This is a genomic window from Streptococcus sp. oral taxon 431 (assembly GCF_001553685.1).
Classification (GTDB): domain Bacteria; phylum Bacillota; class Bacilli; order Lactobacillales; family Streptococcaceae; genus Streptococcus.
This window is the reverse complement of the sequence record NZ_CP014264.1, coordinates 2,005,001-2,062,671: the sequence shown is the minus strand read 5'-3', so window position 1 is coordinate 2,062,671 and position 57,671 is coordinate 2,005,001. Positions and strand designations below refer to the sequence as shown.

The following is a 57,671-nucleotide window of genomic DNA, read 5'->3' as shown; positions in this document are numbered from 1 at the left end:
ACATTCGAATAGGACGGATTGAATTCTCAAACCACCATGAAATGCTCCGCGATTTACTGTATTCGGTGGGCGAAGAAGTCAGCCTAGTTATCTTTGAAGATGTTTTAAGACTCTTGTTTGAACAGGATTTAGTGACTCGTCAGGAGATGAATCTATTACTAGCAATGGCGACAGACCGAGTTCTAGGTGAGGATGCCAATCTTATCCGTGCCAATATGCTCCGACAGTTATTACAAGAGGTAGATAGAAAAGGAAAATAGAACTAAATGAAATATTCAAAAGCATTGACAGAATGTATAGACAGTGCCTTTCTGGTCGCAAGTCATTTTGGAGCAGAATACCTAGAGTCTTGGCACCTATTGATTGCTATGGCCAATCATAGTTACAGTGTAGCTGGGGCAACTTTAAACGAATTTCCATATGAGATTGATCGTCTGGAGGAAGTTGCTGTAGAGCTGACTGAAACAAAGTATAGCGATAAGGAAAATTATCAGGAGTTGCCTTTTTCACACCGTTTGAAGGTATTGTTGTTGGAAGCAGAGCACGTTGCTTCTGTCGTTCATGCCAAGGTTTTAGGAACAGAGCACGTGCTTTATGCTATCTTACATGATGGCAATGCCTTAGCTACTCGCATTCTAGAAAAAGCGGGATTTTCTTACGAAGATCAGAAGGATCAGGTCAAGATTGCTGGACTTCGTCGTAGTCTTGAAGCGCGTGCTGGTTGGACTAGAGATGATTTGAAGGCCCTTCGTCAACGCCATCGTACGGTAGCGGACAAGCAAAATTCTATGGCTAATATGATGGGCATGCCACAGACCCCAAGTGGAGGTTTGGAAGATTATACGCATGACCTTACGGAGCAAGCTCGCTCAGGTAAATTGGAACCAGTCATCGGGCGTGACCAAGAAATCTCTCGTATGATTCAAATTCTGAGTCGTAAGACCAAAAATAATCCGGTCCTAGTTGGAGATGCGGGTGTGGGTAAAACAGCTTTGGCACTTGGTCTTGCACAACGTATTGCCAATGGAGATGTGCCAAATGAAATGGCAAAGATGCGAGTTCTAGAGCTTGATTTGATGAATGTGGTTGCGGGAACTCGTTTCCGTGGTGATTTTGAAGAACGTATGAACAATATCATCAAAGATATTGAGGAAGATGGAAAGGTCATCCTCTTTATCGATGAGCTGCATACCATTATGGGTTCAGGAAGTGGGATTGATTCGACCTTGGATGCGGCCAATATCCTAAAACCTGCCTTGGCACGTGGAACTCTGAGAACTGTCGGTGCGACCACTCAGGAAGAGTATCAAAAGCACATCGAAAAAGACGCAGCCCTTTCTCGTCGTTTTGCTAAAGTGATGATTGAGGAGCCAAGTTTAGCAGATAGTATGGCTATTTTGCAGGGCTTGAAAGCAACTTATGAGAAGCACCACCATGTCCAAATTACAGACGATGCAGTCGAAACAGCTGTCAAAATGGCACATCGTTATTTGACGAGTCGTCATTTGCCAGACTCAGCAATCGATCTTTTGGATGAAACGGCAGCAACAGTGCAAAATAAATCGAAACACGCTAAACAAGATGAGTCAGGTTTAACACCAGCTGATAAGGCCTTGATGGATGGTAAATGGAAGCAAGCTGCTCAACTCATTGCAAAAGAACAGGAAGTACCTGTTTATAAAGATTTGGTGACAGAATCAGATATTTTGACCACCTTGAGTCGCTTGTCAGGTATTCCAGTTCAAAAATTGACCCAAACAGATGCCAAGAAGTATCTCAATCTTGAAGCTGAACTGCATAAACGTGTTATCGGACAGGAACAAGCTGTATCTAGTATCAGTCGTGCCATTCGCCGAAATCAATCGGGTATTCGCAATAACAAACGTCCAATTGGCTCCTTTATGTTCCTAGGATCAACAGGTGTTGGTAAGACAGAATTGGCCAAGGCCTTGGCGGAAGTTCTCTTTGATGATGAGTCTGCTCTTATCCGCTTTGACATGAGTGAATATATGGAGAAATTTGCAGCCAGTCGTCTCAATGGAGCTCCTCCAGGTTATGTAGGTTATGAAGAAGGCGGGGAGTTGACTGAGAAGGTTCGCAACAAACCATACTCAGTCTTGCTCTTTGACGAGGTAGAAAAGGCTCACCCAGACATCTTTAACGTGCTCTTGCAAGTCTTGGATGATGGTGTCTTGACAGATAGTAAAGGTCGTAAGGTTGACTTCTCCAATACCATTATCATCATGACTTCAAACCTTGGTGCGACAGCGCTTCGTGATGACAAGACAGTTGGTTTTGGAGCTAAGGACATTCGCTTTGACCAAGAAAATATGGAAAAACGTATGTTTGAGGAGTTGAAAAAGGCTTATCGTCCAGAGTTTATCAATCGTATTGATGAGAAGGTAGTCTTCCATAGCTTGTCAAGTCAAGATATGCAAGAAGTAGTTAAGATTATGGTCAAACCATTGATTGCTAGTCTTGCAGAAAAAGGAATTGACTTGAAACTCCAAGCATCTGCCCTTAAACTTCTAGCTCAGCAAGGCTATGATCCAGAGATGGGGGCTCGTCCACTTCGTAGAACCCTACAAACGGAAGTGGAAGACAAACTTGCAGAGCTTCTCCTTAAAGGTGAATTGGAAGCTGGCAAGACTCTGAAGATTGGTGTCAAAGCTGGTCAATTAAAATTTGAGATTGTTTAAAAATGTGAGGTTGGAACAGATTGTTTCAGCCTCTTTTTTTGGAAAGTTGTTACTCAAATAAGCATTTGAATTGTACATTTAGTTTAAGGAGTTCAAAAACGAATTTCTACTGATCAAGTTTTGTATATCAAGAAAAAATCTTATAATTAAGAAATGTTTTTATAAAAAATAATAAAAAAGTCTTGACAAACAGAACAAGATAGAGTATGATATAAAATATAAAAAGTTATAAAAAGGTTAAAAAGACATGAAAAAACAGATAGCAGTGGTTTTTGGAACCTTTGCTCCCTTGCATCAGGGACATATTGATTTAATCCAAAGAGCAAAACGTCAATGTGATGCTGTATGGGTGGTAGTTTCAGGTTATAAGGGAGATCGTGGTGAACAGGTTGGACTTGCACTACAAAAGAGGTTTCGCTATATTCGTGAAGCATTTCGAGATGATGAGTTGACCTCTGTTTGTAAACTTGACGAAACTAATATCCCTCGCTATCCAATGGGCTGGCAGGAGTGGTTGGATCAGATGTTGCAGGCCATTTCCTATGACCAGACTGGTCAGGAGCTCATCTTTTTTGTAGGAGAGTCCGAATACCAACAAGAATTGTCGGAACGTGGTTTCGAGACTGTTCTACAAGAAAGAAAATTTGGAATTTCGGCTACCATGATTCGAGAAAATCCAAGCAAATATTGGAAATATATCGCTCAACCTTTCCGCCGTCAGTTTACGAAAAAAGTGTTGATTATGGGAAGTGCGAGTAATGGGAAAACAACTCTAGCCAAGGATTTAGCTCGCTTTTATGATGCGCCAGTCAGTCTGGAGTATGCTCGTGAGTATCAGATAAAAAATAATGTCCGAGATGATGAGCTTACCCCAAAAGATTATTATTACCTTCTTTTGGGCCAATATGACCAAACTTCCAAGTTAATCGATAGCAATGCCAATCGAGGCCTAGTCATTGCAGATACAAACTCTTTGGTAACCAAGGGCTACTACGATTACTACATGGAAAGCGAAGAGCAGGAGGACTTGTCCGGAGAGACCTTTGACAATCTCTTTGTTTCCATCTTAGCCAAGGAAAAGTGGGATTTAATCCTCTTTGTGCAACCTATTGGCTCTTATGTCAATGATGGTTTTCGCGACATGACCATGGCAGAAGACCATATCCGTCACAGTTTTTCTCAGCATTTGGATATGATGAGGGAGCAATATCTAGCCAATATCCCTCATGTTTATCTAGCTGATGACTATCTAGGAAATTATGAAGCAGCAAAAGTAGCTATTGATGCCATTTACCAAGCAGATTAGGAGAAGAAAATGAAAAAAATAACTGAAAAAATCACACGATTTATTGAAAACTTTAAAAATGTTCACGCAGAAGCTCGTAAAATTGGTTTTGCAGGAGTTATGCGTTTGCTTTGGAAAGACCTCTTTGTGGGCCGTAGTCTTTTCCAGTGGCTCTATTTGATTGCTTTATCAAGTGTTCCTCTTATTCTGGAGTTTACACAAAACACAGAAAGTCATGACTGGATTGGTCTCTTGGCTTCTTGGACAGGGATTGTCTGCGTTATCTTGGTTGCTGAAGGTCGAGCTAGTAACTACCTTTTTGGTGCTATTAACTCTGCAATCTATTTGGTCCTAGCTATGAATGCTACTTTCTACGGTGAAGTTTTGACAACAGTTTATTTCTTTGTCATGCAGCCTATTGGTCTCTATACTTGGTTGTCTAATCGGATCAATGAGCAAGGAAAACCAGAGGAGTCTCACTTTGAAGCTAAGAAACTCGGTCTGATTGATTGGCTCAAGTACTTGGCCTTGACTGCGATCATCTGGATTGGCATGGGATTAGCCTACCAAAGTATCAGCAGTGCTCGTCCTTTCCGTGACAGTGTTACCGATGCGACCAATGGTGTTGGTCAGCTCTTGATGACACGTCTTTACCGTGAGCAATGGATTTTCTGGATTGCAACCAATCTCTTTAGTATCTACCTCTGGTGGGGTGAAAACATCCATATCCAAGGGATGTACTGGGTCTACACCATCAATAGTCTAGTCGGTTGGTACCAATGGACTAAGTCTGTCAAGGAGGGATAAGATGACTGAAACGATAATCCCGGCTGGAATGACAGAGAGAGAATATTTTGAGATTCATGCGACTGAGAAGGAATTTTTAGACTGGTACTGCAAACAGGATCTTCCTCAGTATGAAAAACCGAGCGTGACGGTGGATATGGTAGCTTATTGCTTTGTGGAAGGAAAAATCAAACTCTTGCTAATTCGTCGCAAGGCCCATCCTTATCAAAACTGTTTGGCTTTGGTCGGTGGTTTTATGGATAAGAGCGAAGATGCAAGGCATGCTTGTCAGCGTGAAGTGAGAGAGGAGGTCAATCTTGACCTTCCTTTGGAAAAAATCGAACAGTTGATGACAGTGTCTACCCCAGGTCGTGATCCGCGGGGCTGGACGGTTACTATCGCCCACTTGGTGTATCTACCTAGCCGTGCACTTGATCTCGTTCAAGCAGGAGACGATGCCAAGGATGTGGTTTTTGTTGATGTTGATTTTCAGACGGGCAAGTGCTTCTTAGAGGGGCTAGAGCTGGGGGAGCAAGCCTTCGCCTTTGACCATTATGCCATTATCCAAGAGTCTATTAAACGAATCCAAGGGCGTCTTGACTGGAATCCGACCTTTCTCTATCTGCTAGAGGAGGAATTCACTGTCTATGAAGGAACCGAATTGGTCAATCTTATCAACCCCGGTCGTCCAATCGTCAGCAATAACTTTCTTGTAAAATACGGTGAGTATGTAGAAGAAGTTGGACTCAAACGAGTTCCTAAAAAGAAACCCAGAAAAACCTATCGATTGAAATAAAAGGCTTGGGGACAGAAATCGATAGATCAAGTCTCGGTTTCCTAGTCTCAGATTTGAGAGGTTTCAACAAATCCGATGGCTGGTTGAAGCTTGAGAATAGGGAAAATAAAGTTTGTCTTAAAAGTCAGTTCAACTATCGTGTCAAAGGTTTATTATTCATAAAAAATCGAGGTCGGGATTTTTCCCGACCTCTTTTTTGATGCTATCTGACTGCTAAGGATGTTTATCTTTATTAGAATTGCTCATGATTCGAATGAATAAATCTTTGTATTTATATTTTAAATAATGTTCGTGTAAGTACATTAGAGACACATAAACAATCATGAAAATAGTGGTTAAGTAGAACAAATCAAATGTTGTTTGAGCGTAATGAGTAGCAACCCCATAAGAAGAGAAAGCACCAATAATCAACCAAGGAAGATATTTGTAATATTTCTTTGACATAAACCTACACCTCCAATATCCTATCTCATTTTTATTATAGCCCTTCAAGAAAAAAATGCAAGCGATTACACTTATAAAATATAGTATTCTCATAGGAAAAATTTCCCTGTTTTTTAAATTCTTTACGAATAAAAGATATAGGAGGGATAAGGAAATAAATGTACTAAAAAATAATTCTAAAAAATTTTAGATAAATAGTTGACAGATTCAAAAACAAACATTACAATAATGTTACAAAAATATTTCTTAACATTTCAAAAATGTTACAAAAGGAGCATAAAATGAAAAATAAAACTTCTATCAAATTAATGGCTGCAACTGTACTCGCTTCAACATTACTATTGGGGGCTTGTGGCAATAAGAAAGAGAATACTGCAAGTGATAGTTCTAGCAAGACAACACAAGCATCTTCTAGTTCTAAGGCAAGTTCTTCAAGTAAAGAGAACAAGACTCAGAAGTCCTCAAGTTCAGCTTCAACAGAAAAAGCTAAATCATCATCTTCTGATCAGTCAACGACTACTGCTAATCAATCGCAATCAACACCAGCACCAGAAACAAAACAAAACCAAGAACCTTCTGCTAAGCAACCCCCTTCTCAAGCCCCATCTAATCAACAAGGAACACAAGCGAACCCGAATCAGTCAGCCTATGATCCAGCAACTGATCGCAAACTCCAAGACAAGCAAGCAGAGCACAATAAACGTTATAAAGGTGTCTTGACTATGGTAGACAAAGATTTTTCGGCTGCGGCTGGAAATTGGAAGGGTGCGAATGGTGAAACGATCACTGTTTCATCAGCTGGTCAATTTACAGTAGAATTTGCTGATGGTAAGAAAGAAAACTACTCTATCCAAAGTTATTCTTATACCCTTGATGATGGGAAATACAATGCTGAAGTAGGTGGTGGAAAAGTCATCCAAATTACAACAGGTGCAGATGGTACTGTTTCAAGTGTTACTTTGATTAAGCCATAGGCTTCAGTACAGAAATAATTTGTTTAAAAATAGTTCAGTTGATGAGTACCTACAGCATTTGAAGTTGATAAGACGTCATAAATGAACTCCAGAGATGAGACTAACTTAGGAGTATATGTAATCATGTCTACCTGAACTGACCGTTTTTCACTTAGTTTCTCCGAGAGAAGTGGTATAATGAAAAAATCAAAGGGAAACGAGTGATGAATCAATGACGGATAAATTAATTTTACCTCAAAACACACGGCTCATGGGAGTGTTTCTTGGCTTTATCGGTGGTTCTTTGGATGTATTCTGTCACATCCAGTACCATAGTTTGGTGGCGACACAGACAGGAAACATTCTCCTACTGGTATCAGATTGGCACGATTCACATGTCGTCAATACCATGTTGCGATTCTGCTCGATTATATTCTTTTCCCTAGGATTTCTTTTTGCCTTACACATGAAAGAATATCGCAAAACAGCCTATTGGCGGGTTAAGATGCTGTTTCCCTTATTTATCGGGACCCTTGTTCTGCCCTTCTTTTCCCGCTTTCCACTATTAGAAGTTCCTTTTATTGCTTTTGGAACTGGAATGATGCTGCTAACATTTACGGGTAGTTTGATTGAAGATCATCCCTATGTCATTTTTATGACGTCTGGAAATTACCGAAAAATGTTGACTGCTTTGTATCACATCGTTAGAGGAGAAGGAGATATTCAAGAATATCGTCGTCAAGCCTTGAACTATGGTATTGTTGTAGGTAGTTTCGTAGTGGGGGCCATTAGCTTGGCTGTATCTATGCATTTTTTCCATGAATGGTCTATTTGGATTGTCAGCTTTAATTTGTTGTTGATTATGGCATACTATATTGCTAGAGTGAAGCAGCTAGATTTGCAAGATGAAAATATATAAAAAACGGCAGATCTCAATTTGAGATTTGCCAATTTTTATACGCTTATGCTTTTTCTAACTGTAAGAGAGCTTCAATTTCTGCAAGTGTGCTTGCTTGTGAGATAGCTCCACGGAGTTTGGCTGCACCTGATGTTCCACGGAGGTAGTGAGGGGCGAGGCCACGGAATTCACGGACCGCAACCTTTTCTCCCTTGAGATCAATCAAGCGTTTTAAGTGTTCATAGGCAATTTTCATCTTGTCTTCAAAGGTTAAATCAGGTAGGATTTCTCCTGTTTCAAAGTAGTGATTGATTTGATTAAAGAGGTAGGGATTTCCCATAGCTGCGCGTCCAATCATAACGGCGTCAGCACCGACTTCTTCGATACGCTGTTTAGCTTCTTGGACAGTGCGGATGTCACCGTTAGCGATGAATGGAATCTTTGTCAGAGCTTGTGCAACCTTATGAAGAGTCTCAAGGTCAGCGTGACCTGTGTACATTTGCTCACGTGTACGGCCGTGCATGGCAAGGGCAGAAACACCAGCAGCCTCAGCAGCTAGAGCATTCTCAACTGCCAGGGATGGGTCAGACCAGCCTGTACGCATTTTGACAGTAAGGGGGATATCAAGGACAGATTGGACCTTGTTGATGATAGAGTAAATCTTATCTGGGTCCTTGAGCCACATAGCCCCAGCTTCGTTTTTTACGATTTTATTAACTGGGCAACCCATGTTGATATCAACGATATCGGTCTTGGTGTTTTCTTGGATGAATTCTGCTGCGCGTGCTAGGCTGTCTTCATCGCTACCAAAAAGTTGGATAGAGACTGGGTTTTCGCCTTCATCGATATGAAGCATGTGAAGGGTTTTTTCGTTGTTGTATTGGATTCCCTTGTCAGAGACCATTTCCATGACAACGAGTCCAGCTCCAAGCTCTTTTGCAATGGTACGGAAGGCAGAGTTGGTTACTCCCGCCATGGGTGCTAAAACGGTACGATTGGGAATCTCAACATTGCCAATCATAAAAGGTGTATTAAGATTTGTCACGAATGAGTTCCTCCAGGTCGTTTTCATCAAAGTTGTAAGTAGTTTGGCAGAATTGACAAGTGATTTCTGCCCCGTGGTCTTCGTCCTTCATTTCCTGCAAGTCTGAGCTTGGAAGACTAGAAAGAGCCTTCATGAAACGTTCTTTGCTACAATCACATTGGAAACGAATTTCTTCTTCAGACAGACGTTTGTATGGTTCGTCTCCGTAGATAGCCTTGAGAAGGGCTTCGATATGGTCGTCGCTTTCGAGAAGAGTCGAAATAGCTGGCATCTCTTGGATACGTTTTTCAAAGCGAGCAATCTCTTCTTCCTTGGCTCCTGGCAAGACTTGAACGAGGAAACCACCTGCAACTTTGACCTTGTCGTCTTCATCTAAAAGGACATTGAGACCAACTGCTGACGGCGTTTGTTGGCTTTCAGTTAGGTAGAAAGCTAAATCTTCACCGATTTCTCCCGAGATGAGGGGAGTCATAGAGTTGTAAGGATTTCCAGTACCGTAGTCTGTGATAACGAGAAATTGACCATTTCCGACAAAAGGCCCGACTAGGACTTCACCGGTTGCAGTTTTTTTGATATCAACGCCAGGATTTTGAACGTAGCCTTTGACATTCCCCTTGGTATCAGCGACGGTGATAATGGCCCCTAGAGAGCTAGTTCCCAGCACCTTAACTGTTAGTTTGGTATTTCCTTTTTCATTGGCTGCGAGAATCTGGCTAGCAATGAGGGTACGGCCGAGTGCCACAGTTGAGCTAGCTTGGGTTTGATGTTTTTCTTGAGCAGTGCGGACGGTTTCAGTGCTGTCTAGAACAAAAGCACGAAAAGATCCACTTTCTGATATTGTTTTTATAATTTTATCCATAGCTACTATTTTAGCATAAAAATGCCCAAAGGGGGAGTGGGGTGCCTACTATCGTTTTAAAGTGATTTATTTATATCAGTAAAATTATGAAGAAGAAACTAAAATAGGCTAAAATGTACTCTTTAAGAATGGTAAACAGTTGAAAATAAAGAGACTAACGTGGTAAAATGGGAACAAGAAAAAATAGTAAATGTATATTTGCATAAAATTATTGAAAATTTACAAAAAGAAGTTAATTATGGATAAAAAGAAACCAATCTATGTTTTTTTAGGACAAACTGTCCTGTATTTTATTGTTCTACTTGGTTTACTTTACTTTTTTAGTTACCTAGGACAAAGTCAGGGAAGCTTTATTTACAATGAATTTTAGTTTAAAGGAGAAGAATCATCGTGTCTAATAAGCCGATAAAAGATATGATTGAAGCGATTGAATATTTCGCCCAAACTCAACCTACCTTTCCGGTATACAATGTCTTAGGGCAAGAGTACACTTATGGTGATTTGAAGGCTGATTCGGATAGTTTGGCTGCAACCATTGATCTGCTAGGCTTACCTGAAAAATCTCCTGTGGTGGTTTTTGGTGGTCAGGAGTATGAAATGTTGGCTACCTTTGTAGCTCTGACTAAGTCAGGTCATGCCTATATTCCAATTGACAGTCATTCTGCCTTGGAGCGCGTGTCTGCGATTGTTGAAGTAGCAGAGCCAAGCTTGATCATTGCTATTTCAGAGTTTCCAATCGAAACCCCAGCTGTTCCAACCATGTCCTTGGAGCAGGTGCATGAAGCCTATGCAGCTCAAAAAGCTTATGATTTGCAGCATCCGGTCAAGGGGGATGATAACTACTACATCATCTTTACATCAGGGACAACTGGAAAACCAAAAGGGGTGCAAATTTCGCATGCTAATTTGCTCAGCTTTACCAACTGGATGATTACGGACAAGGAATTTGCGACGCCAGAGCGTCCACAAATGTTGGCGCAACCACCGTATTCCTTTGACTTGTCTGTCATGTATTGGGCACCGACCTTGGCTCTTGGAGGAACGCTTTTTGCCCTCCCATCAGTCCTTACTCAAGACTTTAAGCAACTCTTTGCGACCATCTTTTCACTTCCGATTGCTATCTGGACTTCAACGCCATCTTTTGCAGATATGGCCATGCTTTCTGAAGATTTCAATGCTGAAAAGATGCCAGGGATTACCCATTTCTACTTTGATGGAGAAGAGTTGACAGTTAAAACTGCTCAAAAATTGCGCGAGCGTTTTCCAAATGCGCGTATCATCAATGCTTACGGTCCAACGGAAGCGACGGTGGCTTTGTCAGCAGTTGCTGTTACAGATGAGATGTTGGCAACCTTGAAACGTTTGCCGATTGGTTACACCAAACCTGATTCACCAACCTTTATCGTTGATGAAGAAGGCAATAAATTACCAAATGGGGAACAAGGGGAAATCATCGTATCTGGACCTGCTGTTTCAAAAGGCTATATGAATAATCCTGAAAAAACAGCTGAAGCTTTCTTCGAATTTGAAGGTTTGCCAGCCTACCACACTGGAGATGTTGGAACTATGACAGATGAAGGTCTTCTTCTTTACGGTGGACGGATGGACTTCCAAATCAAGTTTAATGGCTATCGTATTGAACTAGAGGATGTCTCTCAAAACTTGAACAAATCCAAGTACGTTGAATCTGCTGTTGCAGTTCCACGTTACAACAAGGATCACAAGGTCCAAAATCTCTTAGCCTATGTTATCTTAAAAGATGGCATCAAAGAACAATTTGAGCGCGAAATTGATATCACGAAGGCTATCAAGGAAGACTTGGAAGATATTATGATGTCTTACATGATGCCATCTAAGTTTCTTTACAGAGAGGAATTGCCACTGACTCCAAATGGCAAGATTGACATCAAAGGATTGATTAACGAGGTGAATAATAGATGATGGATTTCCTGAAACAGCTGCCTCATATTGAGCCGTATGGGAATCCGCAGTACTTTTTGTACGTGATTACTGCTACCTTGCCAATCTTTATCGGTCTTTTTTTCAAAAAACGCTTTGCTTGGTATGAAATACTGGTTAGTCTGTTCTTTATCGTTACCATGTTGACGGGTGGCAAGACCAATCAATTGGCTGCCTTAGGGATATATCTAATCTGGCAAATCTTGTTGGTTCTTTTTTACAAGCAGTATCGAAAAATTCGAGATGGCAAATGGATTTTCTATCTCGTTAGTCTGTTATCTTTACTTCCAATTATATTTGTAAAGGCGCAAACAGCCATTAACGGAACACAATCCTTGCTGGGTTTTATCGGAATTTCTTATTTGACATTTCGTTCGGTGGGAATCATCATCGAACTTAGAGATGGAGTCATTAAGGATTTGAAGATGTGGGAGTATTTGCGTTTTCTTCTCTTTATGCCAACATTTTCAAGTGGTCCTATTGATCGTTTCAAACGTTTTAATGAAAATTATCAGACGATACCAGAGCGTGATGAGTTGATGGATATGCTAGCTGAATCCGTTCGGTATATCATGTGGGGATTTTTGTATAAATTTATCCTAGCTCATATTTTAGGCGAGATTTTATTACCACCGCTAAAGAATTTAGCTTTACAAACAGGTGGCGTCTTTAACTATTATGTAGTAGCCATCATGTACACATTTGGTTTGGAGCTCTTCTTTGACTTTGCAGGTTACTCTATGTTTGCTATAGCTATTTCAAATCTGATGGGGATTCGTAGTCCGATCAACTTCAACAAACCTTTCTTGTCAAGAGATTTGAAAGAGTTTTGGAATCGCTGGCACATGAGTTTATCCTTCTGGTTTCGTGACTTTGTCTTTATGCGCATGGTCATGGTAATGACGAGAAAGAAGCTTTTTAAGAATCGAAATGTGACTTCAAGTGTCGCCTATATCCTGAACATGCTCCTTATGGGGTTCTGGCATGGGATAACTTGGTTTTACATTGTCTATGGACTCTTTCATGGGTTAGGTTTAGTGATTAATGATGCTTGGGTTCGAAAGAAAAAAACGCTCAATAAAGAACGTAAGAAAGCAGGGCAGGCTCCCTTGCCTGAAAATCGCTGGGTTCAGTTGCTTGGCATGGTTATAACCTTCCATGTCGTGATGATTTCATTCTTAATCTTCTCTGGATTTTTGAATGATTTATGGTTTAAAAAATAAAAGGAGTTAAAAAATGGATATCAAATCAGAAGTTATTGAAATTATTGATGAATTGTTTATGGAAGATGTTTCTGACATGATGGATGAGGATCTTTTTGATTCAGGTGTCTTGGATAGTATGGGAACAGTTGAATTAATCGTGGAAATCGAAAATCGCTTTGACATTCGTGTCCCAGTTACAGAATTTGGTCGTGATGACTGGAATACAGCTAATAAAATCGTAGCAGGGATCACGGAGTTAAAGAATGCTTAAACGCCTGTGGTTAATCTTCGGGCCTATCTTTGTAGCGGGATTATTGGTTTTTCTTCTTATCTGTTTCTATCCAAGTAGCCCAAGTCATAATCTCATGGAGGAAAAATACTCTGCGGCTTCTGTTAGTACAGAGAGCTTTAAGGAGAGAAGCCAAAAAGTGAGAGCTCTAACAGACCCTAATATGCGTTTTGTCCCTTTCTTTGGGTCGAGTGAATGGATTCGTTTTGATAGTATGCATCCGGCAGTACTAGCTGAAAAATATGACCGTTCTTATCGACCTTACTTTATGGGACAGGCAGGAGCAGCCACCCTCAGCCAGTATTTTGGGATACAACAAATCACATCTGAACTTGAAAAAAAGCAAGCGGTATTTGTAGTCTCTCCACAGTGGTTTACAAAGGAAGATCAAGATCCGGTTACTTTTCAAACCTATTTTAACAATGATCAGTTGACCGCCTTTTTAGAGAATCAATCTGGGGATGCAGCCTCTCAATATGCGGCCAATAGACTCTTAAAGCAAAATCCAAGAGTTCCGATGAAGGGGATTGTTGAGAAGTTAGCAAAGAACGAACAATTGTCAGATTTTGATCAAACGGTGGTTAATCTCTCTGCCGAGTTCAATGAAAGACAAGCTGCCCTTTTTGGTCAATTCTCGATTCGAGGTCGATTAAAGTACAAAGATCATGTTGAGAAATACTTGAGCAGTCTCCCAGAACAATTTTCTTATGAAGAATTGGAAAATATTGCACGTAAAGATGCAGAAGAAAATACGACCAATAATGATTTGGGAATGGAGAACCACTTTTATAATACTCAACTAAAGAAGGATTTGAAAAAATGGGAAGGGTATCAAAAAAATTACAACTTTCTCAAGTCTTCTGAGTACAATGATTTGCAGTTAGTGCTCGATCAATTTGCCAAATCTAAGGTTAATGTGCTCTTTGTCTTTCAACCTGTCAATAAAAAATGGATGGATTATACAGGCTTGAGTGAGGAAATGTATCAACACTCTGTCGAAAAAATTCGTTACCAGTTGGAAAGCCAAGGTTTTACCAATATTGCTGACTTTTCAAAAAACGGAGGAGATCCCTACTTTGTTAAGGACACGATTCATATCGGTTGGTTAGGCTGGTTAGCATTTGATAAGGTTGTAAATCCTTTTTTGAGCAATCCAACAACAGCGCCTGATTACCAAATGAATGACCGTTTCTTTAGTCAAGATTGGGCAACCTATGATGGGAATATCCAAGATTTTCAATAATATAGAAAAGGAGTTTGAACTTTTTGTTCAGACTTTTTATGAAATGTCGGATAGGTTACCTTCAAAAAGGTTAAAAGTTTAAAAATGATGCTAAATAGCGTATAATGGTAAAAGAAAGAAGAGAAAGGGATTTCAATATGAATAAACGTTTTTTGTTGCCTGTGCTATCGACAGCCCTATTAGCTCCAGCTTTTTTAGCTGGACAAGTCTATGCTGAAGAAAATACTAGTTCTTCAGAAGCTACAGAAGTTGTGAGCACTACAGAAGCACCAGTAGTGACAGCGACTCCTGAGGTTGTTACAAGTCCGGCAACGCCAGTTGAAGAGGCTGCACCTCAAAAAGAAGAAGCAGATACTGTTATCTTGCATACCAATGACGTGCATGGTCGTATCGTAGAAGAAAAAGGAGTAATCGGAGATGCCAAACTCGCAACGGTTATTGAGAAGGAGCGAGAAAAGAGCGATCAAACGACTCTAGTAGTAGATGCAGGCGATGCCTTCCAAGGTCTGCCAATTTCAAACTCTACAAAGGGTGAAGCACGTGCCAAAATCCTAAACGAGATGGGTTACGATGCTATGGCTGTAGGAAATCATGAGTTCGACTTTGGACTTGATGAAGTTAAAAAATACAAAGAAATTTTGAACTTCCCATTGCTCAGCTCAAACACTTATGTGAATGGGGCTCGTTTATTTGAAGCAGCAACAATTGTTGATAAGAACAAGGATGTTGAAGGTGATGAATTTGTCGTCATCGGTGTTACAACACCTGAAACAGCTACCAAGACCCACCCTAAAAATGTTACAGGTGTAACCTTTACAGAACCTATTGCAGAGGTTAACAAGGTTATCGAAGAAATTCAAGCTAAAGCCTTGGCAGAAGGCAAAGACTACAAACACTATGTTGTCCTTGCTCACTTGGGAGTTGATACAACAACGCCAGTAGAATGGCGCGGTTCAACACTTGCAGAAGCACTTTCAAAAAATCCTCTTTTGAAAGGTAAGCGTGTCACTGTTATTGATGGTCACTCTCATACAGTAGAATCGACTACCTATGGAGACAATGTAACATACAATCAGACAGGAAGCTATCTCCATAACGTTGGTAAAATCACTTACAAATCTCGCCAATTATTGGGAAATCCTTCACTCATTGCAGCTGCAGATGCTAAGAAATTGGAAGCTAATCCAAAAATTGAAAAACTTGTCAAGGACATCAAACAAAAGTATGACGCTGAAAATGCTATAGAAGTTGTTTCAAATAGTCCAGTTGAATTGAATGGTGATCGTGAAAATGTCCGTGTCCGCGAGACAAACCTTGGAAATGTTGTCGCAGATTCTCTCTATCAATACGGTCAAACAGGCTTTAGTCATCCGACGGATATCGCTGTGACCAATGGTGGTGGCTTGCGTGAAACGATTGCCAAAGATAAGCCAATTACAAAAGGAAATGTCATTGCGGTTCTACCATTTGGGAACACAATTTCACAAATTCAAGTAACTGGTCAGCAAGTTTTTGACATGTTTGAAAAATCACTTGGATCTATTTTGCAGGTTGATAAGGCAGGGAAAACTGTCTTGGATGAAAATGGTCAACCATTGCTAGAACCAAGTGGCGGATTCTTACAGATTTCAGGAGCCAAGGTCTATTACGATACAAACCTAGCTGCAGGCAAACGTGTCTTGGCTATTCAAGTTAAGAATCGTGTGACTGGTCTTTATGAAAAACTAGATTTGGAAAAAGTCTACTACCTAGCAACCAATGACTTCCTTGCAGCAGGTGGTGATGGTTATACCATGCTTGGTGGTGCCAGAGAAGAAGGCCCTTCAATGGATGCTGCCTTTGAAGATTACCTTAAAACAGCTGATTTGACTCAGTATGAAAAGGTAAATCCAAACTCACGCACGATTTCTGTGGATTCAAAAACATTTAAACTGCCAGAAGAGCAAGGTAAAGAGCAAGATCCAGCTAAACCAGAAAAAGATTCAGCAACAGATCCAGCAAAACCAGGTAAGGATTCAACAACAGATCAGGCTAAACCAGAAAAAGATTCAGCAAAAACTCCTACTCAACCAGGAAAAAATCAGGGAACAACTCCGGCTAATTCAGGAAATGATGCAACTAAGCCAGGAAAAGTTCAAAAGACAACTCCAGCTAAATCGGAGCAAGATTCAGCAACAAAAACAACTCCATCAGGGAAAAATCAGGGAACAACTCCTGCTCAAACATCTACTGTAAAAGTTGATTATAAGGTTGCAGATCAGTTTGCTAACAAGACAGTAGTTTCAGAGAAACTACTTCCAAATACAGGTAGTGAACAATCTATTTTCATGATGCTATTGGGTATGATTCTTGGATCGACAGCCCTCTGGACTAGTCGTAAACAAGAAAAATAATTCTACAAGATGAAAACATATCAGGTGTTTTCATCTTTTTTCTTGACTCCTTGCTTGGATGTGATATACTTAACTAGTAAAGGAATGGTGTGATACTCAATAAAAATCAAAGAGCAAACTAGGAAGCGAGACGCAGGCTGTACTTGAGTACGCCAAGACGAAGCTGACGTGGTTTGAATTTGATTTTTGAAGAGTATGAAAACCTTGTATTTATAGAAATTCCGTTCTGAGAAAGGAGCAAATCATGAGACAGTTGGCAAAAGATATCGATCATTTTTTAAATGAGATTATCCTAAAAGCTGAAAATCAGCATGAAATTCTCATTGGTCATTGCACGAGTGATGTAGCCTTGACCAATACCCAGGAGCATATTCTCATGCTTTTATCAGAGGAGTCGCTCACCAACTCTGAGTTGGCGCGTCGTCTCAATGTCAGTCAAGCTGCCGTTACAAAGGCTATCAAATCCCTGGTTAAGGAGGGAATGTTAGAAACGTCTAAGGATCCTAAGGATGCTCGCGTTGTCTTCTATCAATTGACAGACTTGGCTCGACCTATTGCTGAGGAACACCACCATCATCATGAACATACCCTTTCGACTTATGAGCAGGTTGCCACTCAGTTCACACCAAACGAACAAAAAATTATCCAGCGGTTTTTAACTGCTTTAGTAGGAGAAATCAAGTAATGAGATACATCACAGTAGAGGATTTGTCCTTCTATTATGACAAGGAACCTGTGCTTGAGCATATCAATTACAGTGTTGATAGTGGGGAATTTGTCACCCTTACTGGGGAAAATGGAGCAGCCAAGACAACGCTAATCAAGGCTAGTCTTGGAATTCTTCAACCACGAATTGGGAAAGTAACTATCTCAAAGACAAATATTCATGGGAAAAAGCTAAGAATTGCCTATCTTCCTCAACAGATTGCAAGTTTTAATGCAGGTTTTCCTAGTACTGTTTATGAGTTTGTCAAATCAGGTCGCTACCCAAGAAAGGGCTGGTTCCGTCGTTTGAATGCCCATGATGAAGAACACATTAAGGCTAGTTTAAACTCAGTTGGTATGTGGGAACATCGGGATAAACGCATTGGTTCTCTCTCTGGTGGGCAAAAGCAAAGAGCGGTCATTGCACGTATGTTTGCTTCAGATCCAGATATCTTTATCTTGGATGAGCCGACAACAGGGATGGATGCAGGTACCAAAAATGAATTTTATGAACTCATGCATCACAGTGCCCACCATCATGGCAAGGCTGTTCTGATGATTACTCACGATCCTGAAGAAGTCAAGGACTATGCAGATCGTAACATCCACCTTGTCCGTGACCAAGATTCGCCATGGCGTTGTTTCAATGTCCATGAAAATGATCAGGAGGTGGACCATGTTTAATCTATTTTCTTATGATTTTATGCAGCGGGCCTTTTTGGCTGTTATTGCCATGAGTCTCTTTTCGCCAGTACTGGGAACCTTCCTCATCTTGCGTCGTCAAAGTCTCATGAGTGATACACTGAGTCACGTATCGCTATCAGGTGTGGCCTTTGGTTTGGTTTTAGGGATTTCTCCGACCATCTCGACTATTGCTATTGTCTTGATTGCGGCGGTCTTTCTTGAATATCTACGTACGGTTTACAAGAGCTTTATGGAGATTGGAACAGCCATCCTCATGTCAACAGGTCTTGCGGTTTCACTCATTGTTATGAGTAAGGGTAAGAGCTCTAGCTCGATGAGTTTGGACCAATACCTCTTTGGTTCTATTGTGACCATCAGTCAAGAACAGGTAATTGGGCTCTTTGTCATTGCAGCGGTTGTTTTAATCCTGACCTTCCTCTTTTTAAGACCTATGTACATCTTAACGTTTGACGAGGATACAGCTTTTGTAGATGGTCTTCCAGTGCGTACTATGTCTATCCTCTTTAACATGGTGACGGGTGTGGCTATTGCTCTTATGATTCCAGCTGCAGGAGCACTTTTGGTATCAACTATCATGGTCTTGCCAGCTAGTATCGCTTTACGTCTAGGGAAGAACTTTAGTTCGGTGATGATTCTTGCCAGCGTTATTGGTTTTCTAGGTATGGTAGCAGGGCTTTATATATCCTATTATGCAGAGACACCACCGAGTGCAAGTATTACCATTATCTTTGTAGTTGTCTTTTTGTTAGTCAGCTTACTCAAACGTTTTATCAAATAGGAGAAGAAAATGAAAAAACTAGGCCTACTTTTGGCAAGTCTTGTGACGGTATTCTTAGTGGCTTGTTCCAATCAAAAACAGGTAGACGGAAAATTAAATATCGTCACAACTTTCTACCCTGTCTACGAATTTACCAAGCAAGTAGCAGGCGATACAGCCAATGTCGAGCTCTTGATTGGGGCAGGGACAGAATCACATGATTATGAACCATCTCCTAAGGCAGTCGCTAAGATCCAAGACGCCGACGCCTTTGTGTATGAGAACGAAAACATGGAAACTTGGGTTCCCAAGCTTTTAGATTCACTAGATGCGAAAAAAGTAAAAACAATCAAGGCGACTGGAGATATGTTGCTTCTTCCAGGAAGTGAAGAAGAGGAAGACCATGACCACGGCGAAGCAGGTCATCATCACGAGTATGACCCTCATGTATGGTTGTCTCCTGCGCGTGCCATTAAGCTTGTAGAGCACATTCGTGACAGTTTATCAGCTGACTATCCTGATAAAAAAGCAACCTTTGAGCAAAATGCAGCTGCCTATATCGAGAAATTACAAGCTCTGGATAAGGCCTATACTGAAGGACTTTCTAGTGCTAAACAAAAGAGTTTTGTGACTCAACACGCTGCCTTTCGTTACTTAGCTTTAGACTACGGACTCAATCAAGTTTCTATCTCAGGTCTTTCCCCAGATGCGGAACCGTCAGCAAGTCGCTTGGCAGAATTGACCGAATATATCAAGAAGAACAAGATCTCTTATATCTACTTTGAAGAAAATGCCTCACAAGCTCTAGCTAATACTCTTTCAAAAGAAACAGGGGTTAAGTTAGACGTTCTGAATCCTCTGGAAAGCTTGACCGAAGAGGATATGAAGGACGGCGAGAACTATATCTCTATCATGGAGAAAAATCTCAAGGCCCTCAAGCAGACAACTGATCAGGCAGGGGCAGAAATTGAGCCAGAAAAAGCCGAGGAAACTAAAACAGTTCAAAATGGTTACTTTGAGGATGCAGATGTTAAGGATCGCACCTTGAGTGACTATACTGGTAACTGGCAGTCTGTTTATCCTTTTCTTGAAAATGGTACTCTAGACCAAGTCTTTGATTACAAGGCTAAGTTGACTGGTAAGATGACTAAGGATGAATACAAAGCCTACTATCAAAAAGGTTACCAAACAGATGTGACCAAGATTAACATCACGGATAACACTATGGAATTCATCCAAGGTGGCCAAAGTAAGAAATATACTTACAAGTATGTTGGCAAGAAAATCTTGACTTATAAGAAAGGAAATCGTGGAGTGCGCTTCCTCTTTGAAGCGACGGATGCAGACGCTGGGCAATTCAAGTATGTTCAGTTTAGCGACCACAATATCGCTCCGGTCAAGGCAGAACATTTCCATATCTTCTTTGGAGGCACTAGCCAAGAAGCCCTCTTTGAAGAGATGGACAACTGGCCAACCTACTATCCAGATGGCTTATCAGGTCAAGAGATTGCTCAAGAAATGATGGCTCATTAAGATACGAATCACATGATAAAAGCGGACAGGAAAGTTTTCTGGTTATCAGAATCCTCTCTTGTCCGCTTTTTTTGAGTTTTGTAAGTTAAAGAGCCATTGTCCCTATTTATGTGCTTATAAATTTATTCAGTTTCAAGCTTACTTTATTTGTCAAAGCCTTGTAAAGCCTTTTCGCGTTCTTCTACTTGTCCCTTGGCATCTAGTTTATTACCACCGTAAACTGCTGTTTCCCATGATCCATACATTGGATTTGGGAAGATGATGAATTTTTCACCAAATTCTTTTTGCAATTCTTCAAGTTGTTTGTCACGATCAGCTTCAGAAGTCTTAGAAAAATCTGCAAAGTCTACAAGGTTATCACCAAATAGTAACACAAGATTTGTCTTTTCTTGAACCGCTTGTCGACGACCTTCTTTGGATTTTACACCACTTTCTAGGAACATGAGGTGATCACGTCCTTGTACAGGAATGCCTTCGTTTTCTAGATTTTTAATGGTAGCATCTACTTGGTCGACTGAACGGTCAGAAATATAGTAGATTTGAACACCGTTTTGATCGGCAAACTGAAGAAAATCTTTAGCACCTGGGACGGCTTTTGCTGCAGCTTTTTGGACCCAAACATCCCAATTTTCAGGTGTGAATGCTGTTCCATCTTTGACATTTTGAACTTGATAAGGACTGTTATCTAGGACCGTTTCGTCCAAGTCCAAAACAATCGAATAAGGCTTGTCTGATTCTGTTTTCAGTAATTCCTTTAGACGATCTGTAGCAACATTATAGCCTTGTAGATACAAGGCTTTTGTTTCGGCTGCTTTTTGATACCAGAGAGTTGACATGGTATTTTCTCTAGACCGTAGTTGGTCGTAAGTCATTGTAATCTGATTGTCAGATGAGTTATTAGCGGATGTTTGTGTTTCTGTGGATTTTGTGGCGCAGCTGGTCAATAAGATGACAGATGCAAGTGCAGAAACGACTGTAACAGTGGTTTTAGCTGTTTTCATAAAATGTCTCCTGTCTATTAATTTCAATAACAGTATAGCATGAGGAAATAGTTAGGGCAAGCGTTTTCCTAAATATGGGCTTGGTTTTTCAAAGAAAGATGCTGATAATTAACGGATTTAAGGAAGAGAAAAATCTTTAAAAGACCTTGAAAAATCTAGCTAAATAGGGTATAATATGAATAATCATTTGTCGTAGGTTTTGTCTGAAATATTGTCCGGACAAGGCTCACAGCAGTTAAATCTTCTTACAAAAGTCAGATTTAGCTGCTCTTTTTGTGCTTTTTTTCAGGTTTTTCGACCTTTGTAACAAAGATTTAAAGATTCTGAAAATTGGTCGAGGGGGATAAGTTGATAGGGTTTTTAGAACCCTCTAACGATAATTACTAGCTTAGATCACTAAGCTTGGAACTTTATTTAAAAAGGAGAATCATCTTGGCAGGACATGACGTTCAATACGGGAAACATCGTACCCGTCGTAGTTTTTCAAGAATCAAAGAAGTTCTTGACTTACCAAATTTGATTGAAATTCAAACTGATTCATTCAAAGATTTCCTAGACCATGGTCTGAAGGAAGTATTTGAAGATGTATTGCCAATTTCAAACTTCACAGACACAATGGAGTTGGAATTTGTTGGCTACGAAATCAAAGAACCTAAATATACGCTTGAAGAAGCTCGTATCCACGATGCCAGCTATTCAGCACCTATCTTTGTAACTTTCCGCTTGATTAACAAAGAAACTGGCGAAATCAAGACACAGGAAGTATTCTTTGGTGATTTCCCAATCATGACTGAGATGGGAACCTTTATCATCAACGGTGGTGAACGTATCATCGTATCACAGTTGGTGCGTTCTCCAGGTGTTTACTTTAATGAAAAGGTAGATAAAAATGGTAAAGTGGGTTACGGTTCAACTGTTATCCCTAACCGTGGAGCTTGGTTGGAACTTGAAAGCGACTCAAAAGACATCGCCTACACTCGTATCGACCGTACTCGTAAGATTCCATTTACGACCTTAGTTCGTGCGCTTGGTTTCTCAGGCGATGATGAAATCTTTGATATCTTTGGTGACAGCGATCTTGTTCGTAACACTGTTGAAAAAGATATTCATAAGAACCCAATGGACTCTCGTACAGACGAAGCTTTGAAGGAAATCTACGAACGCCTTCGTCCAGGTGAGCCTAAGACTGCTGAAAGCTCACGTAGCTTGCTTGTAGCTCGTTTCTTTGACCCACGTCGTTATGACTTGGCTGCAGTTGGTCGTTACAAGATCAATAAAAAACTCAATGTTAAAACACGTTTGCTCAACCAAACTATTGCTGAACCATTGGTAGATCCTGAAACTGGAGAAATCTTGGTAGAAGCTGGTACAATCATGACTCGTAGTGTGATTGAAAGCATTGAAAGCCATTTGGATGGCGACTTGAACAAGATTGTCTACATTCCAAATGATGCTGCTGTAGTAACAGAGCCAGTTGTTCTTCAAAAATTCAAGGTTGTTGCACCAACTGATCCAGACCGTGTTGTAACAATCATCGGTAATGCAAATCCAGATGATAAGGTTCGCACTATCACTCCGGCAGATATCCTTGCTGAAATGAGCTACTTCCTTAATTTGGCTGAAGGCATCGGTCGTATCGATGATATCGACCACCTCGGGAATCGTCGTATCCGTGCCGTCGGTGAATTGCTTGCCAACCAAGTGCGTCTTGGACTTTCACGTATGGAACGTAACGTTCGTGAACGTATGTCTGTTCAAGATAACGAAGTACTAACACCACAACAAATTATCAATATCCGTCCAGTAACTGCAGCTATCAAAGAATTCTTTGGTTCTTCTCAATTGTCACAGTTCATGGACCAACACAACCCACTTTCTGAGTTGTCACACAAACGTCGTTTGTCTGCCTTAGGACCTGGTGGTTTGACACGTGACCGCGCTGGATATGAAGTGCGTGACGTGCACTACACTCACTATGGTCGTATGTGTCCGATTGAAACACCTGAAGGGCCAAACATCGGTTTGATCAACAACTTGTCTTCATACGGGCACCTCAACAAGTATGGTTTCATTCAAACACCATATCGTAAGGTTGACCGTGCAACTGGAAAAGTAACCAACGAAATCGTTTGGTTGACAGCCGATGAAGAAGATGAGTTCACAGTAGCACAGGCTAACTCTAAATTGAACGCAGATGGCACTTTTGCTGAAAAAGTTGTCATGGGACGTCACCAAGGGGTTAACCAAGAATATCCAGCGTCAAGTGTTGATTACATGGATGTTTCTCCTAAGCAGGTAGTTGCCGTTGCGACAGCATGTATTCCTTTCTTGGAAAACGACGACTCCAACCGTGCCCTCATGGGTGCCAACATGCAACGTCAGGCTGTGCCATTGATTGATCCCAAAGCACCTTACGTGGGTACTGGTATGGAATACCAAGCAGCTCATGATTCAGGAGCTGCAGTTATTGCACAACATGGTGGTAAGGTTACCTATGCAGATGCTGACAAGGTAGAAGTTCGTCGTGAAGATGGCTCGTTGGATGTTTACCACATCCAAAAATTCCGTCGTTCAAACTCAGGTACTGCCTACAACCAACGTACTCTCGTAAAAGTTGGCGATATCGTTGAAAAAGGTGATTTCATTGCTGATGGACCTTCTATGGAAAATGGAGAAATGGCACTTGGACAAAACCCAATCGTTGCCTACATGACTTGGGAAGGTTACAACTTCGAGGATGCCGTTATCATGAGCGAACGCTTGGTTAAAGATGATGTGTATACATCTGTCCACCTTGAAGAATACGAATCAGAAACACGCGATACAAAGCTTGGGCCTGAAGAAATCACTCGTGAAATTCCAAACGTTGGTGAAGATGCCCTTAAAGACCTTGACGAAATGGGTATTATCCGTATCGGTGCTGAGGTTAAAGAAGGGGATATCCTTGTAGGTAAAGTAACACCTAAGGGTGAAAAAGACCTTTCAGCTGAAGAACGTCTCTTGCACGCTATTTTCGGAGACAAATCTCGTGAAGTTCGCGATACTTCACTTCGCGTACCCCACGGTGCCGATGGTGTTGTTCGTGATGTTAAGATCTTTACACGTGCAAATGGTGATGAATTACAATCAGGTGTTAATATGCTGGTTCGTGTTTACATCGCTCAAAAACGTAAGATTAAGGTCGGAGACAAGATGGCCGGACGTCACGGAAACAAAGGGGTTGTCTCTCGTATCGTTCCTGTAGAAGATATGCCTTACCTTCCAGATGGAACTCCAGTCGATATCATGTTGAACCCACTTGGGGTGCCATCACGTATGAATATTGGTCAGGTTATGGAACTTCACCTTGGTATGGCAGCTCGTACCCTTGGTATTCACATCGCAACACCAGTCTTTGACGGAGCAAGTTCTGATGATCTTTGGTCAACTGTTAAAGAAGCAGGTATGGATAGCGATGCCAAGACCATCCTTTACGATGGACGTACTGGTGAACCATTTGATAACCGTGTGTCAGTTGGTGTCATGTACATGATCAAACTCCACCACATGGTTGATGATAAATTGCACGCTCGTTCAGTCGGACCATACTCAACAGTTACGCAACAACCACTCGGAGGTAAGGCTCAGTTTGGTGGACAACGTTTCGGTGAGATGGAGGTTTGGGCGCTTGAAGCCTACGGTGCCTCAAATGTCCTTCAAGAAATCTTGACTTACAAATCTGACGATATCAACGGACGTTTGAAAGCTTATGAAGCTATTACAAAAGGAAAACCAATTCCAAAACCAGGTGTTCCAGAATCCTTCCGAGTTCTTGTTAAAGAATTGCAATCACTTGGTCTTGACATGCGTGTCCTTGACGAAGATGATCAAGAAGTTGAACTTCGTGATCTTGATGAGGGCATGGACGAAGATGTCATCCACGTAGATGACCTTGAAAAAGCACGTAAAAAAGCTGCTGAAGAAGCAAAAGCTGCTTTTGAAGCTGAAGAAGGTGCAAAAGCGGAAGCAACAGAAGAAGCTACTGAACAAGAATAAGTAGCTCACTTAGAATAGAAAGGGAAGAAATAGTGGTTGACGTAAATCGTTTTAAAAGTATGCAAATCACACTAGCTTCTCCAAGTAAAGTCCGTTCATGGTCTTATGGAGAAGTCAAAAAACCTGAAACAATCAATTACCGTACGTTGAAACCAGAACGTGAAGGACTATTTGACGAAGTCATCTTTGGTCCTACAAAAGACTGGGAATGTGCTTGTGGTAAGTACAAACGCATTCGTTACAGAGGGATTGTTTGTGACCGTTGTGGTGTTGAAGTAACGCGTACAAAAGTTCGTCGTGAACGTATGGGACACATCGAGTTGAAAGCTCCTGTATCTCACATCTGGTATTTCAAGGGAATTCCAAGCCGTATGGGCTTGACCCTTGATATGAGTCCTCGTGCCCTCGAGGAAGTAATCTACTTTGCTGCTTACGTGGTGATTGATCCAAAGGATACACCACTTGAGCACAAATCTATCATGACAGAGCGTGAATATCGTGAGCGCTTGCGTGAATATGGCTACGGATCATTCGTTGCTAAAATGGGTGCCGAAGCTATCCAAGACCTCTTGAAACAAGTAGATCTTGAAAAAGAAATTGCTGAACTCAAAGAAGAGTTGAAAACAGCTACTGGACAAAAACGTGTCAAAGCTATCCGTCGTTTGGATGTTTTGGATGCCTTTTACAAGTCTGGAAACAAACCTGAATGGATGATTCTCAACATCCTTCCAGTTATTCCACCAGATCTTCGCCCAATGTTGCAGTTGGATGGTGGTCGTTTTGCCTCATCTGACTTGAACGACCTTTACCGCCGTGTTATCAACCGTAACAACCGTTTGGCTCGCTTGCTTGAGTTGAATGCACCAGGTATCATCGTTCAAAATGAGAAGCGTATGCTTCAAGAAGCGGTTGATGCTTTGATTGACAATGGCCGTCGTGGTCGTCCAATCACAGGACCAGGTAGCCGTCCGCTGAAATCATTGAGCCACATGCTTAAAGGGAAGCAAGGACGCTTCCGTCAAAACTTGCTCGGTAAACGTGTTGACTTCTCAGGACGTTCCGTTATCGCCGTTGGTCCAACTCTTAAGATGTATCAATGTGGTGTGCCACGTGAAATGGCTATCGAGCTCTTTAAACCATTTGTGATGCGTGAAATCGTAGCTCGTGATATCGTGCAAAACGTTAAAGCCGCTAAACGCTTGGTGGAACGTGGAGATGAGCGTATCTGGGATATCCTCGAAGAAGTTATCAAAGAACACCCAGTGCTTTTGAACCGCGCACCGACCCTTCACCGTTTGGGTATCCAAGCCTTTGAACCTGTCTTGATTGACGGTAAAGCCCTTCGCTTGCACCCACTTGTCTGTGAAGCCTACAATGCCGACTTTGACGGTGACCAAATGGCCATCCACGTACCGCTTTCAGAAGAAGCCCAAGCAGAAGCTCGTATCTTGATGCTTGCTGCTGAGCATATCTTGAACCCGAAAGATGGTAAACCAGTTGTTACTCCATCTCAGGACATGGTTTTGGGTAACTACTACTTGACCATGGAAGAAGCTGGTCGTGAAGGTGAAGGAATGGTCTTCAAAGACCGTGACGAAGCTGTTATGGCTTACCGCAATGGCTATGTTCACCTCCACTCACGTGTTGGTATCGCAACAGACAGTCTTAACAAACCATGGACAGAAGAGCAAAAACACAAAATCTTGCTTACAACTGTTGGTAAGATCCTCTTCAACGACATCATGCCAGAGGGTCTACCATACTTGCAAGAACCAAACAATGCCAACTTAACAGAAGGCGTTCCAGCTAAATACTTCTTGCCACTTGGTGGAGATATCAAGGAAGCAATCAGCAATCTTGAACTTAACCCTCCATTCAAGAAGAAAAACCTTGGAAATATCATCGCTGAAATCTTCAAACGTTTCCGTACGACAGAAACATCTGCCCTACTTGACCGTATGAAGAACCTCGGTTACCACCATTCAACTCTTGCAGGTTTGACAGTGGGTATTGCTGATATTCCAGTCGTTGAAGACAAGGCTGAAATCATCGAAGAATCACACAAACGTGTAGAACAAATCACAAAACAATTCCGTCGTGGTATGATCACAGACGACGAACGTTATAATGCTGTTACAGCTGAATGGCGTGCTGCCCGTGAAAAACTTGAGAAACGCTTGATTGCCAACCAAGATCCTAAGAACCCAATCGTTATGATGATGGACTCTGGAGCCCGTGGTAACATCTCAAACTTCTCACAGCTTGCCGGTATGCGTGGTCTGATGGCTGCTCCGAACGGACGTATCATGGAATTGCCAATCCTTTCAAACTTCCGCGAAGGTTTGTCAGTACTCGAAATGTTCTTCTCAACTCACGGTGCTCGTAAAGGTATGACCGATACGGCCCTTAAGACAGCCGACTCAGGTTACTTGACTCGTCGTTTGGTTGACGTTGCCCAAGACGTGATTATCCGTGAGGACGACTGTGGAACAGACCGTGGTCTCTTGATCCGTTCTATCACTGAAGGTAAAGAGATGATTGAGTCTCTTGAAGAACGTCTCAATGGTCGTTACACTAAGAAAACTGTTAAACACCCAGAAACTGGTGCAGTTATCATTGGTCCAAATGAATTGATCACAGAAGACAAGGCGCGTGAAATTGTCAATGCTGGTGTTGAAGAAGTAACCATCCGCTCAGTATTTACATGTAACACTCGTCATGGTGTCTGCCGTCACTGTTATGGTATCAACTTGGCGACTGGTGATGCGGTTGAAGTTGGTGAAGCAGTTGGTACAATCGCTGCCCAATCTATCGGGGAACCTGGTACACAGCTTACAATGCGTACCTTCCACACGGGTGGGGTTGCCTCAAATACCGATATCACTCAGGGTCTTCCTCGTGTCCAAGAAATCTTTGAAGCCCGCAATCCTAAAGGGGAAGCGGTTATCACAGAAGTTAAAGGACAAGTTACAGCAATAGAAGAAGATGCTTCAACTCGTACTAAGAAAGTCTTCGTTAAAGGTGAAACTGGTGAAGGCGAATACGTGGTACCATTTACAGCCCGTATGCGTGTCGAAGTTGGAGACCAAGTTTCTCGTGGTGCAGCATTGACAGAAGGTTCTATCCAACCAAAACGTCTCCTTGCTGTACGTGATGTCTTGTCAGTTGAAACCTACCTTCTCGGTGAAGTTCAAAAAGTTTACCGTAGCCAAGGGGTAGAAATCGGAGACAAACACATCGAGGTAATGGTTCGTCAAATGATCCGTAAAGTTCGTGTTATGGATCCAGGAGACACAGATCTTCTCATGGGGACTCTTATGGACATCAACGACTTTACAGATGCTAACAAGGATGTTCTTATCGCAGGTGGAGTGCCAGCGACTGGTCGTCCAGTCCTTATGGGAATCACCAAAGCCTCACTTGAAACAAATAGTTTCTTGTCAGCAGCTTCCTTCCAGGAAACAACTCGTGTCCTTACAGACGCAGCTATCCGTGGTAAGAAAGACCATCTCCTTGGTCTTAAGGAAAATGTTATCATCGGTAAGATTATCCCAGCTGGTACAGGTATGGCACGTTACCGTAACCTTGAACCACAAGCAGTCAACGAAGAGTCTTACCTAGCATCTTCACAAGAAGAAGCTCCAGTTGATACGACTGTAGAAGAAGCCGTTGAAACTGTTGAAGTAAGCGAATAAAATAATGCTTAAACAAAAAGAGGGTCTTCCCTCTTTTTTTGTATTAAATATATAGAAAAGGTATATTGATTTTTATATGATTTACTAAATAATTTGAGCTATAAAAGTAGAAAATTTTTTCCAAAAAATTGAGCAAAATGCTTGGGATACAAGGGATAGCATGGTAAAATATAACAGCGATTAGTTTACGAAATATATTGAATAGTAAATACATATATATTCTAAACTAAGTTAAGTTAAGTTATAGATAGCTCGGAGGTAGCATAAGTGAAAAATGATCTGTTTAATGACCGTATTAGTCGATTTTCAATTCGTAAGTTAAATGTAGGAGTTTGTTCAGTTTTACTAGGAACTTTAGTTATGCTTGGAACTGCTACAGGAGTAGCAGCTGAAGAAGTCGCTGAGAATAAGCAAACTGACGAGGTGACTGTGACGACTGAAAAGGAGCAGCCGGAATCTCTTTCTACATCTCAAGCTGCGAAAGAAGATGATACAACTTATCAGGCAACTCCAGTTGTTCCAGGTGCAACTGAAACTAAGCTGAACCTAGATCACACAAGATTGCAAGGCTATATTGCTGAGATTGAAACCAACCTGGCGAATGGTAAATATAGCAATAAGACTGATGAAAGTATTGATGCTTTAAAAGTAAGTCTTGATAATGCTAAGAATGCTCTTGCCTCTGCTGAAAGTCAAGCTGAGTTGGATGCTGCTTATCAATCACTTGTAACAACGGTAAATGCAAAACTTAAAAATAAGGTAGTAGCAGAAGCAAAACCAGTTGTGGAAGCTAAGGCTGAAGTTACTGAAAAAACTGAAGAAAGTACCGGAAAAATAGCAGCAAATACTCAGCCAGCTGAAGGTACTAACGCAATCGCAAATACAGGGAAAAACGACCCTCGTAATGGTAAAGAGATTGACAAGAATACTGCCTTCCGTGCAGATACTGCAACAGCTACTGGAATTGGTGCAGACGTTGAAGACGCAACTTCAACTCCAAAAGTTGAAAAACCAGACTTTACAACAGACCTTGACGCAAAGTCTTTGACTAGCCAGATTACTTGGTTGGACTTTGGAGATGTAGCCAACTGGACAGGGGCAAAAACAGTCCTCGTTCCTAAAAATGACGCTTTTCCTGATAAAAATTTAGAAGAAAAATTAGCTCTTCAAGTTGGTGCTACTTATACCAAGGAAATCATGCCTGGCTATGTAGTCACTGTAAAAGTCAAATCCTTGAAGCCTTTCCAAGCAACTGAGATTTATAAGAAACGGATGGAAAATCAAGGAGCTACAGAAGCCGAAAAAGCAACCTATGATCCAAATGCAAAAAATGGCTATGTAAGTGGTGTTACTTCAACAGGGGCAAAAAAAGCTTTTAACGATGGCATGGAATCCGACGTTGTCGCTGATGCTCAAAATAATTGGACTGAAATTAGATTTGAAAACGTTGATACGAAAACCAAGAAGACTACCATGGGTTCAGCTATGAATGGTGGAAATATTGGAGTTCAGTTTGAAATCTCTGCAACCTTCCGTGGCAAGACAGTTAAGCCAGCTATTGTTATGGCTGATGGGGAGTCTGCTAACCCAGGTGAATTTGTTATGTTTACTACCAATGGAGAAGGTTGGCAACACCTTGGAGAATGGAAGAAGTATATCAGACCAACTACTTCTGTAACATATTCACCACAAGATACTGAAAATCTTTTTGGATCTACACCTAAATATAATAACATTAACCTAAGACAACTTCGTGATTCTAATCAAGTTGGACCTGATAAGAAACCAGTAGCTTGGAAGTATTTTGGAAATCCTGACCAAGTTACAGGTGGTCTAGGAACTGGTATCTTTGGACCAAACATTTCTGCAGGTAATTATACTGTTCCAATCGTGATGACACGTGGTGCCTCTGAAGTGGGGCTTTATATCGCTTCAGGTGGGAAACAGTCCGCTATGCTAGGATTCTTCCCACTTGATGAAGGAGATGCTCCTGAGTCATATGGTAAGGCGGTCCATACCATTGCAACTGTAGACGGTGTTACTGGTGGTAAAGTAAACCAACCCTATCTCGGACATTTGAGTCCTGATATGGATGAAAACAACACCCTTGATTGGACGGGTGATGACAAGGCGACCACTGCGGATGAAGGAATCGACCAATTGCTTCCAGATAATCTTAAAGGGAAAACCAATGAGATGATCAAGATGGACCGTACCAAACCAGGTAATTATAAAATTTCTGTTGAAGCCCATACTGATGGAGCTGCACAGGCAAACATCTATGGTTGGGTTGACTTCAATCAAAATGGAACCTTCGATGAAGACGAGCGTTCAAATTTAGCTACTATTACGAAAGATGGTATAGTTGAGTTAACATTTGCAAACAGCAAAACTTATATTGACCCTAGTGTTACTGAATTAGGGGTTCGTCTTCGTATCGCTAAGAGTGCTAAAGAAATTGAAAGCCCAACAGGTATGGCCTTCTCAGGAGAAGTAGAAGACTTCAAGACCCAAATTACGCACCCACCAAAAGGGGAATTCAAGGAAACTTCTGGTCTTCAAGCTGCTAAACAAACAGCAACTGTAGCCTTTACTGCTCGAGGTTTGCAAGGCTATAGCTTAACTGAATTAGCAAAAATTGATGAAACAGTAGCACCATACATTGTCGATGCAAATGGAAACAAGGCTACTTTGGATGCTGAAGGCTACTATGTCGTACCAGGTCAAGGTAAATATAAGATTACCGCAAATGGTAAAGACGTAGATGTAGAATTCATCCCTGAAGATAATTTCTTAGGAACAGCTGATGGAATCTCTATCCGTCGTACAGATAGTAATGGCTACGATACTGGTTGGTCAACAAAGGATCCTACTAAAGAATCGATTGTAGACACTCTTCTAAACACTATGGATGGCCTTTACATCCCGACTGTAACTCCAAAAAATTTGGAAGGGCTTGATAAAACTTCAACAGACGTTCAAGGAGCTAGTCAAATAGCTACTCCAGAATTTGCTCTTGAAGGAACAAATAGTAATGGTGAGAAAGTTAAAATCACACCTGATTTTGATTATCCAGCTAAGTTTGTGAGTCCTACGACTGGCAAGGTTATCAATGACCCTGTTCTAACTGTAGAAGGGGAAGGGATTTACTACTTAGACGATTTGACTGGGAAAGTTACCTTTGTGCCGGAACCAGGATTTACTGGCACTGCTAAGGGAGTAACAGTTTCACTTACTGCACCAGTTGGACGAGATAAAAATAAACAAGTTCAGTCAGAATTTATAAAAACAGCTACTGCTAAGTATACTCCAACAGTAACCCCAGCCACAATCAGCCCTACTAATAAGGTTTCTGAGGATGTGCAAAATGTCCCTCAAACTCAAACGCCTACATTTGAGTTAAGCAATGACAAGGCTACGAAGATTACTAGCAAGAAATTAGTAGATCCAGTAACTGGCCAGCCTACTGTTGAAACCAGTGTGAAAGTAGCAGGCGAAGGAACATATACAATCAATCCTACTACAGGAGCGGTTACCTTCACACCTGAAAAAGACTTTGTTGGAACTGCAACAGGTGTAACAGTTCAAGCAACTGCGACTATTACAAATGCGAACGGTAAGACGGCGACAATTACATCCGATGCAACCTACACACCAACAGTTGTAGCGGCTGTTCCAACAGCAAAACCTGCAACTTCTAAAGATGTTCAAGGTGCAACACAAACAGGCACACCAACATTTGCAGGAACTACTGTCCAAGTAAACGGTGAAGATAAAGCTATCACGATTAAAGACAATAGCTATACACTTTTGGACAAAGACGGTCATGAAGTTACAACTACAACAGCTTATGCTGCCGATGGTACAACGCCAATCGGTACATTCACTATCGATCCAGCAACTGGTACTGTAACATTCACACCAACTGATAAATCATACACAGGTGTTGTAACACCAGCCAAGGTTCAAGCTGAAAGCTCAAACGGTATCAAGGTTGATACAACCTATACACCTGAGATTGTTCCTGTAACCCCAACAGCAACATCATCTGAATCAACTGACATCCAAGGTGCCACTCAAACAGGTAAACCTGAATTCAAGGGTGGAACTGTAACCGTTGACGGTGTTGAGAAAACAGTAGCTATCAATGAAGATGTTCCAGCGATATTTGACGATGGTTCAACGACTAAGACAGTTGACGGCGTTGGTACATACACAGTAGCAGCCGACGGTACGGTGACATTTGTTCCTGAGAAATCATTTGTCGGAACTGCACCGGCTGTAACGGTTGTCCGTGAAGACAAGAACGGAACCAAGGCCTCTGCGACTTACACACCAACAGCAATTCCTGTAACACCGACAGCGACACCAGTTGAAACAACAGGTAAACAAGGTCAAACCCAAACAGGTAAGTCGGTATTTACTGAAGGTAATAGCCGTGTGCCAATGAACGATGCTGTTCCAGCAACATTTGACGATGGTTCAACGACTAAGACAGTAGAAGGCGTTGGTAAGTTCACAGTAGCAGCAGATGGAACTGTAACCTTTGTTCCAGAACCAAGCTTTACAGGTACTGCATCAGCCGTAACAGTTGTCCGTGAAGACATGAACAGTACTAAAGCCTCTGCGACCTACACACCAACAGTAACACCGGTTAAACCAACTGCAGCACCAGCTGAATCAACAGATGTTCAAGGTGCCACTCAAACAGGTAAGCCGGTATTTACTGAGGGTGATAGCCGTGTACTAATGAACGATGCTGTTCCAGCAACATTTGACGATGGCTCAACAACTAAGACTGTTGATGGTGTTGGTAAATACACAATAACAGCAGATGGAACAGTAACCTTTGTTCCAGAACCAAGCTTTACAGGTACTGCATCAGCCGTAACAGTTGTCCGTGAAGACATGAACGGAACAAAAGCTTCAGCGACTTACACACCAACAGTAACACCGGTTAAACCAACTGCAGCACCAGCTGAATCAACAGATGTTCAAGGTGCCACTCAAACAGGTAAGCCGGTATTTACTGAGGGTGATAGCCGTGTACTAATGAACGATGCTGTTCCAGCAACATTTGACGATGGCTCAACAACTAAGACTGTTGATGGTGTTGGTAAATACACAATAGCAGCAGATGGAACAGTAACCTTTGTTCCAGAACCAAGCTTTACAGGTACTGCATCAGCCGTAACAGTTGTCCGTGAAGACATGAACGGAACAAAAGCTTCAGCGACTTACACACCAACAGTAACACCAATTACAGTGACTCCTACAGACAAGGTTTCTGCGGATATTCAAAACGTTCCGCAAACACAAACACCAACTTTCGACTTGAGTAGCGACAAGACTGCTCAAATCACAAGCAAGAAATTAGTGGATCCAACGACAGGTCAACCGACTGATGCGACAACTATGACCGTAGCAGGCGAAGGAACATATGCAATTGATCCTACTACAGGAGCGGTAACCTTCACACCTGAAAAAGACTTTGTTGGAACTGCAACAGGTGTAACAGTTCAAGCAACTGCGACTATTACAAATGGGAACGGTAAGACGGCGACAATCACTTCGGATGCAACTTATACTCCAACTGTTGTAGCTGCTGTTCCAACAGCTCAACCAGCTACTTCAAAAGATATCCAAGGTGTGACTCAAACAGGTACACCAGCCTTTGCAGGAACAACTGTCCAAGTAAATGGTCAAGATAAACCTGTAACCATTAAATCAAATAGTTATAAGCTCTTGGATAAAGATGGTAATGAAGTTACAACTACGCCAGCTTATGCGGCAGACGGTACAACTGAAATCGGTACTTTCACGATCGATTCAGCTACTGGACAAGTAACCTTCACACCGTCAGACAAATCATACACTGGCGCGGTAACACCAGCCAAGGTGCAAGCTGAAAGCTCAAACGATATCAAGGTGGATACAACTTATACACCTGAAATTGTTCCAGTAAGCCCAACAGCGACACCAGCTGAAACAACTGATATCCAAGGTGCGACTCAAACAGGTAAACCAACCTTCACCGAAGGCGATAGCCGTGTGCCAATGAACGATGACGTTCCGGCTACTTTCAATGATGGCTCAACTACCAAGACAGTTGACGGTGTTGGTACATACACAGTAGCAGCAGATGGAACAGTAACCTTCGTCCCTAAGAAATCATTTACTGGAACTGCTTCAGCTGTGACGGTTGTTCGCGAAGATAAGAACGGAACAAAAGCCTCTGCAACTTACACACCAACCGTAACACCAATAACACCGACAGCTACTCCAACTGAGTCAACAGATATCCAAGGTGCGACTCAAACAGGTAAACCTGTATTCACAGAAGGTGACAGTCGTGTGCCAATGAGCGATGACGTTCCAGCTACTTTCGATGATGGCTCAACTACCAAGACAGTGGATGGAGTTGGTACATACACAGTAGCATCAAATGGAACAGTAACCTTTGTTCCTGAAAAGTCATTCACAGGTAAAGCACCGGCCGTAACGGTTGTCCGTGAAGATAAGAACGGAACAAAAGCCTCTGCGACTTACACACCAACAGTGACTCCAGTAACACCGACAGCAACACCAGTTGAAACAACAGGGAAACAAGGTCAAACTCAAATAGGTAAACCTGAATTTACTGAAGGTAATAGCCGTGTACCAATGAACGATGACGTTCTAGCTACTTTCGATGATGGCTCAATTACCAAGACAATTGACGGCGTTGGTACATACACAGTAGCTGCAGATGGAACAGTAACTTTTGTTCCTGAAAAGTCATTCACAGGTAAAGCGCCGGCCGTAACGGTTGTTCGTGAAGATAAGAATGGAACCAAAGCTTCTGCGACTTACACCCCAACTGTGACTCCAGTAACACCAACAGCAATTCCGGCCGAATCAACTGGCCCTCAAGGTCTTGTTCAAACTGGAACAGTTACCTTCACTGAAGGTGACCCAGTCGCACCAATCGACAAGGATGCCATTACTCTTCTTGACGAGAATGGTCAACCAGCTACATCTGTAGATGCTAAATCACCAGAAGGCAAGGTTGTTGGTACTTTCACAGTTGATAAGGAAACAGGTGTTGTGACCTTCACACCAACTGATAAATCATACTCAGGTGATGTCGTTCCAGTTAAGGTTCAAGCAGCTGACGCAAATGGAACAACAGTAGAAACAACATATACACCGAAGATTACTCCAGTCGTTCCAACATCTGAAGATGCGAAATCAACTGATATCCAAGGTGCGACTCAAACAGGTAAACCTGTATTCACAGAAGGCGATAGCCGTGTGCCAATGAACGATGATGTTCCAGCAACATTTGATGATGGCTCAACTACCAAGTCAGTTGATGGCGAAGGAACATACACAGTCGCACCAGCTGGAACAGTAACCTTCGTGCCAGAAAAATCATTTACTGGAACAGGAACAGGCGTAACTGTGAAACGTGTGGATAAGAATGGAACTGAAATCACAGCTAAGTACACCCCAACTGTGACACCAGTAACACCGACAGCGACACCAGTTGAAACAACAGGTAAACAAGGTCAAACACAAACAGGTAAACCTGTATTCACAGAAGGTGACAGCCGTGTGCCAATGAACGATGACGTTCCAGCTACTTTTGATGATGGCTCAACCACTAAGACAGTAGATGACGAAGGAACATACACAGTCGCACCAGCTGGAACAGTAACCTTCGTGCCAGAAAAATCATTTACTGGAACAGGAACAGGCGTAACTGTGAAACGTGTGGATAAGAATGGAACTGAAATCACAGCTAAGTACACCCCAACAGTAACTCCTGTAATACCGACAGCAACACCAGTAGAAACAACAGGTAAACAAGGTCAAACACAAACAGGTAAACCTGTATTCACCGAAGGTGATGGCCGTTTACCAATGGATGATGATGTGCCAGCAACATTTGACGATGGTTCAACAACCAAGACAGTTGATGGAGTTGGTACATACACAGTAGCAGCAGATGGAACAGTAACCTTTGTTCCTGAAAAGTCATTTACAGGTAAAGCGCCGGCCGTAACGGTTGTTCGTGAAGATAAGAACGGAACCAAAGCTTCTGCGACTTACACCCCAACTGTGACACCAGTAACACCAACAGCTACTCCAGCTGAATCAACAGATATCCAAGGTGCGACTCAAACAGGTAAACCTGTATTCACAGAAGGTGACAGCCGTGTGCCAATGAACGATGACGTTCCGGCTACTTTCGATGATGGCTCAACCACTAAGACAGTAGATGGCGAAGGAACATACACCGTTTCTCCAGATGGAACAGTAACTTTAGTACCAGAAAAATCATTTACTGGAACAGGAACAGGCGTAACTGTGAAACGTGTGGATAAGAACGGGACTGAAATCACAGCTAAGTACACACCAACAGTAACTCCTGTAACACCGACAGCGACACCAGTTGAAACAACAGATAAACAAGGTCAAACCCAAACAGGTAAGCCTGAATTTACTGAAGGTAATAGCCGTGTGCCAATGAACGATGACGTTCCAGCGACATTTGACGATGGCTCAACTACCAAGACAGTTAATGGTGTTGGGACATATACAGTAGCCGCAGATGGAACAGTAACCTTTGTTCCTGAAAGGTCATTCACAGGTAAAGCACCGGCCGTAACGGTTGTTCGTGAAGATAAGAATGGAATCAAAGCTTCTGCGACTTACACACCAACAGTGACACCAGTAACACCAACAGCAATTCCGGCCGAATCAACTGGACCTCAAGGTGTGGTTCAAACTGGAACAGTTACTTTCACAGAAGGTGATCCAGTTGTACCAATCGACAAGGATGCCATTACTCTTCTTGATGAAAATGGTCAACCAGCTACATCTGTAGATACTAAATCACCAGAAGGCAAGGTTGTTGGTACTTTCACAGTTGATAAGGAAACAGGTGTTGTGACCTTTACACCAACGGATAAATCTTATTCAGGTGATGTTGTTCCAGTTAAGGTTCAAGCAGTTGACACAAATGGAACAACAGTAGAAACAACATATACACCGAAGATTACTCCAGTCGTTCCAACATCTGAAGATGCGACATCTACTGATATCCAAGGTGCTACTCAAACAGGTAAACCAACCTTCACCGAAGGTGACAGCCGTTTACCAATGGATGATGATGTGCCAGCAACATTTAAAGATGGCTCAACAACGAAAGTTATTCCAGGAGAAGGTACATACACTGTTGCTCCAGATGGAACAGTAACCTTCGTCCCAGAAAAATCATTCACTGGCACAGGAACAGGCGTCACTGTTAAACGTGTAGACAAGAACGGCAAACCAGTCACAGCTAAGTACACCCCAACTGTGACACCAGTAACTCCAACAGGTGAACCAGCTACAACTATTGGACCAAAAGGTAAAGAACAGTCTGGTAAACCAACATTCAAGGAAGGCGATAGCCGTGTTCCAATGAATAATGACGTTCCAGCAACATTTGACGATGGTTCAACAACTAAGACTATTTCAGGTGTTGGTACATACACAGTAGCAGCAGATGGAACAGTAACCTTCGTACCTGAGAAATCATTTACTGGAACAGCTCCATCTGTTACAGTTGTTCGTGAAGATATGAACGGAACAAAAGCTTCTGCAACATATACACCAACAGTAACACCGGTTACTACATTTGTAGATAAAGAAGGCAATTCAATTCCAGGCTACCCAAGTGAAGATGGCGAACAACCGAAGAAAGCTATCCCAGGCTACCGCTTCGTAGAAACGAAGAAACTTCCAAACGGAGATACCGAGCACGTCTACGAACAAGTTAAGACATCATTCAAGGATAAAGAAGGTAAAGCAATTCCAGGTTATCCAACAGAAGATGGCGAAAATCCTAAGAAAGAAATTCCAGGCTACCGCTTCGTAGAGACTAAGAAACTTCCGAACGGAGATACCGAGCACGTCTACGAACAAGTTAAGACATCATTCAAGGATAAAGAAGGTAAAGCAATTCCAGGTTATCCAACAGAAGATGGCGAAAATCCTAAGAAAGAAATTCCAGGCTACCGCTTCGTAGAGACTAAGAAACTTCCGAACGGAGATACCGAGCACGTCTACGAACAAGTTAAGACATCATTCAAGGATAAAGAAGGCAATTCAATTCCAGGATATCCAAGTGAAGATGGCGAACAACCAAAGAAAGAAATCCCAGGTTACCGCTTCGTAGAGACTAAGAAACTTCCGAACGGAGATACCGAGCACGTCTACGAACAAGTTAAGACATCATTCAAGGATAAAGAAGGCAAAGAAATCCCAGGATATCAAAGTGAAGATGGCGAACAACCGAAGAAAGCTATCCCAGGCTACCGCTTCGTAGAGACTAAGAAACTTCCGAACGGAGATACCGAGCACGTCTACGAACAAGTTAAGACATCATTCAAGGATAAAGAAGGCAATTCAATCCCAGGATATCCAAGTGAAGATGGCGAACAACCGAAGAAAGCTATCCCAGGTTACCGCTTTGTAGAGACTAAGAAACTTCCAAACGGAGATACCGAGCACATCTACGAACAAGTTAAGACATCATTCAAGGATAAAGAAGGCAATTCAATTCCAGGATATCCAAGTGAAGATGGCGAACAACCGAAGAAAGCTATCCCAGGCTACCGCTTCGTAGAGACTAAGAAACTTCCGAACGGAGATACCGAGCACGTCTACGAACAAGTTAAGACATCATTCAAGGATAAAGAAGGTAATTCAATTCCAGGATATCCAAGTGAAGATGGCGAACAACCGAAGAAAGCTATCCCAGGTTACCGCTTCGTAGAAACGAAGAAACTTCCAAACGGAGATACCGAGCACGTCTACGAAAAGATTGCGACCTCTTATGTTGATGAAAATGGAAATCTAATTCCAGGATATCCAACTGAGAACGGTGAACAACCGAAGAAAGAAATTTCAGGTTACGAGTTTGTGAAGACGGTTGTAGATAAAGACGGTAATATCCAACACATCTACAAGAAGGTGGTAACACCGAATCCGGTACCGACACCAGATTCGAAACCAACGCCAGATCCAGTTCCGACACCAGAACCAAAACCAATCCAAGTTCCAGAAACACCAAGGGAATCAACTCCAGTAACTGAAACAGTAGCTAAGACAACTACTCCTCAATTGCCAAATACTGGTACTGAAGATCATGCTAGTCTTGCTGCGCTTGGCTTGTTAGGTATCTTAAGTGGATTCGGACTTATGGCTCGTAAAAAGAAAGAAGACTAATCAAGTCTGTAAAGTAGTGAGAAAGTCAACTTTCTAATAAGAAACTAGTGCATCGTGCGATGCACTAGTTTTTTGATGCTTGTATTAAGGATAGAACTATGCTACAATCATCTAATACTCTTCGAAAATCAAATTCAAACCACGTCAGCTTCACCTTGCCGTACTCAAGTACAGCCTGCGGCTCTCTTCCTAGTATGCTCTTTGATTTTCATTGAGTATAAAAAGCAAGGAAATTAAAACATGAAAACAGAATACCAAAAAATGATTGCGGGGGAACCCTATCATCCGTTTGATCCGGAACTACGTAGCTTGGCGCAAACAGCGCGACAAAAGCAAGCTGCTTTTAATGAAGAGGTAGATCCAGTAAAAGGTATGGAAATCATCAAAGGATGGTTTGGTTCTACTGGTGAAAATCTCTACATCAACACTCGCTTGATGGTAGATTACGGGGTCAATATTCATCTGGGAGAAAATTTTTATTCCAATTGGAATTTAACTATGCTAGATGTTTGTTCTATAACCATCGGTGACAATGCTATGATTGGTCCCAACTGTCAATTTTTAACACCCCTTCACCCACTGGACCCTGACGAACGAAACTCAGGGCTAGAATTTGGCAAACCCATCACGATTGGTAAGAACTTCTGGGCAGGCGGTGGTGTCATTGTCCTACCAGGTGTTACTTTAGGGGATAATGTCGTTGCAGGAGCAGGAGCGGTCATTACAAAATCCTTTGGTGACAACGTAGTTCTAGCAGGAAATCCAGCACGAGTTATCAAAGAGATTCCAGTTAAAGGAAATTAAAGATTGTAGAAAGAGAAAGTGAAGTCTTTTTTACAAGAGCTCTTTGGAATCGTAAAGCCTAACCAGTCCCAGTATCAAAAACTTATTGCTAGCAAAAAACGAGGTGGGAATTTTTATCCCAGCCTCGTTTTTCGTCTTTAGAGATTTTTTCTCTTTTTAGCTTTTTTAGTCAATGCCACATCGCATTGATCAATATTTTGTGTAAGATAGCTAGTCACTTGGAAATCATCTGCCTCTGTTTTTAGCTCGACTTCATAGACAATGCTAAGGTTGTCCCCTGCATTTGTGCTATTGATCGTAATCATGTCAATTTCTGAGCAGAATTGGTCAAGAGCTGATTGGATTGCTTCCTGTACCTTCTCCTGATTAGCTACCGTGATTGTCAAAAGTCTACGACGTTGATTGTCAGTTTTGACTTGTTGATTTTCCAAAAGGAACCAAACGCCCAAGATAAAGAGCGTGAAGAGAATTGCTAGGAAGAGATAGCCTGTTCCACAAGCCAAACCGATAATCATGGCTAGGAAAATTGCAATCAGTTCTCTTGAACCACTAGTTGCAGAACGGAAACGAATCAAACTAAAGGTTCCGGCTACAGCAATTGAAGTACCCAAGCTCCCATTGACCAGAAAAATAACCAAGGTCATAAGGCAGGGAAGCAGAGTCAAGCTGATAGCAAATTCTCTGGTGTAGAGGGTCCGATATTTGTAGGTCCAAGTAAGTGCCAAACCGAGGACTAGACTGACTAGAAGTGCCAGCAGTAGTTGGAAGGGATCTGCACTTGCAGTGGCGTTGTTGAAAATTGAGTTAAATAGATTAAGCATAAGCGGTACCTGCGCTTTCTATACTGGGACGTGGTGCATAAGGAAGCCCTTGAGATTTGTGGTAAGCACAACTGTATTTTGAAAATTTGTGCTCCATCAAACTATACTTGTCTAGGATGTTTTGTAACCACTGGGGTTTGTTTCCAGGAGCCTTAATCTCCATAATTACAGTATCGTCATCTAGTAAAGCATCTCCATGGTTTCCAGCGAAAAGACTGACATTTTCATCTCTATAGACTAGATTTTGGTCAATTGTGATACGAATTTTGTTATAGTTGTAGCCCTCGATGTATTTTTTTTCTTTTAATGAATAACGATCGTAGTAGATGTACATACGAGGCTGGATTGCTTGCTTGTAATCCTGATGAAGCTTTTTCACTTTTTCAATGACGACTGTATCAGTAATGCTAGCATCCAAGTGCCCTTTGGTCATAAAGTTAAGAATAGAAATAGGAGTTGAGAGTAGTCTAAACTTGCGACCAACTCCTTCTTGGTCCTTGGTTTTAATTTCTAAAAATACTTGACTATCTGCTTTGGGTTGACTGAGATAGGTCCGCATCCGAACCTTTTCTTTTCGCTTATTTCCAAAATCATCATCTTGGAGCACAGCAAAGTCTTCCGTATCAAAGTAGATATTTGAAATAGTTGAAATTGGATAGTCGTCTTCTACTAAATATTCCTTTAAATCTTGAATCAGTTTGTCTAGTTTATCTTTGGAGACAATATATTTGGTTTCAATCCGTTTGAAAGTTGTTTCTAATGGTTTCATAAGTCTTTCTCCTCTTTCTTTCAGTTATACTATTTTTAAACAAGGTGAACTTGCTTGTCTACAATTCTAGAGGGGATTTCTAAAACTTTTGTTAAATTTAACTTAATTGAAACTAAACTTAAGAAAACTTTCAGAAAAAGTTTAGGCTTCTTTTAGGAAAGACCCGTAGACTAAGGGCATGTAAAATGAAAGACGAGGAAACGAGCATGAAAGCAAAAAAATGGACATTCCTATTAACAAGTATAACAACTCTAGCACTGGTAACAGCATGTACCCAGTCAACTTCAAATACAACAGCTAGCAATAGTACTGCAACGACAACAGTAACTACTAATAAGAAAACATCTAGTTACTTTACAGATAAGGACTATGATACTTCTTATGATGAAAAAACAGCTGCAACTGTAACTTTGTCAGGATCAACGGCGACGGTATCAGGTGATGGAGTAGCCGTATCGGGTTCTACAGTTACAATCTCTAAGTCAGGAACTTATGTAATTTCTGGTCAATCCGACGGAATTCAAATCAAGATTGAAGCTGGAAGTTCAGATGATGTACACATCGTTCTAAATGGTGTAACAATGACTAATGCCAATGCAGCTATTTCTGCAACATCAGCTGGGCATGTTTACCTAACTCTAGCAGATGGCACAACAAATAGCCTGTCAGATTCAGCTTCAAATAGTGATGACAAGGCTGACGCGGCCCTCTTCTCTAAAGTGGATTTGACCATCAATGGTAAAGGAACTCTCAATGTAGATGGCAAGAAAAACAATGCTATCAAGGCTAACGATACACTTCACATCACAGGTGGAACCTACAACATCACAGCAGTTGGAGATGCCTTTAATGTTAATGATGAACTCAACATCACCGGCACAACCATGACCATCGATGCCAAGGAAGACGGGATCAAGGTCGACAATGATGACGATACTTCTGTTGGAACCATGTATCTCTCTGATAACACTATAACCGTTACTGCAGGTGATGATGGTATCCATGCCTCAGGTGATTTGGTCATCGATAGTGGAACCTATACCGTCAAGAATTCTACCGAAGGTCTTGAAGGTAAATCTATCACCATCAACGGTGGGGATATTACCATCTATTCAACAGATGATGGTGTCAATGCGGCCAACAAAAACGCCCAACAAAGTGAAATTTTCTTTACCATGAATGGTGGGAATTTGACAGTTGAAGTTGGCCAAGGGGACACAGATCCAATTGACTCAAATGGGAATATCGCAGTTAATGGAGGAACTATCAAAATGACTGGTCAATCTGGTTTTGACTTTGACGGAACAGCGACCTACACAGGTGGAGATATCTACCTCAACGGTGAAAAACAAACGGAAATCGTCAATTCTATGCCTGGAGGCGGAGGAGCACCTGGCGGTGGCCCTCAAGGAAATGGTGGCCCTGGTGGACACCCATAAAATAAAAATCTCCTTTCTCGAAAGAGAAGGGAGATTTTTTTATGTTGTTAGAACGAAAAAGAACTATTCTCCGTCTTTTTTAAAGATGTTTTTCACGCCAGATACTGCGCCTTCGACAGCTTCTTTTGCATCTTCAGCAACTTCTTTAGCTTTTGAAGCTACCTTTTCTGCAGCTCCTTCTGCTTGAGTTTTTGTATCGCCAGTTAGTTTACCAAAACCTTCTTTAACAGAACCTTTAGCTTGGTTGAATTTTTCTTCGATTGACATGGGGGATACCTCCGTTAATTTTTTGTATTATCTAAATTACATCAGATATTGGTTTAAGTATATACCCTTTTATGCTAAAAAGCAAAAAACTGATACGAAAAGCATCAGTTTATTTTTTTAATAGGTTACAATATTCAATTGACCTTTATCATATTCAGCGATAAAGATATTTGAGACTTCTTCGAAACCTTCTTCTTTCAATTTCTCAGTTAGCCACTCCTCGGATTTGCCAATGGTTTCTAGGATTTCAACTTGGACAACACCGTCTGTAATGACTGGGTACTTAGGATTTTCGTCACCCATTCTTACAACAATTAGCTGTCCATTTTGCTCAATCACAGCTCTCTTGACATCCTTTAATTGAAAGATTCCTTGAGCGCGCAATTTAAGAGCAACATCAGCAGCAGCTAGACCTTTTGAGCGACAGGCTTCTGGATCTAATGTTCCATTTTTAATGATAATCGTAGGTTTCCCGTCAATCAGATGTTTGATGAAGGAAACATTGGTATTCAACCATTTAAGGAGTAAAATGAGAATAGTCCAAATAATGAGGATAACAATGTATTGGATGATGGTAATCGAGCTATTGTAGATAACCCCACCGATAATACCCCCGAGAACAAAGTTCTGGATTTGATCTACTGCAGAACTTGGTGCTAAATTTCCTTTACCTGTTACGTTAATAACAAAAACAAGAGAAAGTAGCCCCAAGGCCAATTTAATTGCAATCGTAGCAAAAAAGCTTATCATTTTTCAACCTCCACGAGTTCAACGTCTGATTTATAGAGTTCCATCTTTTCTAACAAATAGCTATCTTGGTCAGTCCCGCTAATGGCACGATAAAAATTGTCGCCAACCTTAATAATAGCTCCATCAGTAGTAGCTGAAGTATTGACATAAATATCTTTTTTATCAACACCTAACTCTTTTGATACAATCTCGATGAAGTGTAAGGAACTACGAAATTGATTATCATTGGATTGGCTGTTTTGAAAATTCGTAATGCTAATCAATACAAAAGCAATTAACGTCAAAATAGAAATGAGCGATAATTCACGGAACTTACTCCCTCTTTTATCTTTGAAAGCCTTAAATGCAAAGAATCCAGTCACAATCACTAAGAATGTCGACACAATAATCATGGTCCAATTCTGTTGACTAATCTGACTGAGAACATAGTCATATGAATAGAATTTCATAAGATTTCTCCCTTTTTTAAATTCAATCTATTATAAACTAATTCCTAAGCTATAGCAATTTTATTATGACGAAAAAAGCATTTAATTGTTGTTTCCTACTTAAGGTAGGTTTTTCTGATTTGACTTAGCCTCCCGTCTTGACTTTCGTTTAGCTTTTGTTATAATAGTACAAATTTAGAGGAGGTGCTTTATGATTCAAAAACATGCCATTCCTATTTTAGAATTTGATGACAATCCTCAGGCAGTCATCATGCCAAATCACGAAGGATTAGATTTACAATTGCCAAAGAAGTGTATCTATGCATTTTTGGAGGAGGAGATTGACCGCTACGCCCAGGAAATAGGAGCAGAGTGCGTTGGCGAGTTTGTGTCTGCCACTAAAACCTATCCTGTTTATGTCATGAGTTACAAGGGTGAGGAAGTATGTCTGGCCCAGGCTCCTGTTGGTTCTGCCCCTGCGGCCCAGTTTATGGATTGGTTGATTGGTTACGGTGTGGAGAAAATCATCTCCACGGGAACCTGCGGGGTGCTGAGTAATATAGAAGAAAATGCTTTTCTAGTTCCAGTTCGAGCCCTACGCGATGAAGGAGCCAGCTACCATTATGCACCACCTTCTCGTTATATGGATGTGCATGTTCAAGCAATTTCTGCTATCGAACAAGTTTTGGAACAACTAGGTATCCCTTACGAGGAAGTCATGACTTGGTCGACAGACGGATTTTACCGAGAAACAGCTGAAAAAGTTGCTTATCGCAAGGAAGAAGGCTGCGTAGTTGTGGAGATGGAGTGTGCAGCTCTTGCGGCAGTAGCTCAGCTTCGCGGAGCAGTTTGGGGTGAGTTGTTGTTTACGGCAGATTCTTTGGCAGATCTTGATAACTATGACCAACGCGATTGGGGTGCAGAAGCTTTTGATAAGGCCTTAGAACTCTGTCTTGAAATCGTTAGTCATATGTGACAGCTTTAACTGATTTTTGTGGTACAATGTAGCTATGTTATTAAAATCAATTGTTGAAAAAATAAATACCATTCTAGGGCGTTTATCACCCGCTCGGAGAATCTTTTTAAGTTTTGCTTTGGTTATCCTCTTGGGGTCTCTCCTTTTGAGTCTGCCATTTGTGCAAGCAACAAGCTCCCAAGCAACCTATTTCGACCATCTCTTTACAGCAGTATCCATGGTCTGTGTGACAGGACTCTTTACTCAACCAGTAGCTACTACATATAACATCTGGGGTCAGTTAATCTGTATGTTTTTGATCCAGATTGGTGGTTTGGGTCTCATGACCTTTATAGGGGTCTTTTATATTCAAAGCAAGCAAAAGCTCAGCCTTCGTAGCCGTGAAACAATTCTGGAGAGCTTTAGTTATGGAGAAACTCAGTCTTTAATGGTTTTCATACGTTCGATTTTTTTGACGACTTTTATCGTTGAAGGACTCGGAGCCTTCTTGTTAAGTTTTCGTTTTGTTCCGGAATTTGGTTGGGGCCGAGGGATTTTTACCTCTATCTTCGTAGCTATTTCAGCTTTCTGTAATGCTGGATTTGATAATTTTGGTAGCACGAGTTTGCTAGCCTTTCAGACAGACCCATTGATTAATTTAGTGATAGCAGGCTTGATTATTACGGGTGGTCTAGGTTTCATGGTTTGGTTCGACTTGGCTACCCAATTAGGAAAGAAGAAAAAGCGTCGTCTTCGTTTCCATACTAAGCTAGTCCTCTTCTTAACAGCGGGGATTTTATTTGCTGGAACAGTTTCAACCCTCTTGATAGAGTGGAACAATTCGGGAACGATTGGCAATCTCAGCATCCCTGATAAATTGCTAGTCAGCTTTTTCCAAACAGTTAGCATGAGAACGGCAGGTTTTGCTTCTATTGATTTTACTCAGGCTAGGCCTGTTACCTTGATGATCTATATTTTGCAGATGTTTCTGGGTGGGGCACCTGGCGGTACAGCAGGGGGACTAAAAATCACAACCTTCTTTGTCTTGTTGGTATTTGCACGCAGTGAACTTTTAGGACTACCTCATGCAAATGTTGCTCGGAGAACGATTGAACCACGGACAGTTCAAAAATCATTCAGTGTTTTTATCATCTTCTTGATAACTTTTTTATCGGGCTTAATCTTAGTAGGAATAACAGCCGAGGGGAATCCGCGCTTTATCTACCTGATGTTTGAAACTATTTCAGCGCTTGCCACGGTTGGAGTAACTGCTAATTTGACACCAGAGTTAGGTAAGCTAGCGCTTAGTGTCATTATGCTACTGATGTTTGTTGGGCGAATCGGACCTCTGACGCTATTAGTTAGTTTGGCTGAGTATCGACCAGATAAGAAAGATATGATCCACTATATGAAAGCAGATATTACCATAGGATAAGAAAGGATAAACTATGTCAGATCGGACAATCGGAATTTTAGGCTTGGGTATTTTTGGGAGTAGTGTTCTGGCTACTCTCGCCAAGCATGATATAAATATTATCGCTATTGACAACCATGAGGAACGAATCAATCAATTTGAACCAGTCTTGGTGCGTGGTGTTGTTGGAGATATCACAGATGAGGAACTCTTGTTATCAGCTGGAATTGATACCTGCGATACCGTAGTCGTCGCAACTGGTGAAAATCTAGAGTCTAGTGTTCTTGCAGTCATGCATTGCAAGAGTCTAGGGGTGCCGACTGTTATTGCTAAGGTTAAAAGCCATACAGCAAAAAAAGTCCTTGAAAAAATCGGTGCAGACTCAGTCATTTCACCAGAGTTTGAGATGGGTCGTTCGTTGGCACAGACGATTCTCTTTAATAACAGTGTAGATGTCTTTCAGTTGGACAAGAATGTCTCAATTGTCGAGATGAAAATTCCACAATCGTGGTCAGGTAAGAGTCTAAGTCAACTTGATCTTCGAGGACGGTACAATCTCAATATCCTCGGTTTTCGTGACTACGAAAATGCTCCCTTAGATGTACAGTTTGGACCAAATGATTTATTAAAACCGGATACCTATATCATGGCGGTGATTAATAACCAATATTTGGATACCCTAGCAAACCTTAGTGAGTAGAAGAGGAATGGCTATTCTTTTTTTCAACGACTATTGAGTCAATATAAGTATTTTATAAGAGGGATTTAAGAAAAATTTTAACTTTTTCTTAATCCTTTTTAATTTTAGGAGATTATACTAGAGTCATCAAATAAAGAAAAACTCTAAGGAGAATCCTATGAAATTCAATCCAAATCAGAGATATACTCGTTGGTCTATCCGCCGTCTTAGTGTCGGTGTTGCCTCAGTTGTTGTGGCTAGTGGCTTCTTTGTTCTAGTTGGTCAACCAAGTTCAGTACGTGCCGATGTGGTCAATCCAACCCCGACTCAAGTCTTGCCAGATGCAGATGCGGTGAGTGCAAAGAGCGATTTACCAGTAGAGCTACTCAAAGAAGCAGTTGATACAGCTCTTCCTTCAGAACAGGCCGACTCAACATTTAAAGCAAGCTTGGATACTACAAGCTCTTCAGAAAAAGTGGATGTTGCTGATAAAGAGCAAGTAGTAGCGCCAAAAGAAGAAGTGCAAGCAAAGCCAGAATCTAAGAAACAGACAGAAGATGCGGTTAAACTTGCAACAAATTCTGCTCCTGTAGTCTCTGGACAAGACCGTGAAGCAAATGAAGCTCAACCAGCAACTACTCCAGCTGAAGTGCAAAAAGGCGTAGCCGACAATACCAAAGATACGGTAGACGTTCCAGCATCTTACCTGGACAAAGCCAACTTCCCTGGCCCATTCACAGCCGGTGTCAATCAAGTCATTCCATATGAATTCTTCGCTGGAGACGGCATGTTGACTCGTCTTATCTTGAAAGCTTCAGACAAGGCCCCATGGTCAGACAACGGCTCAGCCAAGAATCCCGCCCTTCCACCAGTAGAAAAATTGGGCAAAGGCCTTTACTTCTATGAAGTAGATTTGGCAGGTACCCAAGGCAAATCAGACAAAGAACTACTTGACCTCTTAAAACAAAACGGCACTCAAAGCTATAAAGCTACTATCAAAGTGTATGGCGCTAAAGATGGTAAGGCAGACTTGAGCAATCTTGTAGCGACTAAGGATTTGACAGTAAACTTGAATGGCTTGACCACTCCAGCTGAAGTGCAAAAAGGCGTGGCTGACAATACTAAAGACACAGTGGACGTCCCAGCCACTTACTTGGACAAAGCCAACTTCCCAGGTCCATTCACAGCCGGTGTCAATCAAGTCATTCCATACGAATTCTTCGCAGGTGACGGTATGTTGACCCGCCTCATTTTGAAAGCATCTGACAAGGCCCCATGGTCAGACAATGGTTCAGCTAAAAATCCCGCCCTTCCACCAGTAGAGAAATTGGGCAAAGGCCTCTACTTCTATGAAGTGGATTTGGCCGGCACTCAAGGAAAATCTGACAAAGAACTTCTTGATTTCTTAAGACAAAACGGCACTCAAAGTTACAAGGCAACTATCAAAGTGTACGGTGCGAAGGATGGTAAGGCCGATTTGACAAATCTCGTAGCGACTAAGGATTTGGATATCAACTTGAACGGCTTGACTACAACAGCTGAAGTTCAAAAAGGCGTAGCCGACAACACTAAAGACACAATAGATGTTCCAGCTACTTACTTGGACAAAGCGAACTTCCCAGGCCCATTTACAGCTGGCGTCAATCAAGTTATTCCATACGAATTCTTCGCTGGTGACGGTATGTTGACTCGTCTTATTTTGAAAGCCTCCGATAAGGCCCCATGGTCAGACAACGGTTCAGCCAAAAATCCCGCCCTTCCACCAGTAGAAAAATTGGGCAAAGGTCTTTACTTCTATGAAGTAGATTTGGCTGGCACTCAAGGTAAATCAGACAAAGACTTGCTTGACCTCTTAAAACAAAACGGCACTCAAAGCTATAAAGCTACTATCAAAGTGTACGGCGCTAAAGATGGTAAGGCCGATTTGACTAACCTAGTAGCGACTAAAGATTTGACAGTGAACTTGAATGGACATCAGTCTCTTGTTCCGATGCAGTCAGGTTCCGTCCTATCTTCTAATGGTTCAGCTATGCCGGCTCCAATGATGAGTAGTCATCAAGATACGTCTAAGATGAAATCTAAAATGCCAGCTACTAGCCAGGATAAGATGATGCCTAATAAAGAGCAAGATAAAACCATGAATGCTAGCCAGCCTATGGCAACACCAAGTATGAAGCAAGATCAAGTTCCAGCAGCCACAAGCAAAATGCCTGATGAAGGCAAGATGGCATCTAATAACAAGGTGTCAAATCCGATGATGGCTGATCAAATGAAAGACCAAAAAGACATGCTTCCATATACTGGTGAAGCCCAACCATCAATGGCTCCTATTGGCTTCCTTGGACTCGCCTTGGCCGGACTACTAGGTGGCCTCAGTTTGAAAGCTAAAAAAGAGGAAAATGACTAGTCTAGTTACAGACTTTCTATCTAGGATTTGAAAAATCCAGATATGGTTTAGAATGTTCGTAAAGCGATTAAAATAGTGTTATACTATTGTAGTATAGCACTGTTTTTTTCAAAGGAGAGACAGATGGGAAAGACCATTTTACTCGTTGACGACGAGGTAGAAATCACAGATATTCATCAACGCTATCTGGTTCAGGCAGGGTATCAGGTTTTGGTGGCTCATGATGGAGTAGAGGCCTTGGAAATCTTCAAGCGAAAATCGATTGATTTGATTATTACAGATATCATGATGCCTCGGATGGATGGTTATGATTTGATTAGTGAGGTTCAGTATCAATCTCCAGATCAGCCTTTTCTATTTATTACGGCTAAGACAAGCGAGCAGGACAAGATTTACGGCCTAAGCCTGGGGGCAGATGACTTTATTGCCAAGCCATTTAGTCCTCGTGAGCTTGTTTTACGTGTCCACAATATCTTGCGTCGCCTTCATCGTGGGGGTGAGATAGAGGTTGTCAGTCTCGGGGATTTACGAATGAATCACGGTAGTCATGAGGCTCAAGTAGGAGATGTAGCACTTGATTTGACAGTCAAATCCTTCGAGCTTTTATGGATTTTAGCCAGCAATCCAAAGCGAGTTTTCTCTAAGACAGATCTTTATGAAAAGGTCTGGCAAGAAGACTATGTGGATGATACCAATACCTTAAATGTTCATATTCATGCTCTTCGACAGGAGTTAGCTAAATATGCTAGTGCAGAAACGCCCACCATAAAAACAGTTTGGGGCTTGGGCTACAAAATTGAGAAAGCACGAGGTAGTCAATGAAATTAAAAAGTTATATTCTAGTGGGTTATATCATTTCAACACTCCTAACGATTATCGTAGTTTTTTGGGCAGTCCAGCGAATGTTAATTGAAGAAAGAGAGATTTATTTCCTGATTGGCATGACTTTAATCGCAAGTTTTGTTGGTGCTGGGATTAGTCTCTATCTCCTATCACCGGTCTTTACTTCATTGGGTAAACTCAAGGAACATGCCAAGCGAGTAGCGGACAAGGATTTTCCTTCAAATCTTGAGGTTCAAGGGCCTGTGGAATTTCAGCAATTAGGCCAAGCTTTCAATGAAATGTCCCATGATTTGCAAGCAACCTTTGATTCCTTGGAAGAAAGCGAACGAGAAAAGGGCTTGATGATTGCCCAGTTGTCGCATGATATCAAGACCCCCATCACTTCGATTCAAGCGACGGTAGAAGGGATTTTGGACGGGATTATCAAGGAAGGAGAACAAGCCCATTATCTAGCAACCATTGGACGCCAGACGGAAAGACTCAATAAACTGGTTGAGGAGTTGAATTTTTTGACCCTAAATACAGCTAGAAATCAGGAGAAGACGCCTGGAAAAGACAGCATTTTTCTGGATCAGCTCTTGATTGAGTGCATGAGTGAATTTCAATTTTTGATTGAGCAGGAGGAGAGAGATGTCCACTTGCAAGTGATTCCTGAGTCTGCTCGAGTTGACGGAGATTATGCCAAACTTTCTCGTATCTTGGTGAATCTGGTCAATAACGCTTTTAAATACTCTGCTCCAGGAACCAAGCTGGAGGTGGTAGCTAAGCTGGAGGATAGCCGGCTTTCAATCAGTGTGACCGATGAGGGACAAGGCATTGCTCCAGAGGATTTAAAGAATATTTTCAAACGCCTTTATCGTGTCGAGACTTCGCGCAATATGAAAACAGGTGGTCATGGCTTAGGTCTTGCGATTGCGCGTGAATTGGCCCATCAATTGGGTGGGGAAATTACAGTCAGTAGCCAGTACGGACTAGGAAGCACCTTTACCCTCCTTCTCAATCTCTCTGGCAATGAAAATAAAGCTTAAAACCCCTTTACAAATCTAGCCATTCATGGTAAAATGGATTTTGTGTGAAATATCAGCAGGAAAGCATGAAGCTCGTCAACAGGTGTCTTATAATAAGTAACCTTGGCTGTTTAGGCGAAGGGCATCTGCACGAATCAGGGCTTTCTAAGTGACTATTTCCACCGAAATATTATTTATATCAGGAGGACATTCACATGTCACGTTATACAGGACCATCTTGGAAACAAGCTCGTCGCCTTGGCCTTTCACTTACAGGTACAGGTAAAGAATTGGCACGTCGTAACTACGTACCAGGACAACACGGACCAAACAACCGTTCTAAATTGTCAGAATACGGTTTGCAATTGGCTGAAAAACAAAAACTTCGCTTCACTTACGGTGTAGGTGAAAAACAATTCCGTAACTTGTTCGTACAAGCTACAAAAATCAAAGGCGGAATCCTAGGTTTCAACTTCATGCTTCTTTTGGAACGCCGTTTGGATAACGTTGTTTACCGTCTTGGTCTTGCGACTACTCGTCGTCAAGCTCGTCAATTCGTAAACCACGGTCACATCCTTGTTGACGGAAAACGCGTTGATATTCCATCATATCGCGTAACTCCAGGTCAAGTGATCTCAGTTCGTGAAAAATCATTGAAAGTTCCAGCTATCCTTGAAGCAGTAGAAGCTACTCTTGGACGTCCAGCATTCGTATCATTCGATGCTGAAAAATTGGAAGGTTCATTGACTCGTTTGCCAGAACGCGATGAAATCAACCCAGAAATTAACGAAGCACTTGTCGTTGAATTCTACAACAAAATGCTTTAATTTTAAGATATATCTTACAGAAAGCCTACAACAGTGGGCTTTTTGCTTTGTCTGAAAATTAGATTATGAAAAACTAGCCAGCTTTACGTGAATTACAAACTTATAATCAATAACATTACAGACTCAAAAAACACAAGACAGAAATCAAAGCCCCTCTTTCCCCCTTTCTCTGCTATACTACAAGCAGAGAAAGGGGGAAAGCAAATGCTTGAAAAGTATTATGAGAAAGTAAAAGGTATTGTCCATAGATGCCGAAAAGATTATTATCTCCACCTGTGGGAAAAAGAGGATTGGGATCAAGAAGGACTGATCTGTCTCTATGAACTCCTCGAGGCTCATCCAGAATTAGTGGAAGAGGAAAAGAAGCTCTACGTCTACTTCAAAACAAAATTTCGCAATCGAATCCTAGATAGCGTCAGAAAACAAGAGAGTCAAAAACGTCGCCTGGACCGTATGGCCTATGAAGAAGTAGGCGAGATTAGCCATCGCCTACCAGAAGGAGGATTGTGGCTGGATGATTACTACGCCCTTCATGAATTGTTGGATAGTTATAGAAGAAAGTTACCACAAGATAAGCAAGAAGCCTATGAACGCCTCTGGGCAGATGAGCGTTTCAAGGGACGCAAAGCCATGCTGAAAGAGTTACAGGAAGTAATTCAGTAGAATTGAAAAAAAGTTAAAAAAGGTGTTGACAAAGTTAGAAAAGTCGGTATAATAGTAAGAGTTGAAAATAACAACTCTGGTCCGTTGGTCAAGGGGTTAAGACACCGCCTTTTCACGGCGGTAACACGGGTTCGAATCCCGTACGGACTATAGTATGTTACAGATGAAACACTAGATGAAAAAAATTAAAAAAAGTTTCAAAAAAGTGTTGACAAGCGAAAGCGGCTGTGATATACTAATATAGTTGTCGCTTGAGAGAAGTGAGTGACAAAGACCTTTGAAAACTGAACAAGACGAACCAATGTGCAGGGCACTACAACTGAAGTTGTAGTACTGAACAATGAAAAAAACAATAAATCTGTCAGTGACAGAAATGAGTGAGAACTCAAACTTTTAATGAGAGTTTGATCCTGGCTCAGGACGAACGCTGGCGGCGTGCCTAATACATGCAAGTAGAACGCTGAAGGAGGAGCTTGCTTCTCCGGATGAGTTGCGAACGGGTGAGTAACGCGTAGGTAACCTGCCTGGTAGCGGGGGATAACTATTGGAAACGATAGCTAATACCGCATAACAGTAGATATTGCATGATATCTGCTTAAAAGGTGCAATTGCATCACTACCAGATGGACCTGCGTTGTATTAGCTAGTTGGTGAGGTAACGGCTCACCAAGGCGACGATACATAGCCGACCTGAGAGGGTGATCGGCCACACTGGGACTGAGACACGGCCCAGACTCCTACGGGAGGCAGCAGTAGGGAATCTTCGGCAATGGACGGAAGTCTGACCGAGCAACGCCGCGTGAGTGAAGAAGGTTTTCGGATCGTAAAGCTCTGTTGTAAGAGAAGAACGAGTGTGAGAGTGGAAAGTTCACACTGTGACGGTATCTTACCAGAAAGGGACGGCTAACTACGTGCCAGCAGCCGCGGTAATACGTAGGTCCCGAGCGTTGTCCGGATTTATTGGGCGTAAAGCGAGCGCAGGCGGTTAGATAAGTCTGAAGTTAAAGGCTGTGGCTTAACCATAGTACGCTTTGGAAACTGTTTAACTTGAGTGCAAGAGGGGAGAGTGGAATTCCATGTGTAGCGGTGAAATGCGTAGATATATGGAGGAACACCGGTGGCGAAAGCGGCTCTCTGGCTTGTAACTGACGCTGAGGCTCGAAAGCGTGGGGAGCAAACAGGATTAGATACCCTGGTAGTCCACGCCGTAAACGATGAGTGCTAGGTGTTAGACCCTTTCCGGGGTTTAGTGCCGTAGCTAACGCATTAAGCACTCCGCCTGGGGAGTACGACCGCAAGGTTGAAACTCAAAGGAATTGACGGGGGCCCGCACAAGCGGTGGAGCATGTGGTTTAATTCGAAGCAACGCGAAGAACCTTACCAGGTCTTGACATCCCTCTGACCGCTCTAGAGATAGAGTTTTCCTTCGGGACAGAGGTGACAGGTGGTGCATGGTTGTCGTCAGCTCGTGTCGTGAGATGTTGGGTTAAGTCCCGCAACGAGCGCAACCCCTATTGTTAGTTGCCATCATTTAGTTGGGCACTCTAGCGAGACTGCCGGTAATAAACCGGAGGAAGGTGGGGATGACGTCAAATCATCATGCCCCTTATGACCTGGGCTACACACGTGCTACAATGGCTGGTACAACGAGTCGCAAGTCGGTGACGGCAAGCTAATCTCTTAAAGCCAGTCTCAGTTCGGATTGTAGGCTGCAACTCGCCTACATGAAGTCGGAATCGCTAGTAATCGCGGATCAGCACGCCGCGGTGAATACGTTCCCGGGCCTTGTACACACCGCCCGTCACACCACGAGAGTTTGTAACACCCGAAGTCGGTGAGGTAACCTTTTAGGAGCCAGCCGCCTAAGGTGGGATAGATGATTGGGGTGAAGTCGTAACAAGGTAGCCGTATCGGAAGGTGCGGCTGGATCACCTCCTTTCTAAGGATAAGGAATGCACATTGGTCTTGTTTAGTCTTGAGAGGTCTTGTGGGGCCTTAGCTCAGCTGGGAGAGCGCCTGCTTTGCACGCAGGAGGTCAGCGGTTCGATCCCGCTAGGCTCCATTGGTGAGAGATCACCAAGTAATGCACATTGAAAATTGAATATCTATATCAAATAGTAACAAGAAAATAAACCGAAAACGCTGTAGTATTAATAAGAGTTTATGACTGAAAGGTCAGAAAATAAGGTTAAGTTAATAAGGGCGCACGGTGGATGCCTTGGCACTAGGAGCCGAAGAAGGACGTGACAAACGACGATATGCCTTGGGTAGCTGTAAGTAAGCGATGATCCAGGGATTTCCGAATGGGGGAACCCAACAGGTACTACCTGTTACCCATATCTGTTAAGGATATGAGGAGGAAGACGCAGTGAACTGAAACATCTAAGTAGCTGCAGGAAGAGAAAGCAAAAGCGATTGCCTTAGTAGCGGCGAGCGAAACGGCAGGAGGGCAAACCGAAGAGTTTACTCTTCGGGGTTGTAGGACTGCAATGTGGACTCAAAGACTATAGAAGAATGGTTTGGGAAAATCAGCCAAAGAGAGTGATAGCCTCGTATTTAAAATAGTCTTTGTACCTAGCAGTATCCTGAGTACGGCGGGACACGTGAAATCCCGTCGGAATCTGGGAGGACCATCTCCCAACCCTAAATACTCCCTAGTGACCGATAGTGAACCAGTACCGTGAGGGAAAGGTGAAAAGCACCCCGGGAGGGGAGTGAAATAGAACCTGAAACCGTGTGCCTACAACAAGTTCGAGCCCGTTAATGGGTGAGAGCGTGCCTTTTGTAGAATGAACCGGCGAGTTACGATATGATGCGAGGTTAAGTTGAAGAGACGGAGCCGTAGGGAAACCGAGTCTGAAAAGGGCGCTTTAGTATTATGTCGTAGACCCGAAACCATGTGACCTACCCATGAGCAGGTTGAAGGTGCGGTAAGACGCACTGGAGGACCGAACCAGGGCACGTTGAAAAGTGCTTGGATGACTTGTGGGTAGCGGAGAAATTCCAAACGAACTTGGAGATAGCTGGTTCTCTCCGAAATAGCTTTAGGGCTAG

Annotated in this window: 39 protein-coding genes, 2 tRNA genes and 2 rRNA genes (2 of these 43 running past the window's edge); 34 read left to right on the top strand and 9 right to left on the bottom strand. The window is 42.0% G+C overall.

What is annotated here, in order from left to right; genetic code table 11:
• The 5 genes from AXE83_RS09640 to AXE83_RS09620 form a co-directional block, all read left to right on the top strand.
• Nucleotides 1-260, top strand: the 3' portion of a protein-coding gene (locus tag AXE83_RS09640) for a CtsR family transcriptional regulator (protein WP_001237459.1). Its footprint begins 199 nt before the window's first position; only the last 260 of its 459 coding nucleotides appear in the window; its start codon lies beyond the left edge, outside the window; the stop codon is at nt 258-260.
• A 6-nt stretch (nt 261-266) separates the two neighbouring features.
• The gene (locus AXE83_RS09635) at nt 267-2,699 is read left to right on the top strand and encodes an ATP-dependent Clp protease ATP-binding subunit (protein WP_060956271.1); all 2,433 of its coding nucleotides are present in this window, start codon (nt 267-269) and stop codon (nt 2,697-2,699) included.
• 247 nt (nt 2,700-2,946) lie between these two features.
• Complete coding sequence (locus tag AXE83_RS09630) at nt 2,947-4,005, top strand: AAA family ATPase (RefSeq protein WP_060956270.1); 1,059 nt, start codon at nt 2,947-2,949, stop codon at nt 4,003-4,005.
• A 9-nt stretch (nt 4,006-4,014) separates the two neighbouring features.
• Entirely contained in the window at nt 4,015-4,791 is a 777-nt protein-coding gene (gene pnuC, locus AXE83_RS09625; protein ID WP_060956269.1) for a nicotinamide riboside transporter PnuC, read from the top strand.
• A 1-nt stretch (nt 4,792) separates the two neighbouring features.
• Nucleotides 4,793-5,566, top strand: a complete 774-nt coding sequence (locus AXE83_RS09620; protein WP_049503793.1) for an NUDIX domain-containing protein — start codon at nt 4,793-4,795, stop codon at nt 5,564-5,566.
• 213 nt (nt 5,567-5,779) lie between these two features.
• Here the strand turns inward: AXE83_RS09620 and AXE83_RS09615 are convergent, their stop codons facing one another.
• Nucleotides 5,780-6,010: a hypothetical protein gene (locus AXE83_RS09615; RefSeq protein WP_006152390.1), complete on the bottom strand. Its 231-nt coding sequence runs from the start codon at nt 6,008-6,010 to the stop codon at nt 5,780-5,782.
• Between the two features lie 281 nt (nt 6,011-6,291).
• Here AXE83_RS09615 and AXE83_RS09610 point away from each other — a divergent pair, with 281 nt between their 5' ends.
• Together AXE83_RS09610 and AXE83_RS09605 are read left to right on the top strand one after the other, a co-directional pair.
• Entirely contained in the window at nt 6,292-6,984 is a 693-nt protein-coding gene (locus AXE83_RS09610) for a hypothetical protein (protein WP_060956268.1), read from the top strand.
• A gap of 211 nt (nt 6,985-7,195) precedes the next feature.
• Nucleotides 7,196-7,882, top strand: coding sequence for a YoaK family protein (locus AXE83_RS09605; protein WP_060956267.1), 687 nt, complete (start codon nt 7,196-7,198; stop codon nt 7,880-7,882).
• Between the two features lie 43 nt (nt 7,883-7,925).
• Here AXE83_RS09605 and dusB read toward each other — a convergent pair whose 3' ends face one another.
• Both dusB and hslO read right to left on the bottom strand, forming a co-directional pair.
• Nucleotides 7,926-8,906, bottom strand: a complete 981-nt coding sequence (dusB, locus tag AXE83_RS09600) for a tRNA dihydrouridine synthase DusB (RefSeq protein WP_049503091.1) — start codon at nt 8,904-8,906, stop codon at nt 7,926-7,928.
• Nucleotides 8,893-9,765 carry an Hsp33 family molecular chaperone HslO gene (hslO, locus tag AXE83_RS09595; protein WP_060956266.1) on the bottom strand — a complete coding sequence of 291 codons (873 nt, stop codon included), beginning with the start codon at nt 9,763-9,765 and terminating at the stop codon, nt 8,893-8,895. The genes dusB and hslO overlap by 14 nt, the downstream gene beginning before the upstream one ends.
• 238 nt (nt 9,766-10,003) lie before the next feature.
• Here hslO and AXE83_RS09590 point away from each other — a divergent pair, with 238 nt between their 5' ends.
• From AXE83_RS09590 to AXE83_RS09545, 10 genes are all read left to right on the top strand, one after another.
• Entirely contained in the window at nt 10,004-10,135 is a 132-nt protein-coding gene (locus tag AXE83_RS09590) for a teichoic acid D-Ala incorporation-associated protein DltX (RefSeq protein WP_000358457.1), read from the top strand.
• Nucleotides 10,136-10,155: 20 nt separating this feature from the next.
• Nucleotides 10,156-11,706, top strand: coding sequence for a D-alanine--poly(phosphoribitol) ligase subunit DltA (dltA, locus tag AXE83_RS09585; protein WP_060956265.1), 1,551 nt, complete (start codon nt 10,156-10,158; stop codon nt 11,704-11,706).
• Entirely contained in the window at nt 11,703-12,947 is a 1,245-nt protein-coding gene (dltB, locus tag AXE83_RS09580; protein WP_060956264.1) for a D-alanyl-lipoteichoic acid biosynthesis protein DltB, read from the top strand. Before dltA ends, dltB begins: the two co-directional genes overlap by 4 nt.
• 13 nt (nt 12,948-12,960) lie before the next feature.
• Complete coding sequence (dltC, locus tag AXE83_RS09575; protein WP_060956263.1) at nt 12,961-13,200, top strand: D-alanine--poly(phosphoribitol) ligase subunit DltC; 240 nt, start codon at nt 12,961-12,963, stop codon at nt 13,198-13,200.
• Nucleotides 13,193-14,461 carry a D-alanyl-lipoteichoic acid biosynthesis protein DltD gene (gene dltD, locus AXE83_RS09570; RefSeq protein ID WP_060956262.1) on the top strand — a complete coding sequence of 423 codons (1,269 nt, stop codon included), beginning with the start codon at nt 13,193-13,195 and terminating at the stop codon, nt 14,459-14,461. The genes dltC and dltD overlap by 8 nt, the downstream gene beginning before the upstream one ends.
• Nucleotides 14,462-14,598: 137 nt before the next feature.
• Nucleotides 14,599-16,854 carry a cell surface ecto-5'-nucleotidase Nt5e gene (gene nt5e, locus AXE83_RS09565; protein WP_060956261.1) on the top strand — a complete coding sequence of 752 codons (2,256 nt, stop codon included), beginning with the start codon at nt 14,599-14,601 and terminating at the stop codon, nt 16,852-16,854.
• A 244-nt stretch (nt 16,855-17,098) separates the two neighbouring features.
• Nucleotides 17,099-17,539 carry a zinc-dependent transcriptional regulator AdcR gene (gene adcR, locus AXE83_RS09560; protein ID WP_049527233.1) on the top strand — a complete coding sequence of 147 codons (441 nt, stop codon included), beginning with the start codon at nt 17,099-17,101 and terminating at the stop codon, nt 17,537-17,539.
• Nucleotides 17,539-18,243 carry a metal ABC transporter ATP-binding protein gene (locus AXE83_RS09555; RefSeq protein WP_045762612.1) on the top strand — a complete coding sequence of 235 codons (705 nt, stop codon included), beginning with the start codon at nt 17,539-17,541 and terminating at the stop codon, nt 18,241-18,243. Before adcR ends, AXE83_RS09555 begins: the two co-directional genes overlap by 1 nt.
• A complete protein-coding gene (locus AXE83_RS09550) occupies nt 18,236-19,042 on the top strand; it encodes a metal ABC transporter permease (protein WP_060956260.1) in 807 nt (268 codons plus the stop codon). The genes AXE83_RS09555 and AXE83_RS09550 overlap by 8 nt, the downstream gene beginning before the upstream one ends.
• Nucleotides 19,043-19,051: 9 nt before the next feature.
• Complete coding sequence (locus AXE83_RS09545) at nt 19,052-20,554, top strand: zinc ABC transporter substrate-binding protein AdcA (RefSeq protein ID WP_060956259.1); 1,503 nt, start codon at nt 19,052-19,054, stop codon at nt 20,552-20,554.
• A 143-nt stretch (nt 20,555-20,697) separates the two neighbouring features.
• On the opposite strand, the gene AXE83_RS09540 is transcribed toward AXE83_RS09545, so the two are convergent.
• On the bottom strand, nt 20,698-21,555 hold the full coding sequence (locus AXE83_RS09540; RefSeq protein WP_060956258.1) for a 5'-nucleotidase, lipoprotein e(P4) family: 858 nt from the start codon (nt 21,553-21,555) through the stop codon (nt 20,698-20,700).
• A gap of 432 nt (nt 21,556-21,987) precedes the next feature.
• Here AXE83_RS09540 and rpoB point away from each other — a divergent pair, with 432 nt between their 5' ends.
• The 4 genes from rpoB to AXE83_RS09520 all read left to right on the top strand — a co-directional run bounded on the left by rpoB (nt 21,988) and on the right by AXE83_RS09520 (nt 41,348).
• Nucleotides 21,988-25,590: a DNA-directed RNA polymerase subunit beta gene (rpoB, locus tag AXE83_RS09535; RefSeq protein WP_060956257.1), complete on the top strand. Its 3,603-nt coding sequence runs from the start codon at nt 21,988-21,990 to the stop codon at nt 25,588-25,590.
• Between the two features lie 32 nt (nt 25,591-25,622).
• A complete protein-coding gene (gene rpoC / locus AXE83_RS09530) occupies nt 25,623-29,285 on the top strand; it encodes a DNA-directed RNA polymerase subunit beta' (RefSeq protein ID WP_060956256.1) in 3,663 nt (1,220 codons plus the stop codon).
• Nucleotides 29,286-29,552: 267 nt separating this feature from the next.
• Complete coding sequence (locus tag AXE83_RS11110) at nt 29,553-40,544, top strand: GEVED domain-containing protein (RefSeq protein WP_150114548.1); 10,992 nt, start codon at nt 29,553-29,555, stop codon at nt 40,542-40,544.
• A 240-nt stretch (nt 40,545-40,784) separates the two neighbouring features.
• Nucleotides 40,785-41,348 carry a sugar O-acetyltransferase gene (locus AXE83_RS09520; RefSeq protein WP_060956255.1) on the top strand — a complete coding sequence of 188 codons (564 nt, stop codon included), beginning with the start codon at nt 40,785-40,787 and terminating at the stop codon, nt 41,346-41,348.
• Nucleotides 41,349-41,485: 137 nt separating this feature from the next.
• Here the strand turns inward: AXE83_RS09520 and AXE83_RS09515 are convergent, their stop codons facing one another.
• Both AXE83_RS09515 and AXE83_RS09510 read right to left on the bottom strand, forming a co-directional pair.
• Complete coding sequence (locus AXE83_RS09515) at nt 41,486-42,169, bottom strand: DUF4956 domain-containing protein (RefSeq protein WP_045762619.1); 684 nt, start codon at nt 42,167-42,169, stop codon at nt 41,486-41,488.
• The gene (locus AXE83_RS09510) at nt 42,162-42,938 is read right to left on the bottom strand and encodes a polyphosphate polymerase domain-containing protein (RefSeq protein ID WP_060956254.1); all 777 of its coding nucleotides are present in this window, start codon (nt 42,936-42,938) and stop codon (nt 42,162-42,164) included. Before AXE83_RS09510 ends, AXE83_RS09515 begins: the two co-directional genes overlap by 8 nt.
• A 206-nt stretch (nt 42,939-43,144) precedes the next feature.
• On the opposite strand from AXE83_RS09510, the gene AXE83_RS09505 reads away from it, so the two are divergent.
• Nucleotides 43,145-44,377 (top strand): carbohydrate-binding domain-containing protein, encoded by a 1,233-nt coding sequence (locus AXE83_RS09505; protein ID WP_060956253.1) that lies wholly within the window; start codon nt 43,145-43,147, stop codon nt 44,375-44,377.
• A gap of 63 nt (nt 44,378-44,440) precedes the next feature.
• On the opposite strand, the gene AXE83_RS09500 is transcribed toward AXE83_RS09505, so the two are convergent.
• From AXE83_RS09500 to AXE83_RS09490, 3 genes are all read right to left on the bottom strand, one after another.
• The gene (locus AXE83_RS09500; RefSeq protein WP_000020982.1) at nt 44,441-44,644 is read right to left on the bottom strand and encodes a CsbD family protein; all 204 of its coding nucleotides are present in this window, start codon (nt 44,642-44,644) and stop codon (nt 44,441-44,443) included.
• A 117-nt stretch (nt 44,645-44,761) separates the two neighbouring features.
• A complete protein-coding gene (locus tag AXE83_RS09495; protein WP_060956252.1) occupies nt 44,762-45,394 on the bottom strand; it encodes a DUF421 domain-containing protein in 633 nt (210 codons plus the stop codon).
• Nucleotides 45,391-45,843, bottom strand: coding sequence for a DUF3290 family protein (locus AXE83_RS09490; RefSeq protein WP_060956251.1), 453 nt, complete (start codon nt 45,841-45,843; stop codon nt 45,391-45,393). The genes AXE83_RS09495 and AXE83_RS09490 overlap by 4 nt, the downstream gene beginning before the upstream one ends.
• Before the next feature lie 190 nt (nt 45,844-46,033).
• Between AXE83_RS09490 and AXE83_RS09485 the strand changes: the two genes are divergently transcribed.
• From AXE83_RS09485 to AXE83_RS09430, 12 genes are all read left to right on the top strand, one after another.
• On the top strand, nt 46,034-46,798 hold the full coding sequence (locus AXE83_RS09485; protein WP_060956250.1) for a nucleoside phosphorylase: 765 nt from the start codon (nt 46,034-46,036) through the stop codon (nt 46,796-46,798).
• A gap of 34 nt (nt 46,799-46,832) precedes the next feature.
• The gene (locus AXE83_RS09480; RefSeq protein ID WP_060956249.1) at nt 46,833-48,212 is read left to right on the top strand and encodes a TrkH family potassium uptake protein; all 1,380 of its coding nucleotides are present in this window, start codon (nt 46,833-46,835) and stop codon (nt 48,210-48,212) included.
• 13 nt (nt 48,213-48,225) lie between these two features.
• A complete protein-coding gene (locus AXE83_RS09475; RefSeq protein ID WP_060956248.1) occupies nt 48,226-48,891 on the top strand; it encodes a potassium channel family protein in 666 nt (221 codons plus the stop codon).
• A 157-nt stretch (nt 48,892-49,048) separates the two neighbouring features.
• Entirely contained in the window at nt 49,049-51,277 is a 2,229-nt protein-coding gene (locus tag AXE83_RS09470; protein ID WP_060956247.1) for an SSURE domain-containing protein, read from the top strand.
• 123 nt (nt 51,278-51,400) lie between these two features.
• A complete protein-coding gene (locus AXE83_RS09465) occupies nt 51,401-52,099 on the top strand; it encodes a response regulator transcription factor (protein WP_060956246.1) in 699 nt (232 codons plus the stop codon).
• On the top strand, nt 52,096-53,148 hold the full coding sequence (locus tag AXE83_RS09460) for a sensor histidine kinase (protein ID WP_060956245.1): 1,053 nt from the start codon (nt 52,096-52,098) through the stop codon (nt 53,146-53,148). The genes AXE83_RS09465 and AXE83_RS09460 overlap by 4 nt, the downstream gene beginning before the upstream one ends.
• A 194-nt stretch (nt 53,149-53,342) precedes the next feature.
• Nucleotides 53,343-53,954, top strand: coding sequence for a 30S ribosomal protein S4 (gene rpsD, locus AXE83_RS09455; RefSeq protein ID WP_000092756.1), 612 nt, complete (start codon nt 53,343-53,345; stop codon nt 53,952-53,954).
• A 204-nt stretch (nt 53,955-54,158) separates the two neighbouring features.
• Nucleotides 54,159-54,617 (top strand): sigma-70 family RNA polymerase sigma factor, encoded by a 459-nt coding sequence (locus AXE83_RS09450; RefSeq protein ID WP_060956244.1) that lies wholly within the window; start codon nt 54,159-54,161, stop codon nt 54,615-54,617.
• 78 nt (nt 54,618-54,695) lie between these two features.
• Nucleotides 54,696-54,767, top strand: a tRNA-Glu gene (locus AXE83_RS09445).
• A 242-nt stretch (nt 54,768-55,009) separates the two neighbouring features.
• Nucleotides 55,010-56,556 (top strand): 16S ribosomal RNA (locus AXE83_RS09440).
• A 50-nt stretch (nt 56,557-56,606) separates the two neighbouring features.
• Nucleotides 56,607-56,679 (top strand) — tRNA-Ala (locus tag AXE83_RS09435).
• A 124-nt stretch (nt 56,680-56,803) separates the two neighbouring features.
• Nucleotides 56,804-57,671 (top strand): 23S ribosomal RNA (locus AXE83_RS09430); it runs 2,036 nt beyond the window's last position.
• Together the 16S and 23S rRNA genes with 2 tRNA genes alongside form the textbook arrangement of a ribosomal RNA operon.

Coding starts and splice junctions, on each gene's coding strand:
- AXE83_RS09500 (WP_000020982.1), bottom strand. CDS start 44,644: ATGTCAATCGAAGAAAAATTCAACCAAGCTAAAGGTTCTGTTAAAGAA.
- AXE83_RS09545 (WP_060956259.1), top strand. CDS start 19,052: ATGAAAAAACTAGGCCTACTTTTGGCAAGTCTTGTGACGGTATTCTTA.
- AXE83_RS09505 (WP_060956253.1), top strand. CDS start 43,145: ATGAAAGCAAAAAAATGGACATTCCTATTAACAAGTATAACAACTCTA.
- AXE83_RS09555 (WP_045762612.1), top strand. CDS start 17,539: ATGAGATACATCACAGTAGAGGATTTGTCCTTCTATTATGACAAGGAA.
- dltC (WP_060956263.1), top strand. CDS start 12,961: ATGGATATCAAATCAGAAGTTATTGAAATTATTGATGAATTGTTTATG.
- AXE83_RS09480 (WP_060956249.1), top strand. CDS start 46,833: ATGTTATTAAAATCAATTGTTGAAAAAATAAATACCATTCTAGGGCGT.
- dltB (WP_060956264.1), top strand. CDS start 11,703: ATGATGGATTTCCTGAAACAGCTGCCTCATATTGAGCCGTATGGGAAT.
- AXE83_RS09540 (WP_060956258.1), bottom strand. CDS start 21,555: ATGAAAACAGCTAAAACCACTGTTACAGTCGTTTCTGCACTTGCATCT.
- AXE83_RS09490 (WP_060956251.1), bottom strand. CDS start 45,843: ATGAAATTCTATTCATATGACTATGTTCTCAGTCAGATTAGTCAACAG.
- AXE83_RS09630 (WP_060956270.1), top strand. CDS start 2,947: ATGAAAAAACAGATAGCAGTGGTTTTTGGAACCTTTGCTCCCTTGCAT.
- rpsD (WP_000092756.1), top strand. CDS start 53,343: ATGTCACGTTATACAGGACCATCTTGGAAACAAGCTCGTCGCCTTGGC.
- AXE83_RS09610 (WP_060956268.1), top strand. CDS start 6,292: ATGAAAAATAAAACTTCTATCAAATTAATGGCTGCAACTGTACTCGCT.
- AXE83_RS09460 (WP_060956245.1), top strand. CDS start 52,096: ATGAAATTAAAAAGTTATATTCTAGTGGGTTATATCATTTCAACACTC.
- AXE83_RS09510 (WP_060956254.1), bottom strand. CDS start 42,938: ATGAAACCATTAGAAACAACTTTCAAACGGATTGAAACCAAATATATT.
- AXE83_RS09620 (WP_049503793.1), top strand. CDS start 4,793: ATGACTGAAACGATAATCCCGGCTGGAATGACAGAGAGAGAATATTTT.
- nt5e (WP_060956261.1), top strand. CDS start 14,599: ATGAATAAACGTTTTTTGTTGCCTGTGCTATCGACAGCCCTATTAGCT.
- AXE83_RS09590 (WP_000358457.1), top strand. CDS start 10,004: ATGGATAAAAAGAAACCAATCTATGTTTTTTTAGGACAAACTGTCCTG.
- AXE83_RS09520 (WP_060956255.1), top strand. CDS start 40,785: ATGAAAACAGAATACCAAAAAATGATTGCGGGGGAACCCTATCATCCG.
- AXE83_RS09450 (WP_060956244.1), top strand. CDS start 54,159: ATGCTTGAAAAGTATTATGAGAAAGTAAAAGGTATTGTCCATAGATGC.
- AXE83_RS09515 (WP_045762619.1), bottom strand. CDS start 42,169: ATGCTTAATCTATTTAACTCAATTTTCAACAACGCCACTGCAAGTGCA.
- AXE83_RS09495 (WP_060956252.1), bottom strand. CDS start 45,394: ATGATAAGCTTTTTTGCTACGATTGCAATTAAATTGGCCTTGGGGCTA.
- AXE83_RS09485 (WP_060956250.1), top strand. CDS start 46,034: ATGATTCAAAAACATGCCATTCCTATTTTAGAATTTGATGACAATCCT.
- AXE83_RS09635 (WP_060956271.1), top strand. CDS start 267: ATGAAATATTCAAAAGCATTGACAGAATGTATAGACAGTGCCTTTCTG.
- AXE83_RS09475 (WP_060956248.1), top strand. CDS start 48,226: ATGTCAGATCGGACAATCGGAATTTTAGGCTTGGGTATTTTTGGGAGT.
- hslO (WP_060956266.1), bottom strand. CDS start 9,765: ATGGATAAAATTATAAAAACAATATCAGAAAGTGGATCTTTTCGTGCT.
- AXE83_RS09465 (WP_060956246.1), top strand. CDS start 51,401: ATGGGAAAGACCATTTTACTCGTTGACGACGAGGTAGAAATCACAGAT.
- adcR (WP_049527233.1), top strand. CDS start 17,099: ATGAGACAGTTGGCAAAAGATATCGATCATTTTTTAAATGAGATTATC.
- AXE83_RS09615 (WP_006152390.1), bottom strand. CDS start 6,010: ATGTCAAAGAAATATTACAAATATCTTCCTTGGTTGATTATTGGTGCT.
- AXE83_RS09550 (WP_060956260.1), top strand. CDS start 18,236: ATGTTTAATCTATTTTCTTATGATTTTATGCAGCGGGCCTTTTTGGCT.
- dltD (WP_060956262.1), top strand. CDS start 13,193: ATGCTTAAACGCCTGTGGTTAATCTTCGGGCCTATCTTTGTAGCGGGA.
- AXE83_RS09470 (WP_060956247.1), top strand. CDS start 49,049: ATGAAATTCAATCCAAATCAGAGATATACTCGTTGGTCTATCCGCCGT.
- pnuC (WP_060956269.1), top strand. CDS start 4,015: ATGAAAAAAATAACTGAAAAAATCACACGATTTATTGAAAACTTTAAA.
- AXE83_RS09605 (WP_060956267.1), top strand. CDS start 7,196: ATGACGGATAAATTAATTTTACCTCAAAACACACGGCTCATGGGAGTG.